General features: G+C 49.9%; 61 protein-coding genes and 1 pseudogene (2 of these 62 cut by a window edge). 5 read left to right on the top strand and 57 right to left on the bottom strand.

The genetic code is table 11. The features are described from left to right. The 3 genes from AC0MA3_RS18955 to leuC form a co-directional block, all read right to left on the bottom strand. Positions 1-486 carry the 5' end (the start) of an N-acetylmuramoyl-L-alanine amidase gene (locus AC0MA3_RS18955; RefSeq protein ID WP_474657291.1) on the bottom strand. 1,104 nt of this gene lie to the left of the window's left edge, so only the first 486 of its 1,590 coding nucleotides appear in the window; the start codon lies at positions 484-486; the stop codon falls past the left edge of the window. Positions 487-668: 182 nt separating this feature from the next. Then, on the bottom strand, positions 669-1,271 hold the full coding sequence (leuD, locus tag AC0MA3_RS18950; protein ID WP_379162494.1) for a 3-isopropylmalate dehydratase small subunit: 603 nt from the start codon (positions 1,269-1,271) through the stop codon (positions 669-671). A gap of 27 nt (positions 1,272-1,298) precedes the next feature. Then, positions 1,299-2,723 (bottom strand): 3-isopropylmalate dehydratase large subunit, encoded by a 1,425-nt coding sequence (gene leuC, locus AC0MA3_RS18945; protein ID WP_379162491.1) that lies wholly within the window; start codon positions 2,721-2,723, stop codon positions 1,299-1,301. A gap of 212 nt (positions 2,724-2,935) precedes the next feature. On the opposite strand from leuC, the gene AC0MA3_RS18940 reads away from it, so the two are divergent. The 4 genes from AC0MA3_RS18940 to proC all read left to right on the top strand — a co-directional run bounded on the left by AC0MA3_RS18940 (position 2,936) and on the right by proC (position 7,684). Further along, the gene (locus tag AC0MA3_RS18940) at positions 2,936-3,847 is read left to right on the top strand and encodes a LysR family transcriptional regulator (protein WP_379162488.1); all 912 of its coding nucleotides are present in this window, start codon (positions 2,936-2,938) and stop codon (positions 3,845-3,847) included. Positions 3,848-4,314: 467 nt separating this feature from the next. Beyond that, positions 4,315-5,418 carry a glutamate 5-kinase gene (gene proB, locus AC0MA3_RS18935; RefSeq protein ID WP_474657290.1) on the top strand — a complete coding sequence of 368 codons (1,104 nt, stop codon included), beginning with the start codon at positions 4,315-4,317 and terminating at the stop codon, positions 5,416-5,418. A gap of 74 nt (positions 5,419-5,492) precedes the next feature. Further along, positions 5,493-6,740, top strand: a complete 1,248-nt coding sequence (locus tag AC0MA3_RS18930) for a glutamate-5-semialdehyde dehydrogenase (RefSeq protein ID WP_474657289.1) — start codon at positions 5,493-5,495, stop codon at positions 6,738-6,740. Between the two features lie 77 nt (positions 6,741-6,817). Continuing rightward, the gene (gene proC, locus AC0MA3_RS18925; RefSeq protein WP_474657288.1) at positions 6,818-7,684 is read left to right on the top strand and encodes a pyrroline-5-carboxylate reductase; all 867 of its coding nucleotides are present in this window, start codon (positions 6,818-6,820) and stop codon (positions 7,682-7,684) included. 135 nt (positions 7,685-7,819) lie between these two features. Here proC and AC0MA3_RS18920 read toward each other — a convergent pair whose 3' ends face one another. The 22 genes from AC0MA3_RS18920 to AC0MA3_RS18815 form a co-directional block, all read right to left on the bottom strand. Then, a complete protein-coding gene (locus tag AC0MA3_RS18920; protein ID WP_474657287.1) occupies positions 7,820-8,584 on the bottom strand; it encodes a DnaD domain protein in 765 nt (254 codons plus the stop codon). A gap of 20 nt (positions 8,585-8,604) precedes the next feature. Then, a complete protein-coding gene (asnS, locus tag AC0MA3_RS18915) occupies positions 8,605-9,900 on the bottom strand; it encodes an asparagine--tRNA ligase (RefSeq protein WP_379162473.1) in 1,296 nt (431 codons plus the stop codon). Between the two features lie 22 nt (positions 9,901-9,922). Beyond that, the gene (locus AC0MA3_RS18910) at positions 9,923-11,131 is read right to left on the bottom strand and encodes an acetate/propionate family kinase (RefSeq protein WP_379162470.1); all 1,209 of its coding nucleotides are present in this window, start codon (positions 11,129-11,131) and stop codon (positions 9,923-9,925) included. Beyond that, complete coding sequence (locus AC0MA3_RS18905) at positions 11,128-12,000, bottom strand: 3-hydroxyacyl-CoA dehydrogenase family protein (protein ID WP_379162467.1); 873 nt, start codon at positions 11,998-12,000, stop codon at positions 11,128-11,130. The genes AC0MA3_RS18910 and AC0MA3_RS18905 overlap by 4 nt, the downstream gene beginning before the upstream one ends. Positions 12,001-12,132: 132 nt before the next feature. Then, positions 12,133-13,635 (bottom strand): AAA family ATPase, encoded by a 1,503-nt coding sequence (locus tag AC0MA3_RS18900; protein WP_379162464.1) that lies wholly within the window; start codon positions 13,633-13,635, stop codon positions 12,133-12,135. Then, positions 13,628-14,170 (bottom strand): hypothetical protein, encoded by a 543-nt coding sequence (locus AC0MA3_RS18895; RefSeq protein WP_379162461.1) that lies wholly within the window; start codon positions 14,168-14,170, stop codon positions 13,628-13,630. The genes AC0MA3_RS18900 and AC0MA3_RS18895 overlap by 8 nt, the downstream gene beginning before the upstream one ends. A gap of 428 nt (positions 14,171-14,598) precedes the next feature. Continuing rightward, a complete protein-coding gene (locus AC0MA3_RS18890) occupies positions 14,599-15,117 on the bottom strand; it encodes a cell wall elongation regulator TseB-like domain-containing protein (protein WP_379162459.1) in 519 nt (172 codons plus the stop codon). A 44-nt stretch (positions 15,118-15,161) separates the two neighbouring features. Then, positions 15,162-16,463 carry an amidohydrolase gene (locus AC0MA3_RS18885; protein WP_379162456.1) on the bottom strand — a complete coding sequence of 434 codons (1,302 nt, stop codon included), beginning with the start codon at positions 16,461-16,463 and terminating at the stop codon, positions 15,162-15,164. Next, positions 16,450-17,103: a redox-sensing transcriptional repressor Rex gene (locus AC0MA3_RS18880; protein WP_379162453.1), complete on the bottom strand. Its 654-nt coding sequence runs from the start codon at positions 17,101-17,103 to the stop codon at positions 16,450-16,452. Before AC0MA3_RS18880 ends, AC0MA3_RS18885 begins: the two co-directional genes overlap by 14 nt. A gap of 242 nt (positions 17,104-17,345) precedes the next feature. Next, entirely contained in the window at positions 17,346-20,207 is a 2,862-nt protein-coding gene (gene dinG, locus AC0MA3_RS18875; protein ID WP_474657286.1) for an ATP-dependent DNA helicase DinG, read from the bottom strand. A gap of 116 nt (positions 20,208-20,323) precedes the next feature. Next, positions 20,324-20,965 carry a tetratricopeptide repeat protein gene (locus tag AC0MA3_RS18870; RefSeq protein ID WP_474657285.1) on the bottom strand — a complete coding sequence of 214 codons (642 nt, stop codon included), beginning with the start codon at positions 20,963-20,965 and terminating at the stop codon, positions 20,324-20,326. A 107-nt stretch (positions 20,966-21,072) separates the two neighbouring features. Beyond that, the gene (gene panD / locus AC0MA3_RS18865; RefSeq protein ID WP_379162444.1) at positions 21,073-21,456 is read right to left on the bottom strand and encodes an aspartate 1-decarboxylase; all 384 of its coding nucleotides are present in this window, start codon (positions 21,454-21,456) and stop codon (positions 21,073-21,075) included. After that, the gene (gene panC / locus AC0MA3_RS18860; protein ID WP_379162564.1) at positions 21,449-22,285 is read right to left on the bottom strand and encodes a pantoate--beta-alanine ligase; all 837 of its coding nucleotides are present in this window, start codon (positions 22,283-22,285) and stop codon (positions 21,449-21,451) included. Before panC ends, panD begins: the two co-directional genes overlap by 8 nt. 55 nt (positions 22,286-22,340) lie before the next feature. After that, positions 22,341-23,207, bottom strand: a complete 867-nt coding sequence (gene panB / locus AC0MA3_RS18855) for a 3-methyl-2-oxobutanoate hydroxymethyltransferase (protein WP_379162441.1) — start codon at positions 23,205-23,207, stop codon at positions 22,341-22,343. A gap of 422 nt (positions 23,208-23,629) precedes the next feature. Next, entirely contained in the window at positions 23,630-24,430 is an 801-nt protein-coding gene (locus tag AC0MA3_RS18850) for a biotin--[acetyl-CoA-carboxylase] ligase (RefSeq protein ID WP_379162438.1), read from the bottom strand. Next, positions 24,420-25,811, bottom strand: coding sequence for a CCA tRNA nucleotidyltransferase (locus tag AC0MA3_RS18845; RefSeq protein WP_379162435.1), 1,392 nt, complete (start codon positions 25,809-25,811; stop codon positions 24,420-24,422). Before AC0MA3_RS18845 ends, AC0MA3_RS18850 begins: the two co-directional genes overlap by 11 nt. Positions 25,812-25,825: 14 nt before the next feature. Beyond that, positions 25,826-26,983, bottom strand: a complete 1,158-nt coding sequence (bshA, locus tag AC0MA3_RS18840) for an N-acetyl-alpha-D-glucosaminyl L-malate synthase BshA (protein WP_379162432.1) — start codon at positions 26,981-26,983, stop codon at positions 25,826-25,828. A gap of 87 nt (positions 26,984-27,070) precedes the next feature. Next, positions 27,071-27,790: a bacillithiol biosynthesis deacetylase BshB1 gene (gene bshB1, locus AC0MA3_RS18835; RefSeq protein ID WP_379162429.1), complete on the bottom strand. Its 720-nt coding sequence runs from the start codon at positions 27,788-27,790 to the stop codon at positions 27,071-27,073. After that, a complete protein-coding gene (gene mgsA / locus AC0MA3_RS18830) occupies positions 27,787-28,209 on the bottom strand; it encodes a methylglyoxal synthase (RefSeq protein WP_379162426.1) in 423 nt (140 codons plus the stop codon). Before mgsA ends, bshB1 begins: the two co-directional genes overlap by 4 nt. Positions 28,210-28,224: 15 nt before the next feature. Further along, entirely contained in the window at positions 28,225-29,028 is an 804-nt protein-coding gene (dapB, locus tag AC0MA3_RS18825; RefSeq protein ID WP_379162423.1) for a 4-hydroxy-tetrahydrodipicolinate reductase, read from the bottom strand. A gap of 31 nt (positions 29,029-29,059) precedes the next feature. Beyond that, the gene (locus AC0MA3_RS18820; RefSeq protein WP_379162420.1) at positions 29,060-29,581 is read right to left on the bottom strand and encodes a tetratricopeptide repeat protein; all 522 of its coding nucleotides are present in this window, start codon (positions 29,579-29,581) and stop codon (positions 29,060-29,062) included. A 59-nt stretch (positions 29,582-29,640) separates the two neighbouring features. Continuing rightward, positions 29,641-29,970: a nucleotide pyrophosphohydrolase gene (locus tag AC0MA3_RS18815; RefSeq protein WP_074114995.1), complete on the bottom strand. Its 330-nt coding sequence runs from the start codon at positions 29,968-29,970 to the stop codon at positions 29,641-29,643. A gap of 208 nt (positions 29,971-30,178) precedes the next feature. Between AC0MA3_RS18815 and AC0MA3_RS18810 the strand changes: the two genes are divergently transcribed. Continuing rightward, positions 30,179-31,054 carry a YitT family protein gene (locus AC0MA3_RS18810; protein ID WP_379162416.1) on the top strand — a complete coding sequence of 292 codons (876 nt, stop codon included), beginning with the start codon at positions 30,179-30,181 and terminating at the stop codon, positions 31,052-31,054. A gap of 151 nt (positions 31,055-31,205) precedes the next feature. Here AC0MA3_RS18810 and AC0MA3_RS18805 read toward each other — a convergent pair whose 3' ends face one another. The 32 genes and pseudogenes from AC0MA3_RS18805 to AC0MA3_RS18650 all read right to left on the bottom strand — a co-directional run. Beyond that, positions 31,206-32,099, bottom strand: coding sequence for a sporulation protein YpjB (locus tag AC0MA3_RS18805; RefSeq protein WP_379162413.1), 894 nt, complete (start codon positions 32,097-32,099; stop codon positions 31,206-31,208). Between the two features lie 63 nt (positions 32,100-32,162). Then, positions 32,163-32,804, bottom strand: a complete 642-nt coding sequence (locus AC0MA3_RS18800) for a DUF1405 domain-containing protein (RefSeq protein WP_379162410.1) — start codon at positions 32,802-32,804, stop codon at positions 32,163-32,165. A gap of 93 nt (positions 32,805-32,897) precedes the next feature. Further along, on the bottom strand, positions 32,898-33,773 hold the full coding sequence (locus AC0MA3_RS18795; RefSeq protein ID WP_379162407.1) for a c-type cytochrome: 876 nt from the start codon (positions 33,771-33,773) through the stop codon (positions 32,898-32,900). A gap of 30 nt (positions 33,774-33,803) precedes the next feature. Next, complete coding sequence (qcrB, locus tag AC0MA3_RS18790) at positions 33,804-34,475, bottom strand: menaquinol-cytochrome c reductase cytochrome b subunit (RefSeq protein ID WP_020427667.1); 672 nt, start codon at positions 34,473-34,475, stop codon at positions 33,804-33,806. 5 nt (positions 34,476-34,480) lie between these two features. Continuing rightward, positions 34,481-35,035 carry a Rieske (2Fe-2S) protein gene (locus AC0MA3_RS18785; protein WP_474657284.1) on the bottom strand — a complete coding sequence of 185 codons (555 nt, stop codon included), beginning with the start codon at positions 35,033-35,035 and terminating at the stop codon, positions 34,481-34,483. A gap of 225 nt (positions 35,036-35,260) precedes the next feature. Then, entirely contained in the window at positions 35,261-35,680 is a 420-nt protein-coding gene (locus tag AC0MA3_RS18780) for a DUF2487 family protein (protein WP_379162400.1), read from the bottom strand. A gap of 96 nt (positions 35,681-35,776) precedes the next feature. After that, on the bottom strand, positions 35,777-35,956 hold the full coding sequence (locus AC0MA3_RS18775; RefSeq protein WP_020427670.1) for an IDEAL domain-containing protein: 180 nt from the start codon (positions 35,954-35,956) through the stop codon (positions 35,777-35,779). A gap of 18 nt (positions 35,957-35,974) precedes the next feature. Then, entirely contained in the window at positions 35,975-36,481 is a 507-nt protein-coding gene (locus tag AC0MA3_RS18770; protein ID WP_379162396.1) for a gamma carbonic anhydrase family protein, read from the bottom strand. Between the two features lie 70 nt (positions 36,482-36,551). Further along, positions 36,552-37,637, bottom strand: a complete 1,086-nt coding sequence (locus AC0MA3_RS18765; protein WP_379162393.1) for a hypothetical protein — start codon at positions 37,635-37,637, stop codon at positions 36,552-36,554. A gap of 90 nt (positions 37,638-37,727) precedes the next feature. Continuing rightward, positions 37,728-38,315 carry a histidine phosphatase family protein gene (locus AC0MA3_RS18760; RefSeq protein ID WP_379162390.1) on the bottom strand — a complete coding sequence of 196 codons (588 nt, stop codon included), beginning with the start codon at positions 38,313-38,315 and terminating at the stop codon, positions 37,728-37,730. 156 nt (positions 38,316-38,471) lie between these two features. After that, positions 38,472-38,918, bottom strand: a complete 447-nt coding sequence (locus tag AC0MA3_RS18755; protein ID WP_379162386.1) for a hypothetical protein — start codon at positions 38,916-38,918, stop codon at positions 38,472-38,474. 51 nt (positions 38,919-38,969) lie between these two features. Beyond that, positions 38,970-39,065, bottom strand: a pseudogene (locus tag AC0MA3_RS18750) (anti-sigma factor family protein); the annotation flags it as partial. 5 nt (positions 39,066-39,070) lie between these two features. Further along, positions 39,071-39,658: an RNA polymerase sigma factor gene (locus AC0MA3_RS18745; RefSeq protein ID WP_379162383.1), complete on the bottom strand. Its 588-nt coding sequence runs from the start codon at positions 39,656-39,658 to the stop codon at positions 39,071-39,073. A 766-nt stretch (positions 39,659-40,424) separates the two neighbouring features. Then, positions 40,425-41,519: a prephenate dehydrogenase gene (locus AC0MA3_RS18740; RefSeq protein WP_379162380.1), complete on the bottom strand. Its 1,095-nt coding sequence runs from the start codon at positions 41,517-41,519 to the stop codon at positions 40,425-40,427. 48 nt (positions 41,520-41,567) lie between these two features. Then, entirely contained in the window at positions 41,568-42,665 is a 1,098-nt protein-coding gene (hisC, locus tag AC0MA3_RS18735; RefSeq protein WP_379162377.1) for a histidinol-phosphate transaminase, read from the bottom strand. A gap of 55 nt (positions 42,666-42,720) precedes the next feature. Then, a complete protein-coding gene (gene trpA / locus AC0MA3_RS18730; RefSeq protein WP_379162374.1) occupies positions 42,721-43,542 on the bottom strand; it encodes a tryptophan synthase subunit alpha in 822 nt (273 codons plus the stop codon). Further along, on the bottom strand, positions 43,542-44,738 hold the full coding sequence (gene trpB, locus AC0MA3_RS18725; RefSeq protein WP_379162371.1) for a tryptophan synthase subunit beta: 1,197 nt from the start codon (positions 44,736-44,738) through the stop codon (positions 43,542-43,544). Before trpB ends, trpA begins: the two co-directional genes overlap by 1 nt. After that, positions 44,735-45,415: a phosphoribosylanthranilate isomerase gene (locus tag AC0MA3_RS18720; protein ID WP_379162368.1), complete on the bottom strand. Its 681-nt coding sequence runs from the start codon at positions 45,413-45,415 to the stop codon at positions 44,735-44,737. The genes trpB and AC0MA3_RS18720 overlap by 4 nt, the downstream gene beginning before the upstream one ends. Further along, entirely contained in the window at positions 45,408-46,238 is an 831-nt protein-coding gene (trpC, locus tag AC0MA3_RS18715) for an indole-3-glycerol phosphate synthase TrpC (RefSeq protein WP_379162365.1), read from the bottom strand. The genes AC0MA3_RS18720 and trpC overlap by 8 nt, the downstream gene beginning before the upstream one ends. Continuing rightward, positions 46,228-47,268 (bottom strand): anthranilate phosphoribosyltransferase, encoded by a 1,041-nt coding sequence (gene trpD / locus AC0MA3_RS18710; RefSeq protein ID WP_379162362.1) that lies wholly within the window; start codon positions 47,266-47,268, stop codon positions 46,228-46,230. Before trpD ends, trpC begins: the two co-directional genes overlap by 11 nt. A 42-nt stretch (positions 47,269-47,310) precedes the next feature. Then, positions 47,311-48,864 carry an anthranilate synthase component I gene (trpE, locus tag AC0MA3_RS18705; RefSeq protein WP_379162359.1) on the bottom strand — a complete coding sequence of 518 codons (1,554 nt, stop codon included), beginning with the start codon at positions 48,862-48,864 and terminating at the stop codon, positions 47,311-47,313. A gap of 354 nt (positions 48,865-49,218) precedes the next feature. Continuing rightward, positions 49,219-49,581 (bottom strand): chorismate mutase, encoded by a 363-nt coding sequence (gene aroH, locus AC0MA3_RS18700; RefSeq protein ID WP_379162356.1) that lies wholly within the window; start codon positions 49,579-49,581, stop codon positions 49,219-49,221. Further along, the gene (aroB, locus tag AC0MA3_RS18695) at positions 49,575-50,681 is read right to left on the bottom strand and encodes a 3-dehydroquinate synthase (protein ID WP_379162353.1); all 1,107 of its coding nucleotides are present in this window, start codon (positions 50,679-50,681) and stop codon (positions 49,575-49,577) included. Before aroB ends, aroH begins: the two co-directional genes overlap by 7 nt. Next, positions 50,681-51,850, bottom strand: a complete 1,170-nt coding sequence (aroC, locus tag AC0MA3_RS18690; RefSeq protein WP_379162350.1) for a chorismate synthase — start codon at positions 51,848-51,850, stop codon at positions 50,681-50,683. The genes aroB and aroC overlap by 1 nt, the downstream gene beginning before the upstream one ends. Positions 51,851-52,044: 194 nt before the next feature. After that, complete coding sequence (locus AC0MA3_RS18685) at positions 52,045-52,206, bottom strand: hypothetical protein (RefSeq protein WP_379162347.1); 162 nt, start codon at positions 52,204-52,206, stop codon at positions 52,045-52,047. A gap of 115 nt (positions 52,207-52,321) precedes the next feature. Next, positions 52,322-53,125 carry a CheR family methyltransferase gene (locus AC0MA3_RS18680; protein WP_379162344.1) on the bottom strand — a complete coding sequence of 268 codons (804 nt, stop codon included), beginning with the start codon at positions 53,123-53,125 and terminating at the stop codon, positions 52,322-52,324. Positions 53,126-53,151: 26 nt separating this feature from the next. Then, positions 53,152-53,595 (bottom strand): nucleoside-diphosphate kinase, encoded by a 444-nt coding sequence (gene ndk / locus AC0MA3_RS18675; RefSeq protein ID WP_474657283.1) that lies wholly within the window; start codon positions 53,593-53,595, stop codon positions 53,152-53,154. Positions 53,596-53,697: 102 nt separating this feature from the next. Next, a complete protein-coding gene (locus AC0MA3_RS18670) occupies positions 53,698-54,666 on the bottom strand; it encodes a polyprenyl synthetase family protein (protein WP_379162338.1) in 969 nt (322 codons plus the stop codon). Continuing rightward, positions 54,663-55,523, bottom strand: a complete 861-nt coding sequence (locus AC0MA3_RS18665; protein ID WP_474657282.1) for a menaquinone biosynthesis protein — start codon at positions 55,521-55,523, stop codon at positions 54,663-54,665. The genes AC0MA3_RS18670 and AC0MA3_RS18665 overlap by 4 nt, the downstream gene beginning before the upstream one ends. Next, on the bottom strand, positions 55,520-56,128 hold the full coding sequence (locus AC0MA3_RS18660) for a UbiX family flavin prenyltransferase (RefSeq protein ID WP_474657281.1): 609 nt from the start codon (positions 56,126-56,128) through the stop codon (positions 55,520-55,522). Before AC0MA3_RS18660 ends, AC0MA3_RS18665 begins: the two co-directional genes overlap by 4 nt. Further along, complete coding sequence (locus AC0MA3_RS18655; protein WP_379162329.1) at positions 56,125-57,000, bottom strand: UbiA-like polyprenyltransferase; 876 nt, start codon at positions 56,998-57,000, stop codon at positions 56,125-56,127. The genes AC0MA3_RS18660 and AC0MA3_RS18655 overlap by 4 nt, the downstream gene beginning before the upstream one ends. Then, positions 56,993-57,049, bottom strand: partial view of a demethylmenaquinone methyltransferase gene (locus AC0MA3_RS18650; RefSeq protein ID WP_379162326.1) — the final stretch only. Its footprint extends 696 nt past the window's final position; 57 of the gene's 753 nt are visible here — the last part of the coding sequence; the start codon falls outside the window, past its right edge; it ends in the stop codon at positions 56,993-56,995. The genes AC0MA3_RS18655 and AC0MA3_RS18650 overlap by 8 nt, the downstream gene beginning before the upstream one ends.

Genomic DNA, 57,049 nt, shown 5'->3' with positions numbered 1-57,049 from the left:
TGGAAGTGGAACATTTGAACCGGCAGGTTCAGCAGGTATTCCGCCACTCAAGTAGACTGTTTTGTCACTGTTGTCCCATCCAACCTTCAGTCCAAACTGCTCGCTGACAAAACGGATCGGCACCAGTACGGTGCCGCCGGTCTGCTTCGGCGCTGCATTCAGCGACAAAGACACTCCGTCGGCTTGGGCTGTTTTGCTGCCCACGGCCAGCTGAACACTTTTCCCGTCCTGCTGAACGGTGACTTGACGTGACTCCTGCTCCCACAATACCTTAAACCCCAAATTCTCTACCACTACACGAATTGGTATCATAACGCTTCCATTTACATTTTCCAGATTGACTCCCTTGGGAAGCATTAATTCTTTGTTGTCCATTACAATTCTGCCCGTGCTGTTCCCGGCAGCAGCGGCTTCATGGCCGGCGAATGAAAGCAATAGCAGTGGCAGCAGTAAAAGAAATAACACCCGTTGTCCGGCTCTTCTCATCCTTTCCTCTCCTTCTGGCAAATGATAGATACAAAGATATAGATAAGATTAAGACGACAGAAAACTCCAAAAGTTACCTTCTGTACAATGAATATAACGATTATAGCAAAAAAACTTCTATTTCCGACACCCGGAAATAGAAGTTTTGTGTAAATCTTGTAAAGTTTTCGTATTGACTTCTCTTAAGAAAACAGCTTAGCAGCGTGACGCTCCTCATAGGCGGCGATTTCGTCCGCATGCTGAAGAGTAAGTCCGATATCATCCAGACCCTGCAGCAGAAATTGGCGGCGGTGCTCATCAAGCTCAAACGTAATGCTGAGGCCGTATTCATCACTAAGCCGGTTATTCTCCAGGTCCACCGTCAATTGATATCCTTCATGCTCGGCCGTACGTTTGAATAGCTCATCCACCTGGGATTCCGAGAGTTTAATCGGAAGAATACCATTTTTGAAGCAGTTATTGTAAAAAATATCTGCATATGAAGGAGCAATTACGACTCTGAAGCCATAATCCATAATCGCCCATGGCGCGTGCTCACGTGAAGAGCCGCAACCGAAATTGGCCCGGGAGATCAGAACCGAAGCCCCTTTGTACCGGGGTTTGTTCATTTCAAATGCCGCATTGTCGTTGCCAGCTTCATCAAAACGCCATTCGTAGAACAAAAACTGTCCAAATCCAGTGCGTTCGATCCGTTTCAAAAATTGCTTCGGAATAATAGCATCCGTATCCACATTTACCCGGTCCACCGGGGCAACGAGTCCGGTTAATTTCTTGAATTCTTCCATGATTATTTCCTCCTGCTCTCTCAGTTTCTATGCGTTGACGGCTTCCGTCTTATAATTCCAGTCCCGTACATCCGTAAAATGGCCTTTGATCGCAGCGGCAGCCGCCATAGCAGGAGAAACCAGATGCGTGCGTCCGCCACGTCCCTGACGTCCTTCAAAGTTACGGTTCGAAGTTGATGCACAGCGCTGTCCTGGCTGCAGAACATCCGGGTTCATGGCCAGACACATACTACAGCCCGCTTCGCGCCATTCAAATCCTGCTTCAGTAAAGATTTGGTCAAGCCCTTCCTTCTCTGCCTGAAGCTTCACACGTCCCGATCCCGGAACCACAATGGCCGTAACCTGACTGGATACCTTATGTCCCTTGGCTACTTCAGCAGCTGCCCGCAAATCTTCAATACGTCCATTCGTACAGGATCCGATGAAAACATAATCGATACCGATCTCGGAAATCGGTGTTCCTGGTACCAGATCCATATATTCCAGCGCTTTTTCAGCCGCTTTGCGTTCATTTTCTGTTGTAAAATCCGCCGGATTCGGCACTGTAGAGCTGATATCCGTACCCATACCTGGGCTGGTTCCCCAGGTTACCTGCGGAATCAATGTCTCTACATCAAATTCAACAACCGTATCATACTGGGCACCTTCGTCACTGACAAGACCTTTCCAGTCTTCAATGGCAGCTTCGTAAGCTTCACCCTGCGGTACGTATTGGCGTCCGCGCAGGTAGTCAAAAGTAGTCTCATCCGGAGCAATCAGACCCGCTCTTGCACCGCCTTCGATCGACATGTTGCAGACTGTCATACGTTCTTCCATCGACAACTCACGAATCGCCTCACCGGTATATTCAATAACATAGCCGGTAGCAAAATCCGTACCGTATTTGGCAATCACGCCGAGAATCATATCCTTTGCGGTGACTCCTGGATTACGTTTGCCTACGAACCGGACCTCCATCGTTTTGGCCTTCGATTGCTGCAGACACTGGGTGGCCAGCACATGTTCTACTTCACTGGTCCCGATGCCAAAAGCCAAAGCGCCGAACGCTCCATGTGTAGAGGTGTGGCTATCGCCGCATACAATGGTTTTGCCTGGATGAGTCAATCCGATTTCTGGACCCATAACATGCACTACACCTTGGTCAATATCATTCAGGTCGAAGAGTCTTACCCCAAAATCACGACAGTTCTGCGACAAGGTATCAATCTGCTGCTTGGATATAGGATCAGTAATGTTGAAACGGTCTTTGGTAGGTACGTTATGATCCATAGTGGCAAAAGTAAGACCCGGACGGCGGACCTTGCGGCCGCTAAGACGAAGCCCTTCAAAAGCCTGCGGGGAAGTAACCTCATGTACCAGATGCAGATCAATGTAAATGATGCTTGGCTTGCCTTCCTCCTGGTGGATAACGTGATTGTCCCAAATCTTTTCAAACATTGTCTTGTTGCCCATGTTTTCACCTCATAAAGTAGAATCGTTCATTGGAAGAGAAAGTCGAGTCTCTCTTGAATGAATTAAATATAACATCGCCACGTTTATAATTCCAAGATATGATTTCTATAAAAGTCATAGGTTTGACCTATAAAGACAGTGCTACATAACTACTCCCTCTACTTATAGGTTATACTTATAACTATAACTTGAATAATTAAGGAGTCTTTTCGATGGAACTTAGACAGTTGCAATACGCTTTGCAAATTGCGGCAGAACGGAATTTTTCCCGGGCGGCAGACAAGCTGCATATCGCCCAGCCTTCACTCAGCCAGCAGCTCTCGAAGCTTGAGAAGGAGCTTGGTGTTCTTCTTTTCCAGCGGAATACAAGTTCAGTGGAACTGACTCATGCCGGGGAGAAATTTGTTGAACAGGCGCAGACGATTATTGATGCAGTGGAACTTCTGCGGCAGGAGATGTCGGATATCTCCCAGCTGCGGACCGGACATGTGGTTGTAGGAAGCATGCCTATCACGGGTGCGCATTTGCTGCCGCATGTACTGCCTGTGTTCAAAAGCAAATTCGCTGAGGTCGAAATCACGCTGCTCGAAGATTCATCCATGAATCTGGAAAAACTCACAGCCAGCGGCCAGACGGACTTGAGCCTGCTCTCCCTGCCTTTGGAAATTCCGACACTCGCCTACGAGGTGCTGGGTGAAGAGCGGATTGACCTGGCTGTGCCGCCAGAGCACCCGCTCGCCGCGCGAATTGCATCCGGAACCCGCACCTCTCTTCAGGAACTTAAGGATGAGCCATTTATCGTTCTAAAAGAGGGACAGGGCTTTCGTAAAATGACCGTCGAATTGTGCCGGGAAGCAGGCTTTGAACCCCGCATCGTATTTGAGAGCAACAATATGGAGACCGTTCAATCGCTTGTCGCAACCGGCATGGGCGTGACTCTGGTCCCCCACTTTATCGCCCGTGCACCGCGCAGTGAGTTTGTTCCTGTCTATCTGCCTTTGGCCGAACCGGTGCCCAGCCGTACGCTGGTGGTTGCCTACCGCCGTGGACGCTATTTATCCAAAGCTGCAGAAGCTTTTATGGAAACCTTCAAAACAACGGTCAAAGATCTTACAGATCACTAGCTACAACCCGGCAGCTCATGAATACACAATAAGGGCCTTCCCGTCTCATAGATGAGATAAGAGGGCTCGCCCTAAGGATAATCCTTATTCCGAAGAATCACTCCACTGGCAAAAATATTACACCTCCTGCACTTTGCAAACCCGCCATTTGCATGGTATTCTAAATGACAAATAGTGAAACGTGAAGACGGGACCAGTACGAATTGGCGATTATCCGTGAACAGAGAGTAAATTCCGGCAGGCTGGGAGAATTTACCGCGGTTGTCCATTCCGAATCCTACCCCCGAGCGGCCTGCGCTGACAGGACGGTAACTCCCGTTATGAGAATGAAGTCGGATGAACCCTCATCAATGAAGGTGGTACCGCGGAAGTTAACAAGCTTTCGTCCTTTGCTAAGTCTAAGGATGGGGGCTTTTTGTCGTTTTCAGCAATAGATAGATGCAAATTTGAGAAGGAAGTGAACTACATTGACGACACGAATCGTGGTCAAAATCGGCAGCAGCTCGCTCACTGGACCTGAAGGCGGGCTGAACCGGGAAGCCGTAGCCTTCTTTGCCGCCGAAATTGCGGGACTGCGTAAGGACGGGTGTGAAGTACTGCTGGTTACCTCCGGGGCAGTAGCAGCCGGGTTCAGGGGCATCGGCTACCCAACACGTCCCAAGCTACTTCATGAGAAGCAAGCTGCAGCTGCAGTCGGCCAGGTGATGCTGATGCAGGCCTATCAGGAAGCCTTTGCGGAGCATGACATTCCTACTGCCCAGATTCTGCTGACCCGGACTGACTTTTGTAGCCGGCGGGCAATGAACAACGCTGTGATGACGGTAGAGGAGCTTCTGCGGCAAGGAGCTGTTCCCGTATTTAATGAGAATGATACGGTTTCGGTAGATGAGTTGAAATTTGGCGATAACGATACCTTATCAGCCCTGGTAGCTAATCTTCTGAAAGCCTCCCACCTTTTTATTCTGACCGATATGGACGGCTTATACAGTGGTGATCCCCGCAAGAATCCGGCGGCCGTACGCTATGAGCGCGTCGAGGAGATCACTCCTGAGATTTATGCTTTTGCCGGAGGCGCCGGCTCCAGTGTAGGCACAGGCGGCATGCGCTCTAAGATTGATGCCGCCAAAATCGCCACACGCGGCGGTGTTCCTGTCTTCATAGGCAGAGCAATCGAGCCCGGCGATTTACAGTTGGCTGCCGCAGGCAACGGAAAAGGGACCTATTTTGCCACTACCCTGTCCTCCTTGCCCGTTAAGAAACAGTGGCTCGGCTTCATGTCCACTCCTCTTGGCTCCCTGTATGTGGATGAAGGTGCAGTGGAAGCCCTTCTCCATGGCGGACATAGCCTGCTGCCTGTTGGTGTGAAACGGATTGAAGGGAACTTTCATTCTGGAGATGTTGTGGAAGTCCTCGGACCTGATGCCAAGCTGCTCGGGCGGGGAATAGTGAATTACGACGACAACCAGCTCCGCAGTATTCAGGGACTGCCCAGCGGTCAGATCGTACCCAAGCTGGGTGAAGTTCACCGGCTGGAGGTCATCCACCGCGATGAATGGATTACTTTGAGATAACCGATTGAAGCCTATCTGACAATATCGGGATTGTGCTTGCTATATTGCCCAAAAAACCATTAGGAGGGTTAACCATGAGTGAGGTTGTAAACAAAGCAACATTAGCTAAAGAAACTGCCGGGGTCCTTGCCAGCCTGAGCACCGGTCAAAAGAATGAGGCTTTGCTGATCATGGCCGATGCCTTGATCCGTGAAGCGCCAGCGATTATTGCCGCTAATCACGAAGATTTGGAGCGCGGACGGCTCGGCGGTACGCCCGAATCAATGCTTGACCGGCTGGCGCTGGATGTTGGCCGGATCACAAGCATCGCAGAAGGACTCCGGCAAATAGCCGTACTGCCTGATCCTATCGGCGACCACCTTGAAACCTTCGAACGTCCGAACGGACTGTTCATTGAGAAAATCCGTGTACCTCTAGGTGTTATCGGCATTATCTACGAAGCACGTCCTAATGTAACTGTAGATGCAGCAGGTTTATGCCTAAAAACAGGGAATGCTGTTGTCCTCCGGGGTGGCTCCTCTGCCCTGTCATCCAACCGCAAAATCATCGAAGTGCTACACCGCGCCCTCGATGAAACGGCCATTCCAAGCCAAGCACTGCAATTGATCGAAGATCCGAACCGCTCTTCGGTAGATGAGATGCTGAAGCTGAACGGACTTCTGGATGTAATCATCCCACGCGGCGGAAGCTCACTGATTCAGAATGTGGTGCTCAATGCTACTGTGCCTGTCATTGAAACAGGGGCAGGCATATGCCATACTTATCTTGATGCCAGCGCTGATCCTGACATGGCAATGTCGATCAGCCTGAACGCCAAGGCCCAGCGTCCTTCCGTATGCAACTCTATGGAGACGCTACTGGTTCACCGGGAATTTGCTGCAAAACATCTAGCTGCAGTGGCAGAAGCGTTCCGCGAAATTCCTGTAGAACTGCGGGGCTGTCCAGAGACGGTTGCAACCATTCCATGGGCATTGTCGGCATCCAGAGATGATTTTGCTACGGAGTACAATGACTATATCCTTAATATCAAAATCGTCGGCGGGCTGGATGAAGCGCTTCAGCATATTGCTGAGTTCAGTACCCGGCATTCTGAATGCATCGTAACCGCGGATGTGGGTAACGCAGAACGTTTCCTGCAAGAGGTAGACGCTGCTGCTGTCTATCATAATGCTTCAACGCGTTTCACTGATGGTTTCGAGTTCGGGTTTGGGGCAGAGATCGGCATCAGCACACAAAAGCTCCATGCCCGCGGTCCTATGGGACTACCCGCACTGACATCAACCAAGTACAAAATTCACGGTTCCGGACAAATCCGGGGATAACCCCTTGCTTCCGTAGCCAGTTTTACGAAGATATTTCATTCTGATGTAATCACAATACTTTTAGGGGGACTTAAGCCATGTGTCAGCAACCTGCAATACCTTTAATTAATCACAATATTGTTTTCTATGGCGCTGGCTCGATGGCGGAAGCGATTGTACGCGGCATGATTGCCCGTAATGTAGTGGATTCCGGTAACATCGTGATGCTGAACCGGAGCAGCAGTGAACGCCTGAGCGAGCTCCGCAGCCGTTATGGAGTGCTCGGCAGCAATGATGTTGAACAAAAAAATGAATATCTACGCAAAGCACCGGTTATCGTGCTTGCTATGAAGCCTAAAGATGCTGCCGAAGCATTGCGCGGTCTGAGTCCTCTGCTCTCTCCTGATCAGCTAATAATCTCTGTGATCGCAGGGATGACTATCCGTACAATGCAGGGCCTCTTAGGGAAGCCTCAACCGATTGTCCGTACCATGCCCAACACCTCAAGCTCCATCGGCCTTGGTGCAACTGGCATTGCTTTTTCCAAAGAAGTGGATGAACAGAGCCGCCGGACCTCGCTCAACATCTTCGAAGCGGTTGGATTAACCTCAGTAATCGATGAAGAACGCATGGAAATCCTGACCGGAATTTCGGGCAGTGGTCCAGCGTACATCTATTACATGATGGAGGCTATGATTGCTGCAGGAATTCGTGGAGGTCTGCCGGCTGAACAGAGCAGAGAGCTCACCGTTCAGACTGTACTGGGCGCTGCCAGGATGGTACAGCAGACCGGCGAAGAGCCAGCTGCCTTGCGTAAAAAAGTCACCTCACCGAATGGCTCCACCCAGGCTGCTCTAGAGGTGCTGGAAAAAGGTGATTTCTTCGAGACTGTAATCTCCGCCGTTAACCGCTGCGCCGAGCGCTCCCGCGAAATGGGTGCTGCACTGGAAAAGGAGCTTTCATAAATCCTTTCTTCAAAACAAAACAACCGTACTTCACATGGCTAAATCAGCCAATAGAAGTACGGTTGTTTTTATGTTAGGAAAAAGTTGAAAAGCTACCCGTCCTGTTGAGACAAGAAACTTCAGCTGGTCCTCTTATCATCTGCCTCCGCTGCGGAATTTCTGGGAGTAGACCTTGACATCCTGGGCATTCTTAACCCGGTTGCGGGCCCATTCCAGCAGAATACGGTCGATATAGCGGAAATGAACTTTTCCGGCGAATACAGACTCTTTCAGAGCGAGGAGAATCAATTCTTCCGGATATTTATCCTGATCTACCCAACCGGAGATGGTTTCACATTCCATTGGGGAAAGTGGACGTCCGAATTCCTTCTCAAAAATAGTGAACAGACTTCGGCTCTCCTCCGCATCCTTGCTTACAGGAGCGGCCGGACTGCCGTAGCCCCCATCCGGAGCGGGAACACCTATGTGATGTGCTGACGCCCGGTGACTTGGCACACTATCAGGTTTGCTTCTCTCATTTACGGATTCCTGAACTGCTCCCGACAGAAAAGCACCTAGCTTGTTATATAAACCGGAGAAATTATAGCACTCATAGTGGATGTCCCTCAGCTCGTCGTGGGCTTCATCAATACTGATGAAACCTTCCTTCATAAGCTTCTGCAGTTCACCCGCTATCGCCGCTGCACTACGTCCGGTTACTGTCTGAAGCTCTTCCAGAGAAGGGAATTCAATTCCCTCCACCTGGCGGAACGATAGTAGATGAATGAGCAGCATCGCTTCACTGCCGGTCAAGTTCAGCTTCCGGTAATACTTCAAGAGTGCGTAAGGAATGACGGCCATCCCGTTCTGGAGGCCAAAAGATACGCCTTCGCCCCAGGTACTCCATCCTTTGCCTTCCATGCGCAGCCCCCTTTGATAGCCTATGGGTATAAACGGTACAGTGTACGAGGGAACGGAATCGTTTCCCGTACATGATCCAGACCGCAAATCCAGGCTACCGTCCGTTCAAGTCCAAGACCAAAACCGGAGTGTGGCACAGAACCATATGTGCGCAGATCCATGTACCATTTGTACGTATCCATTGAAAGATTATGTTCCTTGAAGCGCTCTTCCATCAAAGCCGGATCGTCGATACGCTGGGATCCGCCAATAATCTCCCCATAGCCTTCAGGAGCAATCATATCGGCGCAGAGTACAACCTCAGGGCGTTCAGGATCAGGCTTCATATAGAATGCCTTAAAGGAAGCTGGATAATGCGTAATGAAAACCGGTTTGTCATTAGCCTCCGCAATCGCTGTTTCGTGCGGCGCACCGAAATCATCACCCCAGGCAATTTCATGTCCGTGATCGTTCAGGAATTTGATCGCATCATCATAGGTGATACGCGGGAACGGTGCTTTGATATTCTCCAGCTTGGACACATCGCGGCCTACCGCTTCCAGCTCTGCACGGCAGTTGGTTAATACAGACTGAACAATAAAGCTAATAAATTCTTCCTGAACTTTCAGGCTTTCTTCATGATCCGTGAAAGCCATTTCCGGCTCAATCATCCAGAACTCGATCAGATGACGACGGGTTTTGGATTTCTCTGCACGGAAAGTCGGGCCAAAGGAATACACGCGGCCAAGTGCCATCGCCGCCGCTTCCATGTACAGTTGTCCACTTTGTGTTAGATAAGCGTCCTCATCAAAATATTTGGTGTGGAAGAGGTTCGTCGTACCTTCAGCAGACGTTGGAGTCAGGATCGGCGGATCTACCTTCGTGAATCCGCTTTGATTGAAAAATTGCTGGATCGCCCGGATAATCTCCGCACGGATCACAAGCACTGCCCGCTGCTTCGCGGAACGAAGCCAGAGATGACGGTGATCCATCAGGAAATCAACACCATGCTCCTTCGGGGTAATTGGATAATTCTCTGTAATATGCAGTACCTCTATACCGGTTACAGTCATCTCAAATCCAGATTGACTGCGGGGCTCTTCACGGATGATTCCGGTCACATACAATGAGCTTTCCTGGGTGAGGCTCTTGGCATCGTCCCAGACCTGCTCCGGCACTTCCGATTTCACCACAACGCCCTGGATATAGCCTGTACCATCGCGAAGCTGCAGGAACTGAATTTTACCGCTGGAGCGCTTGTTGTTCACCCAACAGCCGATTACAACACTTTCCCCAACATGCTCATTCACGTTCTTGATTACACTCTTGTTAGCCATCCCTACTGATCTCTCCTCTGATTTAGCCGTTAATTCCTTGCACAATACGATAAGTATCGCGTGCAATGACAAGCTCTTCGTTTGTCGGAACCACGAGCACCTGCACCTTGGATTCTGCCGTAGAAATACGGCGCGGATCACCGGAGCGGACCTTATTGGCTTCAGCATCCAGTTCAATACCAAGGTAAGTTAGGTTATTCAGCACTTTGGCACGCAGCAAGGCGGCATTCTCGCCGACACCGGCAGTAAATACGATCACATCTACTCCATTCATCGCTGCCGCGTAAGAACCGATATACTTCCGCAGACGATACTCATACATTTCAAAAGCAAGTGTAGAGTTCGGCTCGCCTTTTTCCGCACCATCAATAATATCACGCATATCGCTGCTGACGCCAGAAATAGCCAAGAGTCCGCTGTGTTTGTTCAGCATTGAATTCACTTCGCCAACGGAGAGCTCTTCCTTGTTCATTACATATGGAACGATTGCCGGATCAAGGTCTCCGCTGCGGGTACCCATCATCAGACCTTCAAGCGGTGTCATCCCCATCGAAGTATCAATGGACAGCCCGCCGTCAACAGCAGTTACGCTCGCACCGTTACCGATGTGGCAAGTAATGATCTTAAGGTCTTCAAGCGGACGCTCCAGATATTCTGCAGCAGCCTTGCTCACGAAATCATGGGAAGTCCCGTGTGCGCCGTAGCGGCGAACCTTGTATTTGTTGTACAACACTCTAGGAATGGCATACATATAAGCTTTCTCAGGCATAGTCTGATGGAATGCAGTATCAAAAACAACGGCCTGCGGTACACCAGGCATATTCACTTCGGTTGCCGTAATCCCCATCATAGCTGCCGGATTGTGCAGCGGTGCAAGGTCAAACAATTGGCGGATCTTGGTTTTGGCATCGGCATCAACCAGCGCGGAAGCCTTGAAGAATTCGCCCCCGTGAACTACACGGTGTCCAACTGCGTTAATCTCGTCGATTGAAGCAATCACTCCGTGCTCTTTGTCAGTCAGACAAGCAAGCACTTTGCGGATCGCAGTATTATGTTCAAGGATCTCACTGACTTCCGTAATTTCCTGTTTGCCTGTTGGCTTGTGATTCAGAATGGAGGAGTCCATCCCAATGCGTTCTACCAGACCTTTGGCAAGTACAGATTCATCGGTCATATTGTAGAGCTGGTATTTCAATGAAGAACTTCCTGAGTTAATTACTAGAATATTCATACACGGTCACCATCCTTGTCGTACTTGAAGAATCCTTCGCCCGATTTCATGCCCAGTTGTCCTGCACGAACCATTTTCTTGAGAATAGTGGACGGACGGTATTTCAGTTCGCCGTACTCCCGGAACATATTCTCCAGTGCAGCAAGAACGGAATCCAGACCGAAACGGTCAGCCATTTCAAGCGGCCCGTGCTGGAATTGATAACCGATACGCATAGCATCATCAATATCTTCAGGAGAAGCGACACCTTCCTGCAGGACATGCATAGCTTCGTTAATGAACAGGCAAATGAGGCGTGAAGATACAAATCCTGGGGATTCGTAGATCATGACGCCTTTTTTCTCAACAATTTCATCAACAAAGGCTTTGGTATCTTCAAAAGTGCTGTCAGAAGTTTTCAGTCCGCGCACGATCTCGACGAGATCTACCTTCGCTACAGGATGTATGAAATGCATGCCGATGACGCGTTCCGGGTACATTGTAGAGCTGGCAAGCTCAGTCAAGCTGAGTGTAGACGTGTTGCTGGCCAGAATAATGTGGCTCGGACATACCTGATCGAGCTGATTGAATACCTTTTGCTTGGCTTCCAGGTCCTCGGTGATAGTCTCAATGACCATATCGCAGGAGCTAAGTTCAGCGAAATGTGTTACTTTTTCGATACGGCTAAGAATCAGTTTCTTTTCAGCTTGGGTAATTGCCCATTTCTCCAGCTGTTTGTCGAGACTTGTCTCGATCATTGCATAGGAATAGTCCAGTCTTTCTGCGGTTTTCTCCACAAGCATAACATCCAGGCCTTTGGCTGCCAGCATTTCAGCAATCCCTTGACCCATTGTGCCACCACCGATGACACCGATTTTTTTAAAATTCATGTAAAAGTCTCCATCCTTTCAGGTATCTATACTTTTGTATTGTACCTTGTCTGTCGTAAAAAATATGTAGCCCGACATATAATAATATCTTAGCATGTCTGAAAAGTAAAAAAAAATAACCGGCATAAAGAATTATGCCGGTAAAAGGACACTGTCACGAAATTGACAACGAAATTGCTCTCCGGAGAGAACTTCTTCTTTCATTAATATGTCAAGAGAGTAATCAAATACATTTCGCTGCTTCCCGAGAAGCTCATGAGTACGCACCATCAATTCATCCAGTATTTTACTGTTTTCCTTCATTAACTCTTCGGTGGTAACCATTTGCAGATTAGCGATCCCAAGTGAAGTCAGTCCCGACTTCATCATTGTCTCCACAATATTCAGCGCCTGATCGAAGTCACCACGTGATCCGGTGCTTCTTCCGCCATAGTACATTTCTTCTGCTACTGCTCCGCCCAGCGCAATCATAATCTGATTCTCCAGGTAGTCCTTTGTATACAGATACTGCTCAGTCTGCGGGTTATGCCGTACGTACCCAAGCGCTTGCCCGCGCGGCGTAAGCGTAACCTGGCTGACACTACCGGGACGCAGCAGCTCGGCCATAATGGCATGTCCCAGTTCGTGGATCGCCACCCGTTTCTTCTCTTCGTGGTTCGTCTCCCGGTCTGTCTTTTCGCCCATCATCACTTTATCGATTGCCATCGACAGATGCCGTTGCTCCACTTCTGTCAGGTTCTCACGCATCATGTAGATCGCTGCTTCGTTCATCACACTCTCGAGCTGTGCACCGGAGAAACCGTAAGCCTCTTCTGCAATCTTATCCAGATTAACCCCTTCATGCAGCGGTTTATTCTGGGCATGGAGATCGAGAATAGATTTACGGCCTTTCTTGTCCGGCATGTCCACCTGGATATGACGGTCGAAGCGGCCGGGACGCAGCAGCGCTGAATCCAGCATTTCTTTGCGGTTCGTTGCCGCGACCAGCAGAATGCGCGGCGTATCATTATTGTAAATTCCGTCCATTTCGGTCAGTAGCTGATTGAGTGTCTGATCATACTCACGCTGCTGTCCGCCTTCGCGCTTGCCGCCGATGACATCAATTTCATCGATAAAAATAATCGCGCTCTGTTTATTTTCCTTCAAAGCGCGTGTCCGTGCATCCTTGAACAAATCACGTACGCGTCCGGCGCCGACACCGACATACATCTCCACGAACTCACTGCCTGATGCAGCTACGAATACAGAGTTTGTATAGTGTGCTGCAGCTTTGGCCATAAGAGTCTTACCGGTCCCCGGAGGGCCTGTCAACAAAATCCCTTTGAGCGGACGGATACCAAATTTGCTGATTTCTTCATGGCGGATCAGAAAATCCAGCGCCTCACGCAGCTCCTGCTTGGCATTGTCCTGTCCTCCGATTTCTTCAAAGGTCAGCTTCGAAGGGCCGCTCTTCTTACGTTTTTTGTCTCCTCCGGCATTCACTGTTAATCCGCCGCGCAGATGTGCAATAAGCAGCAGTGCGCCAACCATACCGGCCGCAATGATAACCGGAAAAATATTAATGCCGATAAACGCCATAAAAATCATCAGTACAGGAACAAATCCGATGACTACCTCTTTCCAAAACTTAGGCATTATTCCACACTCCCATCGTTGCCGCTGCGCGTGGTAAAATAATGAATTTGCTTTCCTTACCGTCGCTAAGGCTCACATATACGTTATTATCATCGATCTCTGTTGTAGCGACCACACTGCTGTAACTGGGATTCTGAGATTTCAGTTCATCCAACTTCGCAGGAATTAATGTATATTTACGGCTCTCCATCGCTTCAGCAACCGAGAACATCGCTTGATCCCAATATTCATCCAGAAGCTGACTGGAATGCTGCTCCACATCCAGTTTTAGTGCCCGGCCGTTAATAGCCGATCTTCCCTCAGTATTTACGTACTGAACAAGTTCACGTAATTTTGTGCCCGGCTTCAAATCAAGTTTCAAAGTAACCTCATTACGTTTAATAGAGATATGGGAATCATTCACTCCCTCATAAGCAGATACTATCTTCCGAAGCGGCTCCTGCACGGCGAACTCCCGATAGGAATACCAGCCTCCGAATAGCAACGCAGCAGACAGCAAAGACGTTAGCAGTACAGGCATAAGGCGTAGCTTCATGAAACGTCCTCCTCTCAATAATAAAAAACAAGTTACATAATAGAATAGATATGAAATAGCGTGTCTACCGCTCTTCCGAGACTGACATGCTCTTTAGCATGCCTTAGTACAAGTAGTAGTATATCATAGGTGTATATACGATTTCGAAGAAAAGTGTGAATATATTTAAAATTTTCAGTACTAATTTCTGGGCATACTGACAGCTCATTTCCCCTTATATCGACACCAAAGACCGCAACATTTAGTGTTGCGGTCTTTTTTCTTTGGATACTATTTGTTTTTTTATATCAAAGTTATAATTATGTCTTCATCAAAAGTATATATCGGCTGATATATCCGTTAATACAGCCTATCTTTCATCTTCCCCATATACAAAAAAGCGGGTAGACAGATTACTATCTACCCGCTCGATATTCTACTCTAGCACTTTATCGGCTTGGTAAGCTGTAGCCGTCTCCAATCGCGCTGCCATCGGCAAATCGGTAAAACTTGTAATAATACCTGCCTTCCAGCTTGTAAAATAACTGCCAGGCATATTCTCCGTTATACACTCCGGGCAAAAGCCGTTCAATGCTGCTTCCCGGCAGATCCGTTGCTATGACGGAGCGGATTTTCTGCTCCGACATGCCCTTGGACAACTCTTCCGCATACACATCGTTGTCGCCTCCGGCGGGTTTGCCATCCCGGGTAAAACGCACCCATACCATAAGGTCCGTTCCAGCTGCATTACGTCCTGTGAGCACCCAGTATATCGAATTTTCGTCCCAGACGGACTTCTGTGCTTTGGTTACCTTGGTCAGCCCTGCCCTTGCTTCAGCAACCTCTCTGGCTGCACTGCGTTCGTTCCACTGGTCTTTCATCACGTAAGCATAGAACTGGCTTAGTCCGAACAGAAGGAGCAGAACCAGGAGGATCCCCAGCAGAAGCCATTTTCTTCTTTTCTTCAAAGTGCAGCTCCCTTTCTTCTGGATGCGTCATTGATCCTGTTCATTTACCGTTTCAGCAGGCCCTCGAAGGTCTCCTGCGCCTTGCGGCGGATAAGCTCCTCATCCAAGGTCAGGCATTGACCATTCTTCACCACTTGCTTGCCGTCCACCCATACATGTTCTACATCGTTGGCACTTGCCGAATAGACGGCATGGGAAAGCAAATCCGTATGCGGAAGGAAGTGGGGCTGGTCGATATTTAGAGCTATGAAGTCTGCCTTCATCCCTGGAGCCAGCCGTCCTGTATTGCCAAGGAATATGGACTGTGCACCATATTCGGTCGCCATCAGCAATGCTTCCGGTGCCGGTACAGCTGTCGGATCTCCGCTCACACCTTTGTGGATCAGAGCAGCCAGGCGCATCTCCTCGAACATATCCAGGTTGTTGTTGCTTGCAGCACCGTCCGTGCCCAGCGATACCTTGACTCCCGCCCGCAGCAGCTCCGGTACCCGTGCTACCCCGCTTGCGAGCTTCAAGTTACTGCCAGGATTATGCGATACCCCTACGTTGTAGCGGGCTAAAATCTCTATTTCTTCATCATTCAAATGAACTCCGTGAGCCACAAGCGACGGGCGGGTGAACATCCCCAGCTTCTCCAGATGTGCAACAGGACGCAAGCCGTAATCCGCCGCATTCTGTTCAACTTCCCGCCGGGTTTCCGACATGTGCGTATGCATAGGCAGGTCCAGATCATGGGCAGCCTGAACAAACTTTACGAAAAATTCAGGAGGACAAGTGTAAGGGGCATGCGGGGATATCATTGTCGTGATTCTTCCATCCGCCTTGCCATGCCAATTGCGGGCAAAGGCTATCGCTTCTGCCAGTTTATGGTTCTGCACATCCTCCGGACAAAGTCCGATAACCCCGCGCATAAGTACAGCACGCATGCCCGATTGTTCTGAAACCTCGGCAACCCTGTCCATATGATCATACATGTCCAGGAAGGTGGTTGTGCCGCCCTTCAGCATTTCCAGTACAGACAATGAGGTTCCCCAAAAAACATCGTCTCCGGTGAACTTTTCTTCCATTGGCCACATTTTCTCCTGCAGCCAATTCTGAAGGACCATGTCGTCACCGTATCCGCGAAGGAGCGACATTGCTGTATGACCATGGGTATTGACCAGCCCCGGCATGAACAGCAGGCGGCTTCCGTCAATAGTCTGCGTACCTTCTTCAATGACAGGTTTGGCTTCTCCTATGTATGTGATGATATCCTTTTCTATAGTCATATAGCCGCTTAGTACTGGTGTCTCAGTACCCGGAACCAGAAATCGGCCGTTTACAATTACAATCTTATTGCTGTGCATCTTCCACTTCGTCCTTTCCATCATGCAAATAATAGGCGAGACTCTGCAAATCAGTAGTAAAATCAGCGGCATGAACCCTGATATTAGACGGGGTCTTCAAGATCACCGGTGCAAAATTAAGAATGGCCTCAATGCCTGAATCGACCAGAATATCGGCAACGTTCTGCGCTTCGCTATCCGGTACCGTAATAATTCCAATACGGATGCCCTGCTTACGGATTGTGCTTCCCAATTCTTCCATGGGCTGCACGGTAAGTGAGTTAATCTGCTGCCCCACCTTGGGAGCATAGGAATCAAATACAGCAGTGATTTTCATGGTGTCCTTCAAGTAGGCATTGTAATTAGAGAGAGCGTGACCAAGATTACCTGCCCCCACCAGCGCCACGTTGATCTGTTGGTCAAGCTTCAGGATATGGCGGATTTTCTCAATGAGGTATGAGACATCATAACCGATACCCTTTCTGCCGAAATCCCCGAAATAAGCCAGATCCTTGCGGATTTGGGCTGGATTCAGTTCAAGCTTTTGTCCCAGTTCCTGGGAAGATACGGTGGAGATTTCACGCTTCAGGAGATCGTTCAGGAAGCGCAGATACACTGGAAGTCTGCGTACCACGGCCTCCGATATTTTATCCGATTTCATATTTTCTCCTCCTAAAAGTTTTGTGAGCATTGCATCATAATATTACTTCGTACAAAACTTACTTCGTAAGCATAAACCAAGTTTTGTGAGCATTGCATCATAATATTACTTCGTACAAAACTTACTTCGTAAGCATAAACCAAGTTTTGTGAGCTTAGTCCATTCCCCGGCGTCACAGCAGAACCGGACGCCAAGAAAACGGAGTTTTGTTGTTCTTTGACTATAATAGAAATGATTGCAGGTTAAGATACACTGCCGTCTTCCAGCCATTCCGCAATTCGCGGAACCATCTGATCTGTCAGCATATGTTCCATCTTGGGTCCAGGCAGCGAATAGAGAAAGTACTTTCCATAATAAGATTCAATAACCCTTGTATCGTATACAATAACAATACCCCGATCTTGCGCAGTACGCACCAGACGTCCGAAACCCTGCTTGAAACGAATAACGGCCTGGGGGACTGACAACTTCATAAACGGGTTCTTTTTCTGAGCCTGAAGCAGTTCAGCCTTAGCCTCCGCAAGCGGATGGTTCGGCGGCTGAAAAGGCAATCTGACAATGGCAAGGCAGGTTAAAGCCTCCCCGGGAATATCCACACCTTCCCAGAAGCTGCTGGTTCCAAGGAGCACAGAAGCTGCACTATCCTGAAAACGCCGGATCAGCTTGCTCCGGCTGCCCCCTTCCACTCCCTGCCCCAGTACAGTGATATCCTCAGAGAGGAGTGCCTCCTTCAGAGGATCATAGACCTGGCGCAGCATTTTATAAGAAGTGAAAAGTACAAGCATCCGCCCCCGTGTTGCCACAGCTGCCTCAGCCAATGAGTGCACCAGCTTATCGACAAAACGGGCATCGCCCACGCTGCCTTTGACACTGGGGAAATCACGCGGGATGACCAGAAGAGCCTGTTCACGGTATTTAAACGGCGACGAGAGCAGAGCTGTCATCAGCCTTCCTTGTTCTGCGGATTCACTAAGTCCCAGATTGTCAATCATAAATTGAAAGGACTTATCAACGGACAAAGTAGCTGAGGTAAGGACTATGCTTTTCTTTTTATCAAAAAAGAGCTCCTTAAGCTGGGCGCTGACATCGACTGGCACCGCATAGAGCTGCAGCGACTTCCCGCGATAGTTACCGCTGCCTTCCATCCAGTAGACAATATTCTCGTCGTTCAGGTTCATGAAGAACCGCACTTGCTCCCGTATGGAGGCTAAATCCTTGAACAACCCTCCGATATCCGTCACCAGACTGTCCGATGACGATTGGCTCTCCGATTCACGCATTTCACTTAGCATCTTATCGCCCTTGCGGATAATTTCACTAAGACTTAGATGTAGAGTGTTCTCAAGCGCAGCCAGCTCTTCCCAATCCTTGGGCTTCTTGCCTGGCAGCAAACGTGCTACCAGTTGTCCGGCCTCCCCGGCTGCGGCATCACTACGTTCTGGAAGCAGGGCAAACAGTTTGTCGCTAAGCGTGTCCCACGATTCCTTAACCGTAAGCAAATCCGGGTAGATTCTGTCGATCACCCCGCTCCATTCCGCCGCCTGCTCACTGCCTGAAGACTGCAGTGTTTGACGCAGAGCCGGCAATTGGCCGCTCCGGCTGTCCTTATAGAGACGTGTAAGCGTATGGGCTACGGTAAAGTATTTCATCTGCATGCCCAGGTGTTTACCTGCAATATCCTCCAGATGATGGGCCTCATCAATAACAAGGTGCTCATAAGCTGGAAGCAGCTGATGCCCCGCTTTGACGTCAGCAAATAGCTTGGAATGATTGGTCACTACGACATCCGCAATCCCGGCTTCGTGCTTAGCCCGGTGGTAATAGCATTTGCGGAACCAGGGGCAGGATCGTCCAAGGCATGAGTCCGTATCACTGGCCACAGTCTCCCAGAAATCACCGCCTCTGCCGTTCAGATTCAGCTCCTCATCATCACCCGACTGGGTCTGCGTCAGCCACACAATCATTTGTGCCGCAGTAAGCGCTTCTTCCCTCGGACTTGTAAAGTCCTTTTTGTTTATTCTTTGTTCAAACTTTCGCAGACACAAATAGTGCCCTCTTCCCTTAAAGATTGCAGCCTTAAACGGGAACGGCACGACACTCGTCAATAGCGGGATGTCGCGCTCACGCAGCTGGTCTTGAAGGTTGATGGTATGTGTGCTCACCATTACTTTCTGGTCTGAGCGCACACTGTGATAAATAGCAGGAAGCAGATATCCCAGCGATTTACCTGTACCCGTTCCTGCCTCAATCAAGAGATGCTTGTCACCCTCAAGGGCCGCCATGACCTCGTGAATCATAATCTCTTGGGCTTCACGGCTCTCGTACTGGGGCAAAGTCTCCTTCAGCCGCACAGTCACCTCTTCCATAAATTCCTCAAAGGTAATATTCTGCAGAGGATTGCCAGTTCCCTCCTCACGGGGGGGGGACAACTCTGACCAATCCCCGACAGCCAGTGCAAGCTGACGGTAGAAAGTAAGTTCTCCTTCAGGCTGGAAGGTCTCCATTTCCCGTTCACGAAGCAGCCCGTCAAAATACCAGGCCAGATCACTGTCCTCGTCTGCAAACAGCTCATTCAGCCGCTGGATAGTCAGGAGAGGGAGGCTGTATAGTTCCTCCAGGCATTTCAGCAGCACAAGTGCAGTCGCATGGGCGTCGCTGTCTGCCTGATGCGGACGGTCATGTGTCAGGCCGAAATAGGTGCTTACCGCACCGAGCTGGTAAGTGGTCAATGACGGAAAGCATATTTTAAGAAAATCAATCGTATCCAGAATCCGGCCCTGGAACGGCAAATAGCCACACCGGTCGAGCGCATTCTGCAGAAAATGAAAATCAAAAGCCACATTGTGTCCAACCAGAACGACATCATCGAGCATGGGGACAAGCTCCATCATCATCTCATCCAGTTCAGGTGCATCTTGCACATCACTGTCTGTAATACCGGTCAATCCTGTAATAAACGGGGGGATCGGTGTTCCGGGCTTGACGTAGGAACCGTACACCCGGGAAATAGACCGGTCTTCTTCTATAATGGCAAGGCCAACCTGGATGATCTCACCCACGGATTGGGTTCCCGTAGTTTCAAAATCAAGCACGGCAAATTTCATTATAAGTTCTAATCCCTTTCACTTGAGACTCCTTATCAGCATAACAGAAGTTACGAAAAAAGGCGATGTACACCCCTGGGTTAGCGGGATACATCGCTTTAATGGAGGAATAATGGTTATAAAAGCGAAACCAGCTGGTGCCCGAATTGCAGCTTGCCTCCCCGCCTGCGGCAGACCTCCAAATTGACGTTTGGCTCAACAAGCTGGGGATCATGCTGCAAGGAGAGGCTGAAGAGCTCCTGAGCCTCACTATAGCGCTCCTGGGAGGCCCGGATGCAGCCCAGGGCATTGTAGATCATAGCCTTGAGTTTCTTCTCACGAATCAGGGCAAGCATGTGATTCAGATGACTCCAGGAAACGTCTAATTCCTCCTCCTGGAGATAAGCCATTGCCAAATATAGGCGAGCTGCCAGACTGTCCGGGTATCGGGCGATAACATCTTTGAACTGCTCGATGCATTTCCGGTACATAAGCAGCTTGTAGTAACCCTGGCCACGGACAAAAGAGTCCATAAAAAGCTCAGGTGCTTCTGCCTGGGGAATCTCCTCTTCGGAAGGCAGAGTAAAGTCAGCATTTTGACGGAAATCACTCAGCTTCTCCGCAAAGGATAGCCATTCATCCATAACCTCGTCACTAAGCTTGTGGAGCATATTGTACTTGCATAAAAGGTCATTCCGGCGGGTACCCTCCGCAGTAGGGAAGTCGGCGGTAATTTCCTGAAGCATCTTGTTCATCTCAGCAAATAAATGTTGAAACACGGGACATCCCACCCTTACTGAAAATGAAATCAGCTTAAGCTTGCCTGCCTTCATTTTTCACAAGTACGGGCCGCTTCATCCCTGGCATTCATTGCATGACTTAAGCTTTAGGCAATGGTTGCATGCAGTTCATGATCCGCCAGTTTAACCGGCTTGTTATCTGCGTCCACGAATACAACTGTTGGTTTATGTGTAGCCAGCTCTTCAGCAGACAACATGCCATAAGAGATAATGATTACGGTATCTCCAGGCTGAACCAGCCGGGCAGCAGCTCCGTTCAGACAGATCACGCCGCTGCCGCGGGGGCCGGGAATGACATAGGTTTCCAGACGGGAACCGTTATTATTATCGACGATTTGCACTTTTTCATTTTCGAGCAGATCGGCTGCCTCCATCAGGTTCTCATCAATGGTAATGCTGCCCACGTAATTCAGATTAGCTTCCGTTACAGTGGCACGGTGGATTTTGGATTTCATCATATGTCTAAACAAGAGCGAGTACCTCCTTAGGAATAAATACATTATTGTCGATCAGCCTGGTTCTGCCGAACTTCACGGCGAGTGCCATAATAACCTCTCCCTCAGCATGGCTAAGCAGTGCCCCGTCCTCCAAAGATTCAAGGCCCGGAAAGGAGAGAATTTCCACATAATCGATGACCGCAAGCGGCGAAGAAGAAATAATCGAGACCAGCAGCGTCCGTGCTTCCTCCACCGTTCTCACGGTTCCTTCTTCCAGCGCCTTACGGGTTTCTCGGAGCGAGCGGGAAAGAACCAGAGCCTGTTGGCGCTCCTCACTGCTAAGGTAGACATTTCTTGAACTTAGCGCCAATCCATCCCCTTCGCGGACGATCGGACAGGCGACAATTTCCACATTCATATTAAGGTCAGATACCATCCGGCGCAAAACGGCAACCTGCTGGGCATCTTTCAGTCCGAAAAAAGCATAATCCGGTTGCACCATGTTGAATAGCTTGCTTACTACTGTAGTTACACCGTCAAAATGTCCAGGGCGGGAAGCCCCACACAGCTGAGTTGTCAGTGAGTCCACTGTCACCTTGGTACGGATAGGCTGAGGGTACATTTCTTCCACTGAAGGAATAAATACGATATCGGCACCCTCGCGTTCTGCAAGCTCAAGATCACGGTGTTCGTCGCGCGGATAAGAGGAGAAATCTTCATTTGGTCCAAATTGCAGAGGATTGACAAAAATACTCATCACAACAGTGTTGGTCATTTCTCCCGCTTTGCGAATCAGACTGGCATGTCCTTCATGGAGATAGCCCATCGTCGGTACAAAGCCGATTGGCGTATGTCCTCCCATCCGCAGGTAATCCAGTGCTTCGCGCAATTGTTGTACCGTTCTGACTACTCTCATCTTATTTCTCTCCTTTTGCGGCCGCGCCGTATAAAGAATCCAGCACATGCTCTTCTGCATTAAACACATGACTCTCTGCCGGGAAGGCACGGTTCTTCACTTCCTGGACATAACTGCTGATTCCCTCACGAATCAGAGTGCCTACATCGGCATAGGTTTTGACAAACCGTTTCTCCCTGTATGGAGATGCGTACCGTAGCAAGTCATGGAAAACCAGCACCTGTCCATCACAATAACGGCCTGCACCAATTCCAATGGTCGGAACGCTGACGGCTTTGGAGATGGCTTCAGCCACTTCTTCCGTTACCAGCTCAAGTACAATCCCGAACACACCGGCAGCTTCAAGCGCCTTCGCTTCATCCATCAGCCGCTGGGCGTCCTTGGCATCCTTGCCCTGAATACGGTAACCGCCGATCATATTCACCGACTGCGGGGTAAGGCCGATATGGCCAAGTACCGGAACTCCGGCAGCCACTACCGCCGATACCGTATCACAAATTTCCAGTCCGCCTTCCATTTTGACGGCTTGTGCCCGTCCTTCCTGCATCAGTCTTCGCACGCTGCGCAGGGTTTCGTCGATGCTGCCATGATAGGTCATAAACGGCATATCAGCCACGATAAAAGTATTCTGAGCCCCCCGGGTGACCGAGCGGGTATGGTACACCATATCTTCTATAGTCACCGGCAAGGTGGTGTCATATCCAAGAACTACATTCCCCAAAGAATCGCCTACCAGTATAAGGTCAATACCCGCTTCCTCAGCCAGCAGGGCCGAAGGATAATCATAAGCGGTCAGCATGCTCAGCGGCACACCATCCGTTTTCATTTTTTTCATTTTTACAATATTTAGCGCATGTTTGTCAGCCATGGGCTCCCATTCCCCTTTTCGCAGATAATTACGCGTAAACGCGCAAACAAAAAAACCTTTTAGCAAAAGTCCGCTAAAAAGGTCCGATGGGCAAAAAAGAGTCACTCGCGATCGTCCCTTCTGTCTCGGTCCTTACGGCTCAGAGCAGAATCCAACGTAACCGTGAAATACAGTTATGAAGGTGAATCTAACAGCAAATCCCCTGATATAAAAGGTTTCTTCCAGAGTACAGCCCGATATTCGATACCGTCTCTGTCCTTATTATATCAAAATCTGCAGGCAAGTAAACCAAGAAGAAACAAGTTTGCTGTCCTTTGAAAAAAGAAGCGAACCATTTCACAAAAAGAAAAGGGAGTATAAGGCGCCAATCCAATACATTGATCTCTTCAAAAAAAGATGACAAGGAATGGGACCTTGTCATCTTAGATCATTTCTATCTCTCCCGACAGCACGCTCGACACGGCACCCGTTCGGTCCTTAAGCAGCAACCCGCCGTTGTCATCAAGCCCCACTGCAGTGGCCTGACAGCGTCCTTCCGGAGTATTATAAAAGACCTGGCGTCCCAGTGTGACGGACATGGACTCCCACAGCTCTCTGATCGGCTTGAATCCCTGTTCTCTGTAAAGAATATATAAGTACTCCAGTTCAGTCAGAACGGCCTCAGTAAGCGCTGTACGGTCAACAGGGATGCCGCCGCCTTCGATCAACAAAGAGGTGCCGATGTCCTTCAGTTCCGGAGGATAATCCTCTTCCGTCAAATTAACGGCAATGCCTATACCGGCAATGCAGTAATGAAGACCGCCTTCCCGAAGGGAGGACTCCAGCAGGATGCCGCAGATTTTGCGTCCGCCCGCTAGCAGGTCATTGGGCCACTTAATCCCCGCCTGTACGCCAGTAACCTCACGGATGGCTCTGCAGACGGCAACTCCGGAGAGCAGGGTAAGCTGAGGAGTTAGTGACAATGGAAGGTCTGGTCGCAGCACTATGCTGATCCAAATGCCTTTGCCACTGGGGGAATGCCATTTCCGGCCCATACGCCCCCTGCCCCCGGTCTGCGCTTCAGCCCGTACAGATGTACCTTCGGGAGCACCGTTCTCGGCAAGCTTCTTGGCTTCTTCCTGAGTAGAAACCACCTCTTCCCGTAGCTGCACACGTTTCAGCCAACTGGATACAAAACTTTCCCGTCCACCCCCGGATAGCAGGGGCTTGTCATTACTGTTCATTACTATCCATCCTTTTTGTTGCTTCCAGAAGCAAATATCGATTGTCATTGGGAATGTCCCCTACCGCAGCAGCCATTAACAGCTGCTGCAATAGCTCTCCCAGCCATGGACCCGGCCGCTTCTGCAGTACTGCTGCCAGCTCTTTGCCCGTCACCGCCAGCTCGGCCAATGTATGGAGCGGCATCCCTGCAGTCCATGACCGCAGAATGGGAATGCCCGGCGCGGTAGGCCGCTGCGCGGCAGGGGCGCCTGCATCCAGCGCGTTAGGCCGCTGCGCGGCGGGGGCGCCTGCATCCGGCGCGGTAGGCCGCTGCGCGGCGAAGGCGCTTACGGCGGCCTCCGGCAGCGCCGCAAGCAGCGTCAGCCATCCTTCGGCGGCTGACTGGCCGTGGGCCAGCACGGCGGCGATCCAGCGCCGCCGCAAGGCCTCCGTGCCGCCGGGTTCCCCAGGCGGCACCTCTGCAAGCGCTGCGTCCCACGCTTCGCGGACGCGCAGCACCCTGGCGACGGCGGTGCGCGTCGCCCCCGGGAACGTCCATGCCCGTAGCAGCTCGTCGGCCTCTGAGGCCGACCGCTTCAGGGCATGCAGCAGGAGCGCCCACCGCAGGTGGGCGTCCTGCAGATCCCCGATCCCGGCTGTCAGGGCGGCGGCTGCCGCCATGTCACTGCCGGTCCAGGGGAACGGCGCTTTGCCGCGCGGCAGCAGCCCGCTGCGCGTAAGCAGCCCGAGGCCGCGCAGTGGGTGCGGGCCGAGGACAATGCGTTCAAGCTCCGCGCGAACGCGTTCTACGGCAATATGCGCCAGCTTGTTCCGCTGGCGCAGAAGTCCGCGCCAAGTATTCTTGGCGACCCGGAAATCAAGCACTGAAGCAAAGCGGACGCAGCGGAGCATGCGCAGCGCATCTTCATCGAAGCGTTCCTCAGCGTCACCTACACAGCGGATCAGGTGTTTCTTTGAATCTTCTGCTCCTCCATAAGGATCTACCATTACTCCGTCCAGACCGCAGCACATCGCATTGATCGTAAAATCACGCCGGCGTAGGTCTTCCTTCACATCTTTTACAAATAAGACGTGTTCCGGACGGCGGTGGTCGGCATAACCGCTCTCCGTCCGGTACGTCGTCACCTCAAAGCTCCAGCCATCCTGAAGAACAGTAATAGTTCCATGTGCAAGTCCAGTCGGGATACAGCGCGGAAAAAGACTCATAACCTCTTCAGGCAGAGCCGAGGTGGTCAGATCCATATCGTGCACCGGCCGTCCAAGAAGCTCATCACGGATACATCCGCCAACGAAATATGCCTCATGGCCTTGCTCAAGCAGGCGGGTCAACACTACATTCGCCGCCTCAGCCATTCCGGAAGGCGCCATTGTCCAATTCATACCGCAAACACTCCCTAACTCTGGATCGGATCCAATCCGCGCACTTTGCGCCCCAATACCCGGTAATAGATATTTTCGTATTGATTGGTGATCACATCTCTGCTGAAACCATGGCAGGCCCGTTCGAGACACGCATGTTTGAACTGCTCTTCCAAGCCGGGATCGGACAATAGCTTAACAGCATACTTCGCCATTGAGGTCGTATCTCCGATGGGTGCAAGAAACCCAGTCTTTCCATGCTGGATCAGCTCAGGAATGCCTCCGGCCTCCGAACCGATAGTCGGTACGCCGCAAGCCATTGCCTCCAGTGCAACCAGACCAAAGCTCTCCTTCTCCGAAGGCAGCAGAAGCAGATCAGCCAAGGATATTACCTGTGCGATCTCATCCTGCTTGCCAAGAAAACGAACCTTGTCATCCAGCCCCATTTCAGAGATTTTAGCCTGGATTTTGGGCAGCTCCGGTCCTTCTCCAACCAGAAGCAGACGAGACGGCAGCTCCTGATTCACTTTGGCGAAAATATCCACCACATCCGATACCCGTTTGACCGGCCGGAAGTTGCTGATATGCATCAGAATTTTTTCATCAGGTGCGGCAAAATCCTCCCGCAGATCCGTCACATCCCGCGGATAATACACACGCTTGTCAACAAAATTATACGTAAGATCAATATCACGGGTAATATCGAGTACCTTGCGGGTCTCTTTGATAAGGTCCTGCGAAACGGCTGTCACCGCATCACTCTCATTAATCCCGAGCCGAATCAAGTCCTTCAGCGATTCATCCTGTCCCAGCACCGTAATGTCCGTACCATGCAGGGTAGTTACTACTTTGATATCATTGCCCAGCATTTGCTTAGCCAGATAGGCGCAGACCGCATGAGGTACGGCATAATGGACATGGAACAGATCCAGTCCCACCATTTTAGCCACCTGTGCCATCTTTGTCGCAAGCGCCAGATCATAAGGGGGGTAACGGAAAACATAATAATCATTAACCTCAACCTCATGATAAAAGATATTCTTCTGAAACGTTCCAAGCCGGAAAGGGATACTATGTGTTATAAAATGGACCTCATGACCCTTTTCAGCCAAAAGTTTGCCCAGTTCTGTTGCCACAACACCCGAACCGCCAAGAGACGGATAACAGGTGATGCCTATTTTTAAACGGTCCATCGCTCCGTCTCCTTCATCCTACTTATGTTTATTACTTTGTGTAATGATATGAATTTATTATAGTGGTTTTTGACCAAATTAGAAAGGTTATTGATTGGGCCGCTGTCTGACGGGTGAATTGAACATATCAACAGCATACGGCACTTTACTGGCGAATCCCTCCGCATACGGAATCAGTCTCCGTTGTCCAAGCAGCATATCCCTGGAACGAACACGTTCTATATATCCTTCAGTTAAGGGAGTAGAGACGACGTCTTCTCCTGGGATCTTCTCAAACTGGGACCGGTAGCAGGACAGCGCCTGCTCCTTAAGGCTGTAATGCTCAGTCACATCCACAATAAGATCCGTCCGCCCCAAATCATTAATGAAATAGAAATACAGCTGGGGCGCAGGCACTGAAGGCTCGTCCGGCATATATTTCCGAAGCTTGGCATTAAATACCGCTTCTTCCACCAGCTTGCTGCAGGCAATATGATCCGGATGCCGGTCTTCCCAATAAGGTGCAAATACAATATCTGGTGCGAATCTGCGGATTTCCCGCGTCACTGCCGCCAGATGATTCTCTGTCAGGTACAGCCCGCGGTCAGGAAGACCCAGATTCGTGCGCACCGAAACCCCGAGTAGATCAGCAGCTTGTTGTGCCTCGATTTTGCGGCGTTCTACAGTTCCGTTCGAGGACATTTCCGCTTCTGTCAAATCGCATAAACCAACTTGGAGCCCCGCGGCAGTATGTTTGGCGATAGTTCCCGCCATGCCGATCTCCGCATCGTCAGCATGTGCACCGAACACAAGAATATCGAGCTTCATTCATCCACACCCGGCTTGTATTTATGTACAAGCTCACGCCATGCGAAATCGCCGCGGTCAATCGCTTTGACCAGAATCTCGGCTGTTGCGATATTGGTTGCCACCGGAATACCATATACATCACAGAGGCGAAGCAGAGCCGTAATATCCGGTTCATGCGGCTGCGCCATCAGCGGATCCCGTAGAAAAATAATCAGATCTAACTCATCCGTAGCCACCATAGAACCAATCTGCTGATCACCGCCAAGGGGACCAGACATATAGCGGTGAATGGACAAGTTCGTTACTTCCATAATCCGTTGACCGGTAGTTCCTGTAGAAAACAACTCATGTCCTACAAATACATGCTCATAAGCAGTCACAAAATTAACCATTTCATCTTTCTTACGGTCATGCGCGATAAATGCGATTTTTAACATGATGATATCCCCCGTCTATTCAATAAAATGCTCAAATCCATAAATTAATCCGGTGTAGCCCATCACCTTCTGTATCCCCATTTTGACTCCGGGCATATAACCTGCCCGCTCATAGGAGTCATGCCGGATTTTAAGCGATTGCCCATACCCGCCAAAGACCACTTCTTCCTGCGCAAATACGCCAGGAAGTCTCAGACTGTGAATTCGAAAGCCGTTATAATAGCCCCCGCGTGCGCCTTCGATCACTTCCTCTTCCTCAGGATTCCCCTGACGGAGCTCCTGCCGCACTTCCGAAATCAGCTCTGCTGTCTTAATGGCAGTCCCCGAAGGAGCATCCAGCTTCTGGTCTCCATGGGTTTCGATAATTTCCAGATGCGGAAAGTATTTGGCCGCCTGAGCTGCAAATTTCATCAAAAGAATCGCTCCAATCGAGAAATTGGGCGCAATAAGTCCCCCAATTCCCCGATCCTGGCATTGCTTGTCCAGCTCGGAAATCTGCTCTGGAGTGAATCCGGTAGTACCGATTACCGGACGCACCCCATATTTGATCGCAAGTGCAGTATTAGTATAAGCCGACTGCGGGGTAGTGAAATCTACGAGAACCTCTCCGCCGCTCTCTGCAAGGGCAGCTTCCAGATCAGCCACAATCTTTACTCCGCTCTCCTCCAGCCCTGCTATACGGCCGGCATCGCTGCCGCTTGCCGAACGGTCTACAGCTGCTGCAAGCTCCAGCTCCTCATCCTGCAGCACCAGCTTAACAACCTCTTTGCCCATTCTGCCTCCTGCTCCGGAGACGATAACTCTGATCTTGTCACTCACCCTTATTCCTCCTCGCTATGTCTCGTTCTAATTATCCCAAGTATTTTTGCAATGATTTTTGAAGGTCTTTCATGAGCTGCAGCAACCCGAGATCATCGGGATGCAATGCCATTACTTCTTTGAGTGCGGCAATCGCCTGCACATGCTCATTCATCCGGCTGTGTGCGATAGCGAGCCATACATATGCATCCCCATATAAGGGATCCAGGACTATTGCTTCCTTCAATAAGGTAATCGGACGATAGGGATTAATAGTCCCTGTATGTTCATCCTCCAGAAGCCTTTTGGCCTCTCTTACAAGTTGCAGGGCCTGCAAATGCTGCAGGTGAAGCCCATACTCCGATTTGTCTCTATCCAGCTTCACCGCCGCCTCTGCATGCTCCAGCGCTTTTTCTAGCATGCCGCTGCGGGCGTAAGTAATGGAGCAGCGGTATCTGACTTCGGCATCGTCCGGACTGGCCGCAATTGCCGATTCAAACAAAGTGATTGCCTCAGCAAAATCACTGCGGAGTATAGAGCGGTAAGCCGCTTTTACATAATCGTTATGATCCATTTGCCCACCATCCTCACGGCTAAATCCCGTTCGTTTGGTACAGCATATGATATAGAAGCCTAATCGGTGTTTTTAAGTGTCCACCGTCCGGCATCACGGGTATTGAACTTGTGCATCACTTTATTGTGGGCCTCGGTGAGGTCAATTCCCAGTGAATTGGCGAAGCAAACCGTAATAAACAAAATATCTCCCAGCTCAAGCTCGATTGAGTTATCAGCTTCATCTGCTTTTTTGGGTTTCTCGCCAAACTGATGGTTAACTTCACGGGCGAGTTCGCCCACCTCCTCCGACATCCGGGCCAGCATGGACAGCGGGCTGAAGTAACCTTCTTTAAATTGAGAGATATAAGCGTCAACCTCTCGCTGTATGTCACCAAGACTTTTATCCATAAAATGTTTCTTCGCCCCCTGTATGTTCTTGCCTTCTGTTTGCCCCTATGTTATCGTAAAGACGTTTTGAAGACAAATCTTTTTTGGCGATTACATATATCCCAAGGCCCCGGACAACCGGTGAATGCCATAATAACATGAAATGCAACCCTTTATTAAGAAGCTTACCAATACATTATGCCCATAATTGGGCCATGCGAGGGATTACATGACTTCAACATCCAAAGTAGCTTCCACTATTGTCAAAACGGCAGCACCAATCATGCTGGGTGCGGCCGTATATGCATTTGGGCTGCTGTACTTTATCGTACCCAACCAATTAATGGAGGGCGGGGTAACCGGGATTACCATCCTGCTCAACTATGCTTTTAACATCCCCATTTTTTTAACCACATTACTGCTTAACCTGCCGCTCTTTTTACTGGGCTGGAAGGTCCTTGGCGGACGGCAAATCGCCTACACAGGTGTGGGAATCGGCGCATTGTCGTTTTTCCTCTGGCTGTTTGAGCGTATGATTGATGCCGGCTGGATTATCACCTTCAGCACAGAACATGACTTTATTCTTGCTTCATTATATGCTGGGGTTACACTCGGCCTTGGACTCGGTATCGTATTCCGGTTCGGAGGCACCACAGGTGGAGTCGATATTGTGGCAAGAATCCTCGGACGTAAGTTCGGATGGAGTATGGGGCAGATTATCCTGGCTGTCGATGTAATCATTATCGGCGCTTCCCTGCTCTATATTCCCCGTGAAAAAATTCTTTACACCCTGGTAGCAGTCTTCATCTCTTCACGGGTGATTGATTTCATCCAGGAGGGTGCTTATGCAGCCAAAGCTTTCACGATCATCAGTGACGACGCCCCGCAGATTGCCGATCTGATTACAGCGGAAATGGATCGTGGAGTCACACTGATTCCCGCTATCGGTGCATACTCCAAGCAGGCCAAATACATGGTCTATTGTGTAGTCTCCCGTCAGGAAATCCGCCGCCTCAGTCAATTGGTCAAATCCGTCGATGCTAAGGCCTTTGTCATTATAAGTGATGTCCACGACGTCCACGGTGAGGGTTTCCGGCAGACCTAATACGGCAAAGTGACTCTAGCTCACGAGAAGAAGACTGCTATACTTGCAAGTTACTTTGCAAGCATAGCAGTCTTTTTTTGATGGCATAACGATTCGGCTTCTTCCGTAAATACTATGACAATGACTTTGTAACATCGACTCTACTACCGCTCTATACCGGCTTCCATTCCTCATTCTCCCCCCGGTATTTGCGAAATGCTGCGTAGACAAGTGCAGCAACGATGAATCCGCCGGCAAGCAGGCCCCATGCCCCGTAACCTGGCGGGGTGAGCGGGAGCGATAGAGCAGGTTCATCCCTTTCTTTGCCAAACAGTACCCTGGCAGCATCCTGCCCGTAGGAGATAATCTCCAGCAGCCGTGCACGCCCTACTGGCTGTGAGGAAGACGGAATCCCGGCCGCGTAGGACAGCCAGGTATCAAATGCATTGACCGTTTCCGGAGACCGGGAAATAATAATTGCGGGACGGATATTATCGTATCTGCTCTGGAGACGTTCCAGAGCGGTCTGCCAGCTTTTGAGATCATTAGCAGCCGCACTCTTTTCCATATCATTAAGATCCTCTCGGATCAGCTTATAATATTGCAGCCACATCGGCTGTCGCGGATGATTAAGACTGTTCGCAGCCAACCGGAGCTTTGCTGCCGCCGCCTCCCATTTCTGCGGATCAATCTGCGCTGCGGCAAGTGTGGCCTTTAAGTCAATAATGACATCAGACAACGCATTGATCCCTTCCACTGTAGTCAGGCCCTCGAACGAAGACGACACAAAAATCTGCGATACTTTCTCACTCTGCTGTCTGGCCTTCACCACATTTCCTTCCAGCACATAACCATATAGAGCCTCGGCCGCTTCATCCAGGCGCTGGGCAGCGTTCCTTGCGGTGAGCGCCGGTGCATAACTGCTTACAGCATCTCCTGTCTGAACAGAGAGCCTGCTGTTTGGCTCCCGCATACCAGCTTCTGCACTAACGGTCCCGGTATTCATGCCAGCCAGCAGCCAGCATATCATCAATCCTGTCAGCACCACATATGTCCTGAACGGCATGAGACATCCCTCCTGCCTCTAAATATATGGCAGGAGGACAAGAGTTAGAACATGGTTCCAGCCTCAGAGCCTAGGCCTGTCCGGCTGTATAGTCCTTCTGGATCTGCCTCCGAATAACCAGGCTAAGGCGGTGCTCAGGAAGGTCAAAGCGATGGTGTAATATTGAACTTCGGTCACGTTATCTTCGAGCACATTCGGAAGCCACGGAAACACACCTTCCGAATAATCCACCATATCATTGGCAAAAGCCCACAGCAGCGCTATCGGCAGCATTCTGCGGAAGGAGAAGAAGCGGGCGTAGATCAGCGCCTCCACCGCCATGCCGGTATGCGAAATAACCAGCATCCAATCCTTCCAGCTTATTGAATCTCCCTGATAACCTCCAGCAAAAATAATACTGACTGCCCAAATCCCATATTTCACTGAGGTTACAACAGCAAGAGCCTCTATAAGCTCACGGATGAGTGTCCCTTTGATCCCTTTGGGTGGAAAAAGCAGCAACAGCAAAGCAAGCGTAAAGAACAGGCTTGCCGTCGGACTGTCCGGAACGAATGGAAGCAGCCATGAAGGATAATTTTCCGCTGTGTATTCCAATTGATTACCATACCATATGTATCCGTAAACCGTACCAAGAACATTCACAATGAAGAGCAACCACATGACGCCCCGGTGTCTAAACAACCTATCAAACCAGTGTACCGGCATATACAATTTTAACCTCCCGATTGTGGCAGCTTGGAATGAAAGCATACAAAAACCCGACCGCAGTTACGATCAGGTTTGTGCGTTATCATTATTTTACTGTTCGCTTTTTTGTTTGGCAAGCCAGCCTGCGAGACTGTCAATATCCTGCTCGCTGAGACCTGCAGACATTGCAGTATCATACATTGGAGGCATCTGGCCCTTGCCATTTTTAATAATGGCGAGGATCGCTTCCTTATCATGAGTGTCCCCTACACCTCTCAGTGACGGCGGCCCTCCGCCCCCCTTCATATCCACTGCATGACAGGCTACACAGGTGGCCTTTTTGTATAAAGCCATAGCTGGATCGTCCTTGTCCACGATTGCAATTTCTTTTGTCTGGACGGCACTGGTGGTCGGCAAGCCTTTCGCCTTGTTCTCTGCCGCCTTTTCTTCACGCTGCACATCCTCGGGGATCTGGCCGGTTTCAGCCATTTCATGCTTGTATTCCGTCCAGGCTGTGTTGGTCAAATAGATGATCGCAGCCAGGGAAAGAAACATCAGCGAAGAGGCGATCGGCCGGCGGTAGAAGCGGCGCTCCCGGCCCGTATCCAGAAAAGGAGCCAGCAGCAGCGAACCAAAGGCTACTCCTGTAACACCAAGCGTTCCCAGAACGATATAATCGCCCGAAGCATAGGGCAATTTCAGATACTGATACAAAAACAGAAAATACCAGTCTGGAATCGGTATAACTGTAGCACTGGCATTTGCAGGAAATCCTAAGGGAGCCGGTTCAGAGATCGTCAGGACCAGAATACCCACCAGCACCACAACGCCAACCATCCATTCCTTAAGAAGAAAGTTAGGAATAAATGCTTCCGACTTGCCAGGGTATGCCGTGTAATCCGGTGGCGTGATGAAGCCGTTGCCTCTGCGCACCCGGGAATCTCCCACATAAACAATCTTTTCTTTGGAGTTGTCTCCGTGAGCCATTGCATTTCCTCCTTTAGCTGTGGTCAGGGCTCATAGCGGACCAGAAATACCCTGTCTGCGGATCATTATAAAGTGTCCGACGAGCAGAATAAGCAGGACCGCCGGGAGGAAGAATACATGGAGGGCAAAAAAACGGGTCAGCGTTTCTGCACCGACGATGGTGCCGCCCTGCATCAGCTCCTTCAGCACCGGCCCCATAACCGGTACGGAATTGGCAATCTCAAGTGTAACCTTGGTAGCGAAATAGGCTTTATTGTCCCAAGGCAGCAGATACCCGGTAAGACCGAGGCCCAGCATCACGAAAAAAATCAGCATTCCCACTACCCAGTTCATCTCACGGGGCGCTTTATAGGAACCTGTAAAAAATACACGCATCGTATGCAGGAACATCATGACAATGACCAGGCTCGCACCCCAGTGATGCATGCCGCGTACAATTTGACCAAAAGCTACTTTGGTCTGCAGATATTCCACACTGGCATATGCGTTAATAATATCCGGCACATAATACATGGTGAGAAACATACCTGATAAAATCTGAATGACCGTAATGAAAAAAGTGAGTCCGCCAAAGCAATACACAAAGGCCGAGAAATGATGAGCCGGGTTCACGTGTTCAGGAACCTCATGATCGGCAACATCTCTCCAGATCGGCGTAATATCCAGACGTTCATCAATCCAGTTGTAGACATTCTTAAACATCAGATCTACGCCTCCTTTTTAACCTCGGTATTGGGAACTATCTCGCCCAGGTAGACCCAATCCCCATCAATTTTAGTCTTGTACTGGTCAAGGGGCTTAGGGGCAACGGCAAGGTTTTTACCCAGCTTCGTATATCTAGCTCCGTGGCAGGGGCAGTGATATTCATCTGGATATGCCTTGTCATTATTCCAGCCGACTGTACATCCCAGATGCTTGCAGACGGGTGAAAGCGCATAAATATCTCCGTTCTCGTCTTTCCGGATCCACGCAGTCAGCGTAGCTGTGCTGGCATACCATCCATCCTGCTGGGGCAATTCGAAGGTAAACTCCTGAGGAACATCGGTGATTTTGGCTGCTTCGGCAACTTTAATAAATTCACCCGCACCTTTTTTATGTAATACCGGATCCACTGCGAAACGAATCATTGGCAGAATCGCACCTGCACCCATAAAAGCGGTTGCCCCTCCAAGCGTATACGTTAAAAACTGCCTCCGAGACATCTCTTTCCGGGTGGGAGGTCCTTGCGGAAATGATTCATGCTCCTCATTATGGCTGCTCATACGGCGTGTAACCCCCTTTTCACATTTGAGAAGGCACCTGAACTGTAGATGATAAATCTAATTTCTGTAAATAATACGTTTTCAATGATAATTATCACATGACACAGGTTCAATCTAATCATAGCCCAGCCTCTAAAAGCCGTCAAGAATATTGTCTAAATTGTGACGGATGTATTACGGAGTTCTCATGTAAATTGTTGATTTTCTGTCACATTTACTCCTGTTTCATTTATGCCATAAACCCGAGATTTCATCTCTGATATAGCTTCCGGTTGTCTTACTCTGAGACCGCTGAATAACAGGCAGGGAAAGAACTAAATCGCTTTCATCAATGTCCGGTTCAGCAAGCGATATATCTGCGCTGAGTACGATCACATACTGGAATCCACTGGATTTGACTTTACGGCAAATCTCATTTATGAGAGCGAAACTTTCTGCTCCATTGTACTGTATAGCCGGGTAAGTCACGACACGCCCCTGATATGGTTTTTCAGCCAGATCCAGAAAGTCTCTCAGTCTCTCAAGTGCTTCCACCACTTCATGCGGGCTTTCCGTACCCTTAAGACCAGTAAAGGGGATGATGCAGGTATCAAAAAATCTCCGGTTGTCTAACCAGCTATCCGCAGTGAAGTCACTGAATTTCATTACAGCCCACTCCTTCTCTCAGGTTCGTATTATTTCTTATGAATGTCATTGTAACAAAAAAAAAGAAATGCGCCAGGCGCATTTCCTGTATTTTTCTCAGGCCAGACTTTTCAGTTCCTCAGTCAGATTGCGGAACGCCGTCTTATCACCGGCAGCCAGCGCCGTGTCGATCTCCCGGTACAAGATGTCGGTACGACGCTTTCTAAGCGCTTCATCCCACACCATTTCTGCCGCAAGTCCTAGCATCACTTCATAGGTAGCCTTCATTTTGTCCATTCGATACACCTCCGCTGTTTAGATCCTTCCATATTCTTTTGCTTTTAGTACATAACTCTCGCTTGTGCGGGCCATCCGCTGCAGATCCAGCTCGGTTAATTCACGGACTACTTTGGCAGGTGAACCTAGGGAGAGAGTATAGGGTGGAATAATTTTGTTTTCGGTTACAAGAGATCCGGCTCCTATTAAAGCATATTCACCAATCTCTGCACCGTTCAAAACAATTGCACCCATTCCGATTAATGTGCCGTTGCCTATTTTGCATCCATGAATAATCGCAGAGTGGCCTACCGATATGTCATCACCCAGTACCAATGGCAATCCCTCAGCCACATGCCCCACAGTTCCATCCTGGATATTGCAGCGGCTCCCTATAATAACCGGGGCCAGATCCCCGCGTAATATAGTGTTGAACCAGACACTCGACTCCTGTCCTATCCTAACATCACCAACAAGCTTTGCACCTTCCGCCACGTATACAGATCCGTCCAGCTGTGGTATGTAATTCCCGTAAGCTATCCGCATTCTTCTCCCCCTAGCACTTCTCGAAAATGCATCAGTCTGTTCCCCAAGAATACAGCTGCAGTATGCAAGCCTACAACAATTGCTTCGGCACCGCCGCCTCCAGCCCCCATCGCGTCATTATTATAGCCGGTCCCTCAGGTGTCTCGCCCAGCCGAATCATGCCCAAATGCAGCATCATCCGCAGGATGCGCTGCTCCATAATGGAAGCAGCATCATCATAATAAAAGGGTTTGATTAACCAGCCAAGACCTTCTATTAGTGAAGCAACAGTGACCCATTTCCCCGCACTTACACTAATCCAGTATATGAGTGATGGCAGATTTGGAATAGCGCCCTTATACAGTTTTAACCAAAAGGAGTATATCTGCATCAGCTTTTCAGCTTTCCCTTGCTCCAGCAGCATTTCTCCCTCCTGTGTAAGCCTAAGCCGATAACCTTCTTCAGAAGTCCAGCGGCGGTGTCGTGTGTAATCAACCATCAGGGCAAGCCGGGGAGGATAATGCTCACAGGCTCTGCCATAGCCGAATTTCCAGCCCCCTTTACCCAGTAGAGGCTCAGGAATCTGAATAGCGTTCATCACACCCTGTTGGTACCTTTTATGCATCGCACCCTCTTGGTTCAGCTCCGGCTCATTCTCTCTAACGTAGCGCATAAAGAGAAGCAAATCCTCTGCCAGCATCTCTCCTTCGCCACGGTAGATGGCTGGCTCGTGAATCGGTGTAATTTGTTCCCTGATAAATTCACCCATCCGTTCACGGAAACGCATTTTCAGATCCTGCGGAACCCGGAACAAATACCTGTTTTGCTGGGATGCACCCCTGAACAGCCAGCCGGCATTTTTGAATCTGGCAACCATCTCGCGGTGCCCGTCTTTTTTACCTGGTACGGAATCGAAGGAAGCCTGCCTTGCTGCCGCCAGCAAATCCTCAAGACTGAATTGGCTACGCTCGTCAAACAACAGGGTATTCAGAAACCGCAGTTCCTCAGGAGCACACTCCCGAATATGAGACTCCATAAATTCGCGGCTTCCCAGTCGGATCAATATACTCTGAATCAAATCATGTTTGGAATTCCGTTTGCAATCACATTGATAGCGTCCCGCAATGGCGGTAAGCTGACCAATGTCCGCATAGTTAAGCATATCCGCCAGATTCATCGTTTATCGCCTCACTGTTTTACTACCATTATGGGAAATACAGCCCTTTTTATTCCTTTTTGCACAAAAAAAATAACCCGAAGGGTCGGGTTAATGCTGATTTTGAAGAATATGACGTGTACAATTGTACAGCAGTGGATTCCATTCCTTCTCATTCTTCTCCAGAATGGTTAGAGAGAGATTACCCAGACGTTCGGAATATTTGTCTTTATATAAGGCAATGTAGAGCTGGGCCAAAAAACCTCCATGCGATATAACGAGGATATTCTTCTTAGGATAACGCGCTGCAATCTCCTCCATAAAAGCCAGAGCACGCGCCTGAAGCTGCTCATCCGTCTCTTGTCCCAGAGACAACTGATTCCAGTCCTTGCCCCATTTCTCTTCACGCTGTACTGCAGTCATTCCCTCAACCTGGCCATAGGCGCGTTCACGGATGCGCTCATCCGGTTCAAGCAGTGGGATTCCCAGCTTAGCAGCGATAATTCTGCCTGTCTCTGCTGCTCGGGAAAGACTGCTGGTGATGCAGTAATCCCAGCGATAAGTTTCCTGCAAAAGCCGGTCTCCCAGCATCTCAGCCTGCCTCCGGCCTTCGTCGTTAAGTGGAATGTCGCTTTGCCCTTGAATTCTGCCTTCCGCATTCCAGTCCGTCAGCCCATGGCGTATTAAGCCGATCAGCATCACCTATCACCCTGCCTTCCATTTATGTTTGCTTAATAATGTAACACGAATGAAAACAAATGTCTTCTTTTTGAAGGAATACTGATGCCATTAACATTATCTACAGACTGGCAAACCAAAAAAAAGCCCGCTTTACCTTAGGGTAAAGTGAACTTTTTATTGTCTGCGGTAACGGTTCAACCGGTACAGTAAAAAAATCGACAGGCCAATACCAAGCATGGAGAGCATCATCCAATATTGCGGGTGGGTTGGCCCCATGCTCACCACGAGCGGTTCAATGATTCCTCCACCCGATTCAGAGGCAGGATAGGAGGAGGACCAATCCAAAGACAAACCAGCCACACCGGTCTCCACAATTCCGCTCTGTGCCACTGTAGTATTGGCAGGTGTTCTGAACATTGTGAAATACAGAAAGCTGGATATGAAAACAGCCAGGAAACATGCAATCCAAAGAATTAGCCTATGGCGGAAAACGGCAGAATTCCCCGCAGATTTACCATCCCCCGGCAACAGCCAGGGACTTTCCAGATAAATCCGCTCCATCACCCGGAGATTCACAGTCTCCGCACGTTCTTCGCTGACTTCTATCTGTGTTTCTCGCATAAGCAGACTGCTCTCCTGCCACAACGCCCATTCCGTTGAACAGTAGGAGCAATTGGCAATATGCCTTTCAAGCTTGATCCGCCTTGGGTCCGTGGGGGGAGCGTCCCACAACAGCGGAATGGAATCCTGCGCTTCCCTGCAATTCATAGGCCTTACACCCTCTCAGCCTGCTCTTCTGTTTCAGGCTCATAAAAATAGGATTCGAGTTGAAGCTTCACACTGCTCCGGGCACGGAACAATAATGATTTCACGGAGCTGACACTCTGATCCAGTATTACAGCTATTTCCTGGTAGTCCATTTGATCATATTCCCGCAGGATCAGCGCTGAGCGCTGTTTCTCCGGAAGATTATTAATCGCTTCCCGAACCAGATTCATCCGTTCTTTACGGAGTGCAGCCTGTTCTGGAGCCACCTCAATCGGGGCGACCGGAGTATATCCGCTCTCCTCCAGAGACACGTTACCGGCACGGTTCTTGCGAAGCTCACTTAGCACAGTATTCCGGGCAATGGTGTACAGCCATGTGGAGAACGACGCGTCCACTTCACGGAAGGAATGCAGACTCCGGAACGCCTTATAAAAGGTTTCCGAGCATAGATCCTCAGCAAGAAGCTCCATGTGGGAATTCTTAAGCATATGGTATACAAAAGCCAATATTTTCCGTTGATAGCGCCGCATTAATTCTGAATATATCTCTGTGTTTCCTTGCTTGATTAGCTGGATCAACTGGGAATCCGTCATGGTGAGTTCGGCCCTCCTCGCCCTTGCACGTGTAGTCCCGTCCGGTCCATAATCTTATACCGGCCGAGGTTCAAAAAGTTGCGGTAATACTATAATTTCGCTCTGTTGCACGCAATACTTCCTATGTATATTCATGTACCCAATAAATAAGGCATAATGTAAGTGGATACAGAAATAAAAATGTACATACATAAATTTCCTGGTAGCCAAATACCGGGTCGTCTGCTGTGGACTGGAAATCTATAAACATACTTTCCCTAGTATAACATACAATCTCGCAGGATGACATTAATAGACTTTTAGCGGCAGAATTACCTCCATTCCAGGTTATGCAAACGTCGAATTAAGCGGGGGGATGTTGTTGACATAGAATAGAGGGCCATTCCCCATTTGGTTATACTTTTATACTCTTTATCTGACCCAGTAAGCTGTCGCTGAAGATAAATTTATTATCTTTGAATAAAGTATTGACAAAATGTAAACGGATACATATAATAAAAGTACAGTATGGTTTCTCTCCACTCCTATCCAAATACTAGACGGTTCCAAGAAATTGTGAACTGTAACCGCTTATTATGTAAGCGGTCTTTTTTTGTCTATTTTCATATCCAGCCCCCATCTAAAACACCTATCAAGTCCTATTGTCTATTTCGTGTTATTCGAGATGATCTGCATAATAAAACAAAAAAATCCCCTTCAAGCTTCACTCCTTTACCCCATGGAAACAGAGGGTACGGAATATAATCTCAAAGGGGAACTTCTCCATCTATACGTATACCGTATAATCGTGATGCTGCAGCAGAATCTTCGCCCGCTCCATATCATTCTCCTGACGGAAGGACAGGCGCATTATACCCGGAACATCCTCCCGGCTCTCAATAATCTGTACGTTGCTAAGGTTGATACCCTGATCACCGAGTTCAGTAGCGATCCGTCCAATAATCCCCGGGTGATCGGGAACATCGATATGCAGATCGAACAATGGAGTGATCATTCCTTTACGCCGCTCGGGCAATTGGTTGCGGAAGCCGCCCGCTTCAAGGAAAGCCTCTTCAATGCCCTCCCCATCCGCGTTCTCCAGCAATTGAACGAATGATGAAACCTCATCATTCCAGTCCCTCAGCAGACGAAGCATGACTAGGCGGTTGTTCAACAGAATATCACGCCAGATAATCGGATCGCTGGACGCAATTCTCGTGATGTCACGGAAGCCCCCCGCAGCCAAAGTGCTGTACAGGGAATCTGTATCGTCATAGGTACGGATCTGATTCACCAGCGCAACTGCAATAATATGCGGCAAGTGGCTGATAGCCCCCACAATCTCGTCATGGCGCTCCGGATTAAGCCGGACAATCTGTGCTTTGGTATGTAGAAGCAAAGCTTCAAGGGCCTGATACGCTTCCTCCGGCACTCCCGGCGGTGGTGTCAGGACATAATAGGCGTTCTCGAACAACAGTGAAGATGCAGCCTCCACACCAGAGCGTTCTGACCCGGCCATTGGATGCCCACCAATAAAATGAACCCCAGGCAGGTTCAGTGAAACTGCACAGGCGGCAATAGTGGCCTTGGTGCTGCCAACATCCGTAATAATGCAGCCTGGCTTCAGCGGAAGCTTGCTGAGGCGCTGCAAGTAATCCTCCAGCATGCCTACAGGTACGCATAAAAAAATAAAATCAGCGTCTAGCGCTGCCTCCTCAAGAGAAAGTGTGGCCTGATCGACCACACCCCTGCTAAGGTACTTTTTTGCCGATTCAGGACGGTGGGCATGGCCCATAACGGTCAGGCCCTCCTTGCCTTTGAAGCAAAGGGCCAGTGAGCCTCCGATCAGACCGACACCGAAAATTGCTATTTTTGTCGTCATGTTCTTTGAACTACCTGCCTTCTGTAGATTCGTCTTGTCAGTTGATCCTTAAACCTGTACTCCCTGTTCCCGGAGCGCCTGCTCCAGCGCAGTAATAAACGCCTTATTCTGCTCTGCCGAACCGACAGTTACACGAATATAGGTAGGGTACAGCTTGTGTCCTGCTCTGACAATGATCCCCTGCCGCAGCAATGCATCAAAAACATCAACTGCCGGTTTCCGTACATCTACCATAATGAAATTCCCGTGAGCCGGGAAGGCTACAAGGCCCAGCCGTTTGAACTCCGCCTGAAGCTGCACGATACCTGCACTGTTAAGACGGCGGCACTCCTGCACATACTCCTGATCTGCCAGGGCAGCCAGTGCTCCAGCCTGCGCCAGACGCGAAGTATTAAATGGTTCCCGTACCTTGTTAATCAAAGAAATAATCTGGGGGCTTGCCACTCCATAGCCGATGCGCAGGGCAGCCAGCCCATAGATCTTGGAGAATGTGCGCAGCACAACCAAGTTCGGATAGTATTCAAGCAGCTTGATTCCATTAGAGTATGAAAGATCGGTCACATATTCAAAATAAGCCTCATCCAGGACAACCATCACTCCAGACGGCACGGCATTCAGGAAAGTGACCAATGCTTCCTCCGATACGATCGTTCCTGTCGGGTTATTGGGATTGCAGACCCAAATGATTTTGGTACGGTCTGTAATGCGGGCCAGCATGGCGCCCAAATCATGTGTGCCGTTGACCAGAGGGACTTCAATGGAGACTGCACCTTCAATATCGGCATTGCTTTTGTATACGGAAAAGGTCTGATCTGCCATAATCGTCTCGTCTCCCGGCAGAAAAAATGCACGGGCCAGCAAAGCGATAATCTCATCGGAGCCGCAGCCAAATATGATATTATCGCTCTGCACTCCAAGATGCTCAGCTAATGCAGCTGTTAATTCAGCCGCCGAGCCATCAGGATAAAGATACAGATTGTTAAGCTCCGCCATAATAGCAGATCTTGCACTTGGTGAAGAACCATACGGGTTTTCGTTAGAGGCCAGCTTAATGACATCGCTTAAGCCAAGCTCCTTCTTCACTTCCTCAATAGGCTTCCCTGGCTTGTAGACAGGGAGGTTAACGATATTCGGTTTCGGATTCATGAAAGGTCCTCGCTCTCCATAAATATTACAATTGTATCAGGTCTGCCAGCAGACGTTATGGTCTCAATTGTGCCACAAATTCACGAATTTGCAACAAGCCTTCACTGCGGGTAGCCGGATTATCCAGAAGAGGAATGACATCCTCTACCTTGCGGACAATCGCACTGCCTACAACCACTCCATCGCAGATGCGGGCAAACCGTGCAACCTGCTCCCCGGTAGATATGCCAAAACCTACAGCCACAGGAAGGTCTGTAACCTGACGGACAGATGCTATGAACTCATCCACTCCTGTATGGAAAGTAGAACGTTCGCCTGTCACTCCAAGTGAGGACACGCAGTAGACGAAACCACTGGCCCCTGAGACAATCCGGGCTATACGTTCGCTTGAGGTGGGTGCTACAAGCGGAATAAGATTCACTCCGGCAGCACGGCTCCGTTCACGCATTTCCTCTGACTCTTCAACCGGAAGATCAGGAATAATCAAGCCACTAATCTCATGGGAATCCAGCAGAGAGAAAAAGCTGTCCAGTCCCATTTGCATAACCGGATTATAATATGTGAATAGGATAAAAGGCAGCTTGCTGCCTGCCTGACGTGCTTTCAATGCGGTTTCCATGCACGTGCGAAGATGTATATTGCCTCGAAGCGCCCTGGAAGAAGCCCGCTGGATCACTGGACCGTCTGCAAGCGGATCGGAATACGGCACGCCAAGCTCAAGAATATCAGCGCCTGCTGCTTCCAGCTCAGCGATGATCTCGAGCGTCGTCTCCAGATCCGGATCGCCTACAGTCAGGAAAGGAATAAGCGCCGACCGGCCCTCCTCCTTCAACTTGCGGAAGGTCACATCCATCCGGTTCGTAGTTTCGGTTGTCATTACTTACCCGCTCCTTCCGTATAAGCCATGATCGACTCCACGTCTTTGTCGCCTCGCCCTGACAAACAGATTACCACGATATCGTCCTTGGTGAGCGTCGGTCCAAGCTTCATTACATGAGCGATCGCGTGAGCGGATTCAAGAGCCGGAATGATACCTTCGGTAACACACAGCAGCTTCAGGGCCTCCAGGGCTTCATCATCCGTAACCGGTACATATTGTGCCCGGTGAACATCCTTGAGATAGGAATGCTCAGGGCCTACTCCCGGATAGTCCAGTCCGGCCGAGATCGAATGTGCCTCCTGAACCTGTCCATGCTCATCCTGCAGCAGATAGCTGAGTGAACCCTGGAAGACCCCATGTGTGCCTTTACTCATGGTTGCCGCATGGAAGGGAGTGTCCACGCCTTTGCCTGCAGCTTCAACCCCAATCATCCCCACCTGCTCATCCTCCATGAACGGATAGAACATACCGATCGCATTGCTGCCGCCGCCTACTGCAGCTACCAGCAGATCCGGCAGCCTTCCTTCGGCTTCCAGAATCTGACGCCGCGTCTCATCACCGATAATCCGCTGAAAATTACGGACCATCATCGGGTATGGATGAGGGCCTACAGCTGAACCCAGCACGTAGAAGGTGTCCTCGACGTTGCTCACCCAGTAGCGAAGAGCTTCATTCCCGGCGTCCTTAAGTGTCCGTGAACCGGAGGTCACCGGAATAACCTCTGCACCCAGCAGCTTCATGCGGAATACGTTCAGCGCCTGTCGGCGCGTGTCCTCTTCACCCATGAACACCTTGCATTCCATCCCCAGCAGCGCAGCTACTGTAGCCGTTGCTACTCCATGCTGGCCAGCACCGGTCTCGGCGATTACTTTGGTTTTACCCATCATTTTGGCAAGAATGCCCTGGCCGATTGCATTGTTGATCTTGTGTGCTCCGGTGTGATTAAGGTCTTCACGTTTCAAATATATTTTCGCCTCTCCAAGATGCTTGCTAAGGCGCTCCGCATAATACAGCGGGGTCTCCCGTCCGGAGTATTGTTTGAGCAGATAATCTACTTCCTTCTGAAAAGCCGGATCTGCGGAAAACCTGTTGTAGGCTTCCTCCAGCTCTATCAATGCATTCATCAACGTTTCAGGAACGAAGCGGCCTCCAAAAGAACCAAAACGTCCGTTCTTGTCCGGTACTTGTATCATGATTGCTTCACCCTTTCCACAAAAGCTGTTATTTTAACGATGTCCTTCATTCCATCGGTTTCTACTCCGCTTGAAACATCTACACCATATGGAGCATATCCATCCAGCAGTTCACGCACATTATCCGGATGCAGTCCGCCGGCTACTAATAAAGGCAAACCATATTCAGAAGCAGCCTGTTGATACGCAGGAATTCTATCCCACTCAAAAGTCCGCCCCAGCCCGCCGCTGCCGGCCGGGTCATATGTATCCAGCAGCAGGGCATCTATGGCACCGGCATATTGCTGCAAAGCCTGAGGACCGTTCCCGGGAGACTGAGCTTCATTAGCGGCTACTGAAAGAGCCTTCCATACCAGCACCTGCGGAAAAGCTGCCTTGACGGCCCGGCAATAGTCCGCACTCTCCTGGCCATGCAGCTGGATAACACTCAGCGGCACAATGGAGAGTACCGCGTCAAGCTCATCCAGCGAAGGATTTACAAACACTCCCGCCGTAAGCGGAGGCTTTCCGTTCTCCCATCCCGCAAGCTCAGAAGTAAGCTCTGCCGCCTGTTCAGGACTGACCTTGCGGCGGCTCTCGGCAAACACAAATCCTATATAATCCAGAGGTAATCGCTTCATAGATTTTAGCACTTCAACGTCCTGAAGTCCACAGATTTTTACTACCGTCTCAGCCATGTGTGGCACGTTCCTTCCCTTCCGGCAACGCACCAAGCAGTTCATTTACTGCCTGTTCCACATCCGGCTGGCGCATCAGATACTCTCCTACCAGAACGCCGATTGCACCCGTAGTCTTTAGATAATCGATATCTGCAGGACCGGCTATTCCGCTCTCGCTGATTACAGGCACTGAGGCTGGAAGAAGTGCAGCAAGTTCCGCTGTAGTAGTTAGTGCCGTTTCGAAAGTACGCAGATTACGGTTGTTGATGCCGAGCAGGACCCCCGGATGTCCAATCTTCTCAGTAGCTAGAACGATCTCCAGCTCATTCCGGTCATGCACCTCGATCAGAATATCAAGTCCCAGCTCAGCAGCTGTATCGATGTAGGAGATCAGCTGTTCGGAGGTTAGAATTGCTGCTATCAGCAATACAGCATCGGCCCCAAGGAGACGCGCTTCATAGATCTGACGTTCATCGATAATGAAATCCTTGCGCAGTAGCGGAAGATTTACCGCTTCTCTAACCTGCTGCAGATAAGCATCACTGCCCTGAAAATAGTCTTTATCCGTAAGCACAGATAAACAATCCGCACCCCCTGCTTCATAGCCCTTGGCTATGGCTACCGGATCGAAATCTGCCCGGATCAGTCCTTTAGATGGCGAGGCCTTCTTTACCTCGGCAATCAGACCCATTGATCTGTTTCGTGACTTCGTAAGCGCATTGCGGAACCCTTTTGTTGGTGGCATAGCCGCAATCAATTGTTTAGCCTCATCCACAGAGAATGACTTGCTTAAAGCTTCTACTTCATTGACTTTGGTGGCAACAATCCGTTCAAGATACATAATCAAGCTCCTTCGTCATCACTTTAAGCTGCTCCAGCTTGAGGAGTGCAGCACCGGAATCCACTACACTTCTTGCTTTGTCTACACCCTCTTTTAACGTATCGGCAAGTCCTGCCACATAAATACAGGCACCGGCATTGGCAAGAACAATATCACGGTATGGATTCAGTCCGCCCTGCAGTACTCCTCTTATTATAGCAGCATTCTCAGCTGCATCACCGCCAAGCACATCCTCGAGGGGATGTGTGCTTAATCCCAGTTCCTGTGGAGTGATCTCATAAGTGGTTACTATACCATTCTTCAGTTCCGACACCTGTGTAGGCGCCGAGATACTGATCTCATCCAGACCGTCCAGACTGCTCACAATCATCGCCCGTTTGGAACCCAGCTCCTTCAGGACATTCGCCACAATCTCTGTCTTATCCCTGTCGTAGATACCCATCAGCTGACGGTCTGCACCTGCCGGATTCGTGAGCGGTCCCAGCATATTGAACACCGTGCGGAACCCGAGCTCTTTGCGGGGGGCTGCCGCATGTTTCATCGAAGGGTGATAAATTTGGGCAAACAGGAAGCAGATGCCGATACTTTCCAGACATTGCACGGCTTGCTCTGCATTTAAATGAATATTAACTCCAAGTGCCTCAAGCACATCAGCGCTGCCCGCTCTGCCCGATGCGGAACGGTTGCCGTGTTTGGCTACTCTGACGGAAGCTGCGGAAGAGATAATCGCCGAGGCCGTGGAGATATTGAACTTATGGATGCCGGAGCCTCCGGTTCCGCATGTGTCAAGCAGCTGTGAGCGTTCAGTAACCACATGTGTGCTGAATCCGCGCATCGCTTCTGCGAATCCGGTGATCTCTTCCACTGTTTCCCCTTTGATCCGCAGCGCGGTCAGCAGTGAGCCTATCTGCGCCGGTGAAGCCAATCCTTCCATAATTGTACCCATAATTTCACGAGCCTGCTGGCGGTTCAGATCCTGCCCCTCGATCAGACCGGCTATTCCTGTTTGTATCAATTGGCTTGCATCCATTACGTTCTCCTCCTAATCATTATCTAATATGGACATCCCTGATCAAGGCGTATATTCATACATGTAATCCTGATTGATTACCTGCTTTTCTTTGACCTCTACCGGGAACATGGCTTCTGCCATCCGGATAGCCTTCAGCATCGCTTTAGCTTTATTAACCGTCTCTTCATATTCCTTCTCCGGCACCGAATCCCATACAATCCCCGCTCCGGCCTGTACATAAGCACGTCCTTTACGGAAAATAATAGTGCGAATCGTGATACAAGAGTCCATATTGCCGGAAAATCCAAGATACCCTATAGCTCCGGCATATGCGCCTCGCGCTTCCTGTTCAAGCTCAGCGATAATTTCCATAGCCCGCAGCTTGGGAGCACCGGATACCGTTCCTGCCGGCAGACAAGAGAGGAAAGCATCAAAGAAATCCTTCCCTTCATCAAGGGTGCCTGAGACATTGGAGACCATGTGCATCACATGCGAGTATTTCTCAATTTCCATGAAGGAATCACATTTGACCGTGCCGAATTTTGAAACCCTGCCGAGGTCATTGCGGCCCAGATCTACCAGCATCAGATGCTCCGCCCGCTCTTTCTCATCCTCCAGCAGTTCAGCGGCGAGAGCCCGGTCCTCTGCTTCGTTCTCCCCGCGCGGTCGTGTTCCGGCAATTGGACGGGTCTCGACACGGTTTCCATCAACCTTGACCAAAGCCTCAGGCGAAGTGCCTACGATAATTTCCTCGTCCATTTTCAGATAATACATATAAGGCGAAGGGTTCAGCATACGCAGCATCCGGTAGACATGCAGCGGTGATACTTCTGTTTCAATATGCATACGCTGGGACAGCACTACCTGAAAAATATCCCCGGCCCGAATGTATTCCTTCGCCTGCTCGACATTACTGATATATTGTTCTTTGGTGAGGTTGGAATGAATTTCACCAAGCTCAATGTCCTGGGGAATGCTGCGGCGATTGACGTTCTCTTTGGGACCTTCCTTCTGCAGCTCTTCCGCCATATCCTCTAATCGGTTACTCAGCTCCTCATACCCGGCACGGATATCTGAATCGGTATCGCCGTCCTTGATATGCAGATTTCCCACCAGCAGAATCTGCTGTTTCACATGATCGAATACAATGATACGGTCACAGAACATGAACCGGATGTCATCCATATTCAAATCGTCCACTGCATGAGGGGACAGCTTTTCATAATACTGCAGCAGATCATAACCAAAGAATCCAATGGCACCGCCCGTAAAAGGAGGCATCCCTTCCAGCTTGGGACTGCGGTAGGAGCGAAGCAGGGCTTTCAGCTCCTCAATGGGCTTGCCGAGCACCCGTCTCTTTTCCCCGCCGACCTCGACGTGAATCACGCCTTTTTTCCCGGAGATCATCAGGAAGGGGTTGCTGCCGATAAAAGAATACCGCGCCCACTGGATTCCGCCCTCTACACTCTCCAGTAAAAATGCCCGGTCCTGCTGTGCAAAACGCGAGAACAACCGGATGGGCGTCTCCATATCGGCGAGCAGCCTTTTCACTACAGGAATCAGATTATACTCCCGTGACAGAGACAACACTTCTTCTACTCTTGGATTCGTCATCTGGGATACCTCCTTGGGATGTTGGATTATATTGTCCGAAATACAGAAAAACCTCTACCGAAGTAGAGGTTTGTGTAAGTAAGTATATGAATAAGCGCAAAGGACCGGCATAGAACCATCTCACTGGATGCACTTCTCCCATTAATGAATACAGCTATAGTGCAAAAATCAGCACCAGCCGGTATCCAAAAAGAAAACTGCAAACAAACGATATGCCTGTACTCAACTAAAATCCTGCACTCTGCTCAACTATACTCATCTCATCTAAACTAAACTCTGCTTCACTCGGCTATCTACACTATACATGATGACTTTGGTTCATGGCAACCCCGTACAGTGAATTAGTTAGTTCTTCTAGGAGAGATCCGGACGCAATCTCTGGGCTTCATTCAGATAGACATGGCGGATATCCCGTTGTGACTTGTCCGTGTTCACCTGCACCATCAGCCGGATGCACATGGGCAGGCCTCCTTTGACGGGTATTTCTACGGAACACATCAAAGGTACCAGGTCCCAGCCTTCAATTTCGCGAATAGCCCTTGCTGGAAAGGTCGCATCCAGATCACCGGTTACGGTAATCCATACACTGCAGATATCTTCCGCAATGACATCATTACGCGCAACAATCTCGCGCAGCAGTACAACTGTTTCACGCAAAATCTCGGTTTCTTCATTAATCGTTACGGTCGTTGCACCGCGAATCCCCCGGTTCACCATGGGCTTCCCTCCTTCTTAAGTTGTGAGATAACCTCACGCACCGCACTCTGCTGAACATCATTTACGATGCTTACAGCACCGATGGAATCCGGCACGATAAAGGTCATCTTGCCTTCTTTGAACTTCTTGTCATGCATCATCGCATCCATTAATTCGTCTTCGCTGTACTCTGCCGGCAGTCTTACCGGCAGCCCAAGCGACGACAGCATTGAGATGGTATCTTCATAAATATCCTGATCCCGGCCAAGCTTCGCAGCCAGAAGTGCAGACCCGGCCATCCCGATCGCGATTGCTTCACCGTGCAGGAATACTCCATATCCACCCACCGCCTCTATGGCGTGACCAATCGTATGTCCGAGGTTCAGAATCGCTCTTTGCCCATGCTCGCGCTCGTCATTCCCAACAACTTGAGCCTTGATCGCACACCCGCGTTCCAGAGCGTAACCCAGCGCCTCTGCATCCAAAGCGAGCAGCTCGGAAGCATGCTCACGGCACCAGTAAGCAAACTCACGGTCCAGAATCAAACCATGTTTCACCACTTCGGCTAATCCGGAAGAGACCTGGCGCGGCGGAAGCGTGCGCAGGGTATCCAAATCATACACTACCATCGTCGGCTGATAAAAGGCACCAATCATATTCTTCGCCAGGGGATGATTAACAGCTACTTTCCCCCCCACACTGCTGTCGTGGGCCAATATAGTTGTTGGAATCTGAACGAATCCTATTCCACGCATATAGGATGCGGCTACAAAGCCTGCCAGATCTCCAACCACACCACCGCCCAATGCTAGAACCGCCGAACTGCGGTCCAGACCGGCCTGAATTGCCGTAGTAATGACTTCCTCATACACAGCCAGAGATTTGGACGCTTCACCGGCTTCAATAACGTGACTGACTACAGAATACCCATGTTCTTGCAGAGCAGCTTCCACGACAGGGAGGTAGCGTGGAGCCACTTCACTGTCGCTGACAACGAGCAGCGGGCTACGGACCGGAAATCCAGCCAGTACACATTGCTGACCGATGTCATGCAAGAGTCCACTGCCAATATAGATCGGATAGGAGCGTTCGCCTAAGTCTACCTTTATGCTGCGCACCATCAGTAGCTCTCCAGTTGTGCCAGGTAATTGTTATAGTTGGCTCTGATCTCCTCAATGGAATCGCCGCCAAACTTATCCAGAAACGCCTTGGCGATTTCCCAGGCCACCACATTCTCCAGAACTACACATGCAGCCGGTACCGCACATGCGTCCGAACGTTCTACCTGGGCAGTAAATGGCTCTTTCGTATCAATATCCACACTTTGCAGCGGTTTGTACAGCGTCGGAATAGGCTTCATTACTCCGCGTACCACAACCGGCATTCCGTTAGTCATTCCGCCTTCAAAGCCGCCCAGACGATTACTCGCTCGGTAGTATCCCCTGGAAGCTTCATACATGATCTCATCATGAACCTGGGAACCCCGCAACTTGCCCGCTTCAAAGCCGATGCCGATTTCAACACCTTTGAAGGCGTTGATGGACATCACGGCTCCCGCAATGGCACTGTCGAGTTTACGGTCATACTGCACATAGCTGCCCAGACCGATAGGCAAACCCTCGACGATACATTCTACAATACCACCAATGGAGTCGCCTTCCTCCTTGATCTTATCTATGTAGGCTTCCATCTTCTGCTCGGTCTCTTTATCCACTACTCTCACCGAAGAAGCTTCGGTCTGCTCAATCAACTCATCGATCGGAAGATTATTCGCAGGTGCCTCAATTTCGCCGATACGGATGACCTGTCCTGCGATCTTCACTCCGAACGTTGCCAGCAATTGCCGGGCTACAGCCCCGACAGCCACTCTAGCTGCCGTTTCACGGGCACTGGAGCGCTCCAGAACATTCCGCAGGTCTGTCTGATTATACTTCAATCCGCCATTCAAGTCCGCATGTCCAGGACGCGGACGGTTGACGCGGCGCTTCTCTTCATCGCTGCCAGGTATAGGCTCGATATTCATAATATTCTTCCAGTGAGTCCAATCCTTATTCTCAACCACCAGAGCCACAGGGGCGCCTGTTGTATTGCCATGGCGAACACCGCCGACAATTTCTGCAGTATCTTTCTCAATCTGCATCCGGCGTCCACGTCCATACCCTTTTTGCCGCCGCTGCATTTGAAAATTGAGCTCTTCAAAATTAAGTGTCAAATTGCTGGGCAGTCCTTCAATAATGGCTGTTAGCTGGGGGCCGTGCGTTTCCCCCGCTGTTAAATAGCGTAAACTCATGCTGCGTTCCCCCTTCACACTTTTAAACTGTAAACCGCTAAAATGTTAAATGTCTTTGCTCATTATAGTATAGGGAATCCGCTTTGACAAGAAAGGGATATACCCGGCGCAACCTCCACCAGCACGAAAAAGAACAGCGCCGCCTCCACTCTTGCGAGTAAAGACGGCGCTGCATTGTACCCGGCCACCCGGCTTCAGCTGCCGATTTTCCGGCTGGAAGGCAGACAGGCCGACTTGCTTTCTTCGAGCAAAAGCAGACTTTGCAGCTGCCGCTCTTCGACACCAAGAATTTGTCCGCATTCACGGACGGTCAGGAAGCCGCGTCTGTAGGCGTCAATGACCTTGCTTTTATCCATTGGAATGAACGACCTTTCGCTTGGCACACGTAATCATTTCTACTACCAAGTATCACTTAAAACATGCGAAAGTATACATTCACAATGAATGCTTGTCCTAGCTGCTACAGCGGCTTTATTTCTTGCGGTAAAAGAACGTCTCTGTCGACTCGAATCCGTATTGTGCCGGTGTGAAAATCTGTTCCGTACTGCCCACAAACAAATATCCGCCGGGTCGCAGGCTTGCTGAGAACTTGTGGTATAGCTTGCTTTTGGCTTCTTCTGTAAAATAAATCATAACATTGCGGCAGATAATCAGATCAAAGCCTTCATCAAACTTGTCCAGCAGGAGATTCTGCTTGCGGAAGTCAATATTTTTCTTAAGACCTTCACTGACCTTGAACACCGGACCTTCCGGTGTAAAATAGCGGCCGGCCACATCCTTCGGCACATCCTTCAGCGAACGTTCCAGATAAATGCCCTGCTTTGCTTTGGCCAAGGCACCGTCATCAATGTCCGTCGCCAGAATGCCTGTCTGGGCCAAAATGTTTTTGTCCGAGAGAATCATGGCCAGCGTGTACGGCTCTTCACCGGTCGAACAGGCAGCACTCCATAGCTTGAGTCTGCGGCCCGATCGCTGCAGCTCAGGCAGTATGGTATCCCGCAGAACCTCCCAGCGGTTCGGATTGCGCCAGAATTCCGAGACATTGATTGTCATACGGTCCAGGAATTCATAGAATAGAGCTTTATCCTTCATCATTGCTGCAAAGAAATCATTGAAGGATGAAAATCCGTTCTTTGTCCGGAGCGTAGTCAGACGCCGTTTCATCTGCGCTTCTTTATACTGCGCGAGATCAATTCCGGTGCTCTGTTTGACATTATGAATAAATCCGGTGTAATCCCGGTCTTCCGCAGTTGATGTTTCTTCTCGTTCAGCCATTCATTTCCCCTGCCTCCCGCCTGAAACTACATCCAGGCTGCGATGTCTTTAGTGTAATCTGCCAGTTCATCCGGAGCAAAGAAGTTGGCAATTTCCCGTTTTGCGCTATCCGGTGAATCCGAACCATGGATCAGGTTAAGGGGCGTATGACTGGCAAAATCCCCACGGATTGTGCCTGGCAATGCTTCACCAACCTTGGTTTTACCAATCATCATACGGGATAGCGCTACTACATCATCGCCTTCCCATACCATGGCGAATACCGGCCCGGAGGTGATAAAGCGTACCAATTCGGGGAAAAAGTCTTTTCCTTCATGTTCCGCATAATGCCTCTTCGCCTGCTCTTCTGTAACGGTGATCAGCTTGCCAGCCAGCAGTTTAAATCCTTTATCCTCGAATCGGGTAACAATTCGCCCAATCAGCCCGCGCTGCACACCATCCGGCTTAATCATCAGATACGTTTGCTCCATAGAGTCACTCTCCATTTTCTGTTATTCCGAATGAATAGCTGTTTTTTTGATAGTATCAGAAACCCCACCATCTGTGAATGTTAAAAATTTTTATTATTAGAATTAGTATGCTCTACCTGTCACAAAAAAAGCAATATCCTTCAAGTTGCGTTTTGTCCGGTTTCTTGGCAGCTGATCCAGTGCCGCCAGGGCCTTGGAAATATAGCGGGATGCCAGTTCTTCGGCTCTGGCTATACCATCGCCCGACAGAATCAGATCAATGGCGCGTCCCACGCCGCTGTGCCCTTCGCGGATTGAGGCCAGTTCCGTAAGCAGCTCACCACGCAGCCTTTGGTCTTCCAGACTGTAGATCACTGGCAGAGTAATATTGCCCTGCCGCATATCGCTGCCAGGCGGCTTACCGATTTGCTTTTCAGTACCGGAAAGATCGAGCAGATCGTCACGGATCTGGAACGCCATACCTACGTTATAACCGTAATCATAGAGCAGTTTGGCCGTATCCGGATCTGCATCAGCAGCCAAGGCTCCTAATTGGCAGCTGATCGCAATCAGCAAAGCTGTCTTCCGGCGGATGCGCCGGAGATAATGGCGTATGCTCTGCTCGCTGTTGAAGAAGTCACGGATCTGCTCCATCTCTCCGATAGACATTTCCACCATCGCTTTGGAAAGAATCTGGTGTATTCTCGGATTGCTCAACTCCGAAGTCATAGTCAGCGCTTTCGCATAAATATAGTCCCCGGTGTACATGGCGATTTTGTTGCCCCATTTAGCTTTGACTGTCAATTCCCCGCGCCGCAGTTCTGCATCATCAATTACATCATCATGAACGAGGGAAGCACTGTGGATTAGCTCCAGAGGAATGGCAACCCGCTTCAACTTCTCAAGATCATATTGCCCGAATTTGCCGCCCATTAGAACAAAGACAGGACGCAGGCGTTTACCGCCTGCCTTCAGCAGATGCAGGGACGTCTCTGTCAGCAGATCATCATCCCCCTGCACGCTGCGGTATAGTTCTTTTTCAATCTGATCCATATCTTTGTTCAGCAGTCCAAAAATTTGCATTCGTTTCATTCTTTCACCCGTGTCAGCAGATTATGGCTCCAAATCTCCATCTTCACTTCCTGCGGCAGCAAACCCAGCTCGTAAGCATAGCGGAAATAGAGGTTCAGACCGTCCTGTTGCCTTTCCCCAAAGTCATAACTCAAATTACGGAAGTACCCGTCCCAATAGGCTGCCGTCCCCCCGATAACTGTGCGAGCCTCGCGGATAATGGGTGCCAGGTTTCTCTGGCCGAGTTTCTTGCTCTCCACAAAAGCATCTGCGATTTCAGCAATCGCATCCGGTCTGTTTCTGGCTGCCTCCCGGTTTACTGCCCATACCGCAAAGGTCATACCGAGTCCGGTCCATTCCTTCCATAGCTCACCAAGATCCGTAACGATATATCCCTGATCCTGCCAAGAAGCTCTGATTGCATTGTCGCCAATGAGCAGACAGGCATCTGCCTGTGTCATCATCTCGTCCAGGTCGGGAGCAGTACTAATATATTCCGGATTGCCACCTATCGCTTTCTGAAGCAGAATTTTTAGCAAATTGACTGATGTAGCGGAGGTATTGGTTACAGCAATTGTCCCATTAGCAATCTGTGCAATCGGCATCCGCGAAAATAACAGAATAGATTGTACCGGCCCCTCAGAACTAACTGACAGATCCGGCAGCAGCAGCAGACGTTCGCTTGCGGCAGCATAGGCAAAAGAAGAAAGTGCTCCCACCTGAATGCTTCCGCTAGTCATACCCTGATTAAGAATAGTCGGCACCTCGCTCACCATCTCAGCGGGAAAGCTTAAGGAAGACGGATCGAAATTGTGAAATACCGGCCATGAGTTAGTATAGCTGATTTTACCGATAACGGTAGGTTCCGGATGGATCATCCTTCTTCCCCCCATCTGCGAAATAAATTGTGCTCAATGTTCAAGCTGTCGAGCACCTTGCCCACTATAAAGTTAATTAGATCATCTAAGGTGGTTGGGCCAAAATAAAATGCGGGCATAGCCGGAATCATCTTTACCCCTAAACGGGAAAGTTTCAGCATATTCTCCAGATGTATCGCATGCAGAGGGGTTTCCCGAGGTACAAGCACCAGCGGGCGTCCTTCCTTCAGCATGACATCTGCGGCCCGGGTCATCAAATTATCAGAGCTACCCTGGGCTACAGCAGACAGCGTCCCCATAGAACATGGCATGATAATCATAGCTTCGGTACGGAAGGAGCCACTGGCAATGGAAGCACCGATATCAGCAATCGGGTGATAATGCAGAGAACCGGGACAGTCTCCGAACTGTTCGTTCAGAAACCCTTCCCGGTCTGAGGCGGTATAGCCGAGCTCTTCCTTAAATACACGCCAGCCTGCGTTACTAACCACCAAATGGACCGAGTGCCCCAGCGAGAGCAGGACTTCAGTCAGCCGGACACCATAAATAGCGCCGCTTGCTCCCGTTATGCCCACGACAAAGTTTTTCGCTTGAAGGTCATTCATTTGTAGAACTGCACCACCAAGTCGATCAGAGTAAAGGAGAACACCACGATGCTCAGCACACCATTCATGGTAAAGAATGCTGTCTGCAACCGGCTAAGGTCGCTTGGAGACACAATATGATGCTCATAAAAAAGAATAATATAGGCAATCAGCATCCCTGCCACATACCACCAGCTTAGGTCGGTAATAAACAAAAGCGACACAAAACCGACGCCAGTTAAAATATGGAACACCTTGGCAATGGTCAATGCCTTGGCTACGCCAAAGCGAACAGGAATGGAGTACAGTCCTTCGTTCTTATCAAATTCAACATCCTGACAGGAGTAAATGATATCAAATCCTGCTGTCCAGAATACAATCGTGAAATAGAATACCATCGAAGTCCAATCCACCGTACCCGTAACAGCAACCCAGCCGCCAAGAGGAGCCAGAGCGATCGTCAGTCCGAGTATCAAATGGCAGGCCCAGGTGAAGCGTTTCGTGAATGAGTAAAACACCAAAAGAAAAACAGCGATCGGCAACAGCTTGGCTGACAACGGGTTCAGCTTGAATGCGGCCCAGAACAGTAAAAAGAATGAAAATGCGATAAAAAGAGTCACCTCGCCAACCTTGAGCAGTCCGGCAGGAATAGCTCTTCCTGCTGTGCGGGGATTTTTGGAATCACTGATCCGGTCAATCAGCCGGTTGAGCCCCATTGCTGCGCTGCGCGCACCGAACATGGCGATGACAATCCAGCCGATTTGACCCCATGATGGCAAAGCCCCGAACATCACTACCGAACCAAGTAACGCGCCCATGAAGGCGAAGGGTAAAGCAAAAACGGTATGTTCAAATTTGATCATTTGTAAAAAGATGCCGATTTTCTTAAGCATTACAATTCTCCTTGAGCCCAATATGTAGTGCAGCGATGCCTCCGGTCAA

This window comes from Paenibacillus sp. LS-5 (assembly GCF_056121505.1).
The sequence above is the reverse complement of the archived record's forward strand: the minus strand, read 5'-3'. Positions and strand labels throughout refer to the sequence as shown.

Excerpts from the sequence above, each read along its gene's own strand:
- panB (WP_379162441.1), bottom strand. The coding sequence starts at position 23,207 with ATGGCTGACAAACATGCGCTAAATATTGTAAAAATGAAAAAAATGAAA.
- AC0MA3_RS18880 (WP_379162453.1), bottom strand. The coding sequence starts at position 17,103 with ATGAAATCGGATAAAATATCGGAGGCCGTGGTACGCAGACTTCCAGTG.
- aroC (WP_379162350.1), bottom strand. The coding sequence starts at position 51,850 with ATGAGTTTACGCTATTTAACAGCGGGGGAAACGCACGGCCCCCAGCTA.
- AC0MA3_RS18885 (WP_379162456.1), bottom strand. The coding sequence starts at position 16,463 with ATGCACAGCAATAAGATTGTAATTGTAAACGGCCGATTTCTGGTTCCG.
- trpE (WP_379162359.1), bottom strand. The coding sequence starts at position 48,864 with ATGACGAATCCAAGAGTAGAAGAAGTGTTGTCTCTGTCACGGGAGTAT.
- AC0MA3_RS18775 (WP_020427670.1), bottom strand. The coding sequence starts at position 35,956 with ATGGACAAAATGAAGGCTACCTATGAAGTGATGCTAGGACTTGCGGCA.
- bshB1 (WP_379162429.1), bottom strand. The coding sequence starts at position 27,790 with ATGAAGCTCGATATTCTTGTGTTCGGTGCACATGCTGACGATGCGGAG.
- trpA (WP_379162374.1), bottom strand. The coding sequence starts at position 43,542 with ATGACAACCGAAACTACGAACCGGATGGATGTGACCTTCCGCAAGTTG.
- AC0MA3_RS18895 (WP_379162461.1), bottom strand. The coding sequence starts at position 14,170 with ATGAAGCTACGCCTTATGCCTGTACTGCTAACGTCTTTGCTGTCTGCT.
- AC0MA3_RS18905 (WP_379162467.1), bottom strand. The coding sequence starts at position 12,000 with ATGAATTTTAAAAAAATCGGTGTCATCGGTGGTGGCACAATGGGTCAA.
- AC0MA3_RS18900 (WP_379162464.1), bottom strand. The coding sequence starts at position 13,635 with ATGCCTAAGTTTTGGAAAGAGGTAGTCATCGGATTTGTTCCTGTACTG.
- AC0MA3_RS18815 (WP_074114995.1), bottom strand. The coding sequence starts at position 29,970 with ATGGATAAAAGTCTTGGTGACATACAGCGAGAGGTTGACGCTTATATC.
- trpC (WP_379162365.1), bottom strand. The coding sequence starts at position 46,238 with ATGTATCTTGAACGGATTGTTGCCACCAAAGTCAATGAAGTAGAAGCT.
- AC0MA3_RS18655 (WP_379162329.1), bottom strand. The coding sequence starts at position 57,000 with ATGCTTAAGAAAATCGGCATCTTTTTACAAATGATCAAATTTGAACAT.
- AC0MA3_RS18820 (WP_379162420.1), bottom strand. The coding sequence starts at position 29,581 with ATGGATCATAACGATTATGTAAAAGCGGCTTACCGCTCTATACTCCGC.
- leuD (WP_379162494.1), bottom strand. The coding sequence starts at position 1,271 with ATGGAAGAATTCAAGAAATTAACCGGACTCGTTGCCCCGGTGGACCGG.
- trpD (WP_379162362.1), bottom strand. The coding sequence starts at position 47,268 with ATGGATGCAAGCCAATTGATACAAACAGGAATAGCCGGTCTGATCGAG.
- AC0MA3_RS18670 (WP_379162338.1), bottom strand. The coding sequence starts at position 54,666 with ATGAAACGAATGCAAATTTTTGGACTGCTGAACAAAGATATGGATCAG.
- ndk (WP_474657283.1), bottom strand. The coding sequence starts at position 53,595 with ATGGAGCAAACGTATCTGATGATTAAGCCGGATGGTGTGCAGCGCGGG.
- aroB (WP_379162353.1), bottom strand. The coding sequence starts at position 50,681 with ATGGTGCGCAGCATAAAGGTAGACTTAGGCGAACGCTCCTATCCGATC.
- AC0MA3_RS18910 (WP_379162470.1), bottom strand. The coding sequence starts at position 11,131 with ATGAATATTCTAGTAATTAACTCAGGAAGTTCTTCATTGAAATACCAG.
- leuC (WP_379162491.1), bottom strand. The coding sequence starts at position 2,723 with ATGGGCAACAAGACAATGTTTGAAAAGATTTGGGACAATCACGTTATC.
- dinG (WP_474657286.1), bottom strand. The coding sequence starts at position 20,207 with ATGAAATTTGCCGTGCTTGATTTTGAAACTACGGGAACCCAATCCGTG.
- AC0MA3_RS18720 (WP_379162368.1), bottom strand. The coding sequence starts at position 45,415 with ATGGCTGAGACGGTAGTAAAAATCTGTGGACTTCAGGACGTTGAAGTG.
- hisC (WP_379162377.1), bottom strand. The coding sequence starts at position 42,665 with ATGAATCCGAAACCGAATATCGTTAACCTCCCTGTCTACAAGCCAGGG.
- AC0MA3_RS18850 (WP_379162438.1), bottom strand. The coding sequence starts at position 24,430 with ATGAACAGTAATGACAAGCCCCTGCTATCCGGGGGTGGACGGGAAAGT.
- asnS (WP_379162473.1), bottom strand. The coding sequence starts at position 9,900 with ATGGCTAACAAGAGTGTAATCAAGAACGTGAATGAGCATGTTGGGGAA.
- mgsA (WP_379162426.1), bottom strand. The coding sequence starts at position 28,209 with ATGTTAAAAATCGCATTTATCGCGCATGACCGTAAGAAAGATGAAATG.
- AC0MA3_RS18660 (WP_474657281.1), bottom strand. The coding sequence starts at position 56,128 with ATGAATGACCTTCAAGCGAAAAACTTTGTCGTGGGCATAACGGGAGCA.
- AC0MA3_RS18920 (WP_474657287.1), bottom strand. The coding sequence starts at position 8,584 with ATGGAAGGCAAAGGATGGAGTACCTGGGGCGAAGGCGTATCTTTTGGC.
- proC (WP_474657288.1), top strand. The coding sequence starts at position 6,818 with ATGTGTCAGCAACCTGCAATACCTTTAATTAATCACAATATTGTTTTC.
- panC (WP_379162564.1), bottom strand. The coding sequence starts at position 22,285 with ATGGGAGGACATACGCCAATCGGCTTTGTACCGACGATGGGCTATCTC.
- qcrB (WP_020427667.1), bottom strand. The coding sequence starts at position 34,475 with ATGTTTAAGAATGTCTACAACTGGATTGATGAACGTCTGGATATTACG.
- AC0MA3_RS18740 (WP_379162380.1), bottom strand. The coding sequence starts at position 41,519 with ATGACGACAAAAATAGCAATTTTCGGTGTCGGTCTGATCGGAGGCTCA.
- AC0MA3_RS18795 (WP_379162407.1), bottom strand. The coding sequence starts at position 33,773 with ATGGCTCACGGAGACAACTCCAAAGAAAAGATTGTTTATGTGGGAGAT.
- AC0MA3_RS18685 (WP_379162347.1), bottom strand. The coding sequence starts at position 52,206 with ATGGATAAAAGCAAGGTCATTGACGCCTACAGACGCGGCTTCCTGACC.
- AC0MA3_RS18805 (WP_379162413.1), bottom strand. The coding sequence starts at position 32,099 with ATGCCGTTCAGGACATATGTGGTGCTGACAGGATTGATGATATGCTGG.
- aroH (WP_379162356.1), bottom strand. The coding sequence starts at position 49,581 with ATGGTGAACCGGGGGATTCGCGGTGCAACGACCGTAACGATTAATGAA.
- AC0MA3_RS18755 (WP_379162386.1), bottom strand. The coding sequence starts at position 38,918 with ATGCGAGAAACACAGATAGAAGTCAGCGAAGAACGTGCGGAGACTGTG.
- AC0MA3_RS18785 (WP_474657284.1), bottom strand. The coding sequence starts at position 35,035 with ATGAGCAGCCATAATGAGGAGCATGAATCATTTCCGCAAGGACCTCCC.
- AC0MA3_RS18665 (WP_474657282.1), bottom strand. The coding sequence starts at position 55,523 with ATGATCCATCCGGAACCTACCGTTATCGGTAAAATCAGCTATACTAAC.
- AC0MA3_RS18940 (WP_379162488.1), top strand. The coding sequence starts at position 2,936 with ATGGAACTTAGACAGTTGCAATACGCTTTGCAAATTGCGGCAGAACGG.
- AC0MA3_RS18745 (WP_379162383.1), bottom strand. The coding sequence starts at position 39,658 with ATGACGGATTCCCAGTTGATCCAGCTAATCAAGCAAGGAAACACAGAG.
- AC0MA3_RS18845 (WP_379162435.1), bottom strand. The coding sequence starts at position 25,811 with ATGAATTGGACAATGGCGCCTTCCGGAATGGCTGAGGCGGCGAATGTA.
- trpB (WP_379162371.1), bottom strand. The coding sequence starts at position 44,738 with ATGATACAAGTACCGGACAAGAACGGACGTTTTGGTTCTTTTGGAGGC.
- AC0MA3_RS18770 (WP_379162396.1), bottom strand. The coding sequence starts at position 36,481 with ATGCGGATAGCTTACGGGAATTACATACCACAGCTGGACGGATCTGTA.
- AC0MA3_RS18765 (WP_379162393.1), bottom strand. The coding sequence starts at position 37,637 with ATGAATCTGGCGGATATGCTTAACTATGCGGACATTGGTCAGCTTACC.
- bshA (WP_379162432.1), bottom strand. The coding sequence starts at position 26,983 with ATGGACCGTTTAAAAATAGGCATCACCTGTTATCCGTCTCTTGGCGGT.
- AC0MA3_RS18780 (WP_379162400.1), bottom strand. The coding sequence starts at position 35,680 with ATGAAATTCAGTGACTTCACTGCGGATAGCTGGTTAGACAACCGGAGA.
- AC0MA3_RS18810 (WP_379162416.1), top strand. The coding sequence starts at position 30,179 with ATGACTTCAACATCCAAAGTAGCTTCCACTATTGTCAAAACGGCAGCA.
- AC0MA3_RS18760 (WP_379162390.1), bottom strand. The coding sequence starts at position 38,315 with ATGCTGATCGGCTTAATACGCCATGGGCTGACGGACTGGAATGCGGAA.
- AC0MA3_RS18930 (WP_474657289.1), top strand. The coding sequence starts at position 5,493 with ATGAGTGAGGTTGTAAACAAAGCAACATTAGCTAAAGAAACTGCCGGG.
- AC0MA3_RS18800 (WP_379162410.1), bottom strand. The coding sequence starts at position 32,804 with ATGCCGGTACACTGGTTTGATAGGTTGTTTAGACACCGGGGCGTCATG.
- AC0MA3_RS18680 (WP_379162344.1), bottom strand. The coding sequence starts at position 53,125 with ATGGCTGAACGAGAAGAAACATCAACTGCGGAAGACCGGGATTACACC.